Below are 55,557 nucleotides of genomic sequence, written 5' to 3'. Positions count from 1 at the left end.
TGCTGGTCAGTCATGGGTGACTCCTCCGGTCGGGGCCGAATCTGATTGGGCCTGGGCGGTCGCGTCCTTCCACGCCATCCAGGAGAGCAGCGCGCACTTCACGCGCGCGGGGAACTTGGCGACACCGGCGAACGCGATGCCGTCCTCGAGGACCTCCTCGTCGGGCTCGACCTGTCCCTTGCCCTGCATGAGCTCGAGGAAGGTCTGGTGAACCGACATGGCCTCGTCGACCGGCTTGCCGATCACGAGGTCGGCCATCACCGACGTGGACGCCTGGGAGATCGAGCACCCGACGGCGTCGTAGGACACGTCCTCGACGATGCGGCCCTCCGGCCCGTCGGTGAGGTGCACGCGCAGCGTGACCTCGTCGCCGCAGGTCGGGTTCACGTGGTGCACCTCGGCGACCCCAGCAGAGGACGGGTCGCCCCTGAGTCCCTTGTGGTGCGGGTTCTTGTAGTGGTCCAGGATGATCTCCTGGTAGAGCGAGTCCAGCTCGGCACTCATCGGTTCATCCCACCTTGAAGTAGCTGCGGGTGTGGTGGAGGCCCTCCACGAGCGCGTCGATCTCCGCGGGCGTCGTGTAGAGGTAGGACGACATCCGCGTCGAGCTCTGCACCCCGAAGCGGGCGTGCGCGGGCCTGGCGCAGTGGTGCCCGGCGCGCACGGCGACGCCGCGCGAGTCGAGCACCTGGGCGATGTCGTGGGGGTGGACGCCGTCGAGCTCGAAGGAGATCGCACCGCCGCGCCGCGTGGCGTCCAGCGGACCCATCACCCGGAGCCCGGGCACGGACTGCAGGCCCTCGAGGGCGTACGCCGTGATCGCCTGCTCGTGGGCGTGGATCGCCTGGAGCCCGATGTGGCCGAGGTAGTCGACCGCACAGCCCAGCCCGACCGCCTCGACGATCGGCGGGGTGCCGGCCTCGAAGCGGTGCGGCACCTTCGCATAGGTCGAGCGCGCCATGGTCACGGTCTCGATCATCTCGCCGCCACCGTGGAAGGGCGGGAGCGCGTTGAGCAGCTCCTCACGGCCCCACAGCACGCCGATCCCCGTCGGGCCGCACACCTTGTGACCGGTGAAGACCAGGAAGTCGCACCCGACGGCTTGCACGTCGATCGGGAGCTGCGGCGCGGCCTGCGAGGCATCGATCACCGACAGCGCGCCGAACGCGCGGGCACGCTCGACGAGGTCGGTGACCGGGTTGATCGTGCCGAGCATGTTGGAGACCCACGTGAAGGCGAGGACCTTGGTGTTCTCGTCGACCAGCTGGTCGGCGTCGGCGAGGTCCAGCTCGCCCTCGTCGGTCAGCCCGAACCAGCGCAGCTCCGCACCGGAGCGCTCGCAGGCCAGCTGCCACGACACGATGTTGGAGTGGTGCTCCATCTCGGTGATGACGACGTTGTCGCCGGGCCCGAGCTCGATCGTGCGGGCCAGCAGGTTGAGCGCCTCGGTGGCGTTCTTGGTGAAGACCACCTCGTTGCGCGACGGCGCGTTGAGGAAGGCAGCCACCTTGTCGCGGGCGCCCTCGTAGGCCTCGGTCGACTCCGCGCCGAGCTGGTGCATGGCGCGGGCGATGTTGGCGTTGTGGCGCTCGAGGTGGTCGACCATCGTGTCGATGACCACCTGCGGCTTCTGCGAGGTGTTGGCGCTGTCGAGGTAGACCAGCGGCACCCCGCCCGCGAGCGTGCGCTCGAGGATCGGGAAGTCCTTGCGGATGACGTCCAGATCCGGAAGCAGTCCGTCCACGGTGGTCTCCTCTCTCGTTCTGGCGGGGTGGGTCAGGCCGAGGCGGGGTTGAGGTAGCGGTCGTAACCCTCTGCCTCGAGCTGGTCGGCGAGCTCCTTGCCGCCGGACGCGGCGACCTTGCCGTCGACGAAGACGTGGACGTGGTCGGGCTCGATGTAGCGCAGGATGCGGGTGTAGTGGGTGATCAGCAGGACACCCTTGCCCTCGCGTGCCCGGAAACGGTTGACGCCCTCCGAGACGATCTTCAGCGCGTCGATGTCGAGGCCGGAGTCGGTCTCGTCGAGGACGGCGACCTTCGGGTCGAGCAGCTCGAGCTGCGCGATCTCGTGGCGCTTCTTCTCGCCACCGGAGAAGCCCTCGTTCACGTTCCGGGTGCCGAAGGTCGGGTCGAGGTTCAGCTGCTCGAGGGCCGCGTTGACGTCCTTGACCCAGGTGCGCAGCTTGGGCGCCTCGCCGTCGATGGCGGTCTTCGCGGTGCGGAGGAAGTTCGACACCGAGACGCCGGGGACCTCGACGGGGTACTGCATCGCGAGGAACAGGCCGGCGCGGGCGCGCTCGTCGACCGAGAGCGACAGCACGTCCTGGCCGTCGAGGGTGACCGAGCCGCCGGTGATCGTGTACTTCGGGTGGCCCGCGATGGAGTAGGCCAGGGTCGACTTGCCGGAGCCGTTGGGGCCCATGATGGCGTGCGTCTCGCCGTCGTCGATGGTCAGCGTGACGCCCTTGAGGATCTCCTTCGGGCCGTCCTCGGTGTCGACGGTGACGTGCAGGTCGGTGATGACGAGCTTGCTCATGCGGGGGTGACTCCGTTCAGGGTGGTCTCGGTGTCGACGTAGACGTCGCTGGTGCCATCGGCATTGGCGCGTACGTCGACGGGGAAGGTGGCGACCGGCTCGGTCGCGGGGAAGTTGGTCGGCTTGCCGGTGCGCAGGTCGAACATCGACCCGTGCAGCCAGCACTCGATCTGGCAGGCGCCGTCGCTGGTGGCGACCTCGCCCTGGCTCAGGGCGACCTCGGCGTGGCTGCAGAGGTCCTCGACCGCGAAGACCTCGTCGCCGTCACGGGCGATGGCGATCTCGTAGCGGCCGAGCGTGACGGCCAGGGCCTGGTCGGTCGGCACCTCGTCGAGGGAGCAGGCGCGCTCGAAGCCCATCAGGAGAGCTCCTTCAGCACGTTCTTGGCCAGCTCCGCCTCGACCGTCGCCAGCAGCCGAGCCTCGATGGAGGGGACACCGACCTTGCGGATCAGGTCGTTGAAGAAGCCGTGCACGACCAGGCGCTGGGCCTCCTTCTCGGAGACCCCGCGCGACTGGAGGTAGAACAGCTGCTCGTCGTCGAAGCGGGCCGTGGCCGAGGCGTGGCCCGCGCCCTCGATCTCGCCGGTCTCGATCTCGAGGTTGGGGATCGAGTCGGCCTGGCAGCCGTCGGTGAGGACGAGGTTGCGGTTCTCCTCGTAGGTCTCGATCCCCTCGGCGACCTTGCGGATCAGCACGTTGCCCACCCACACGGTGTGCGCCTTCTCGCCCTGCAGCGCGCCCTTGTAGACGGCGTGCGACTTCGTGCGGGGCGCGGTGTGGTCGGCGAAGATCCGGTGCTCGATGTGCTGGCCGGCGTCGGCGAAGTAGAGACCGAGCAGCTCGGCGGAGCCGCCGGGACCGTCGTAGGTCACGTTGGCATCCATGCGCACCACGTCGCCGCCAAAGGAGATCGCAGCGTGCTTGTAGGACGCATCGCGACCCACGCGCGCCTGGTGGTGCGAGAGGTGGACGGCGTCGTCGGCCCAGTCCTGGATCGAGACGACCGAGGCGTCGGCGCCGTCGGCCACGACCACCTCGACGACCGCCGAGACCGCGGCCGAGCCGGTGTGGTTGAGCACCACGACGGCCTTGCTGTGGGTGCCGAAGCGCAGCACCACGTGCGCGCCGCTGGTCACGTCGGCGTCGGTGCCGTCGACGTCGATCACGATCGGTTCGGACACCTCGGTGTCGGCCGGCACGTCGACCAGCAGCGTCGCCGGGACCTCGGCCAGGATCCGTGCGGTGAAGCGGGTGTTGGGTGCCCAGCCGCTCACGCCGCGCAGTGCGGTGGCCTCGTCGCCGGTCACCACGCCGACCGTGGCGCCCTCGGGGGCGTTCCAGGTCGCGCGGGTGTTGCGCCAGTCGAGCGGCGCATCGGCGTGCAGGCCCCTGAGCCGCTTGAGCGGCGTGAAGCGCCAGATCTCCTCGCGGCCGGTGGGGACCACGTGGTCAGCGACGTCGTAGGAGCCGGCCGGGTGGAGGTGGCTCTCCACCTTGTCGAGGGGCGCCTGCTCCAGTGCGGAGCGGACTGAATCAGTGGTGACGGTCACTACTTCTCTTTCTACGTGCGGATCGGACGGGGACAGGCGCGAGCGTCAGCCCACGGCCCCTTCCATCTGGAGCTCGATGAGGCGGTTGAGCTCGAGGGCGTACTCCATCGGCAGCTCCTTGGCGATCGGCTCGACGAAGCCGCGCACGATCATCGCCATCGCCTCGTCCTGCTCCATGCCGCGTGACATGAGGTAGAAGAGCTGGTCGTCGGAGACCTTCGAGACGCTCGCCTCGTGGCCCATCGACACGTCGTCCTCGCGGATGTCGACGTAGGGGTAGGTGTCGCTGCGGCTGATCTGGTCGACCAGCAGCGCGTCGCACAGCACGTTGGACTTCGAGCCGTGGGCACCCTCGTTGACCTGGATGAGGCCGCGGTACGACGTACGCCCGCCGCCGCGCGCCACCGACTTGCTCAGGATCGAGCTCGACGTGTGCGGCGCTGCGTGCACCATCTTGGCGCCGGCGTCCTGGTGCTGACCCTCGCCGGCGAACGCGATCGACAGCGTCTCGCCCTTGGCGTGCTCGCCCATGAGGTAGATGGCGGGGTACTTCATCGTCACCTTGGAGCCGATGTTGCCGTCGACCCACTCCATGGTCGCGCCGGCCTCGCAGGTGGCGCGCTTGGTGACGAGGTTGTAGACGTTGTTCGACCAGTTCTGGATGGTCGTGTAACGGCAGCGACCACCCTTCTTGACGATGATCTCGACGACCGCGGAGTGCAGCGAGTCCGAGGAGTAGATCGGCGCGGTGCAGCCCTCGACGTAGTGCACGTAGGCGTCCTCGTCGACGATGATCAGCGTCCGCTCGAACTGGCCCATGTTCTCGGTGTTGATCCGGAAGTAGGCCTGCAGCGGGATGTCGACGTGGACACCCTTCGGGACGTAGATGAACGAGCCGCCCGACCACACCGAGGTGTTGAGCGCGGCGAACTTGTTGTCACCGACCGGGATGACGGTGCCGAAGTACTCCTTGAAGAGCTCCTCGTGCTCCTTCAGCGCGGTGTCGGTGTCGACGAAGATGACGCCCTGCTCCTCGAGGTCCTCGCGGATCGAGTGGTAGACGACCTCGGACTCGTACTGGGCGGCCACGCCGGAGACGAGGCGCTGCTTCTCGGCCTCGGGGATGCCGAGCTTGTCGTAGGTGTTCTTGATGTCCTCGGGAAGGTCGTCCCACGTGGCCGCCTGCTTCTCGCTGGAGCGCACGAAGTACTTGATGTTGTCGAAGTCGATGCCTCCCAGGTCCGAGCCCCACGTCGGCATCGGCTTGCGGTGGAAGAGCTTGAGGCCCTTCAGGCGCAGGTCGAGCATCCACTGCGGCTCGCTCTTGAGACCGGAGATGTCGCGTACGACGTCCTCGCTGAGGCCCCGCTTGGCGACGGAGCCCGCCGCGTCGCTGTCGGACCAGCCGAACTCGTAGCGGCCGATGCCCTTGAGCTCCGGGTTCATTTCTTCGATGCTCAGGTTCTGGGTCATGACTGCTCCTTCTTGGGGTCCGTCTGAGGGTCCGTCTTGAGGGTCTGGGGGATGCAGGTGGTGCACACGCCGTCGCCGTGGGCGATGGTGGCGAGACGCTGGACGTGGGTGCCGAGCACGGAGGCGATCGCTTCGGTCTCGGCCTCGCACAGCTGCGGGAACTCGTGGGCGACGTGGGAGACCGGGCAGTGCTGCTGGCACAGCTGCTCCCCCACGACCGGCAGGTCGCGCACCGAGGCGGCGTAGCCGTTCTGGGTGAAGACCCGCGCGAGCGCCTCGGCAGGCGTCAGGTCCGGGTCGGCGGCCGTGACGACGGCGTAGTCGCGCTCGACGAAGGCGACGCGACGGCGGGCGAACTCGACGACGGCGTCCTCGCCCTGGGTCTCGGCGAGGAAGCGCATCGCCTGCACGGCGAGGTCGTCGTACTGCTGGTCGAAGCTGTCGCGCCCCGCCTCGGTGAGCGCGAAGACCCGCGCCGGGCGGCCGCGACCGCGCGTGCCGTAGACCTTCTGCTCGCGCGACTCGACGATGCCCTCGGCGAGCAGGTGCTCGAGGTGGCGGCGTACGGCGGCGGGCGTCAGGTCGAGGCGGCCGGCGAGGTCAGCCGCGGTGGACGGTCCGTTCTCCAGGATCGTGCGCGCCACGCGGTCGCGCGTCGGCGCGTCCCCGTCAAGGCTCGCCGAAGCGCGGCTGGGCGCTCCTGCGGTAGATCCGGTCAATTCCACAACGACAGTGTGACGTTATTGCCCCACCTGCTTCAAGGAAGGGTCACCTAAGTGCGCCGGGGACTCTGTCCGCACCGCGCTCAGTCGGCCGTGCGACTGCGGAACGTGCGGATCGCCAGGGGGGCCACCACGGCGGTGATGAGGATGATCCAGCCGATGGTGAACGGGATCGGGTGGTGCATCGGGAACGCCGCGCCCTCGGCCAGCGGCTGGTCGTTGCCCCAGAGCTCGCGCACGGCCTGGGTGAGCGAGGAGATGGGGTTCCACTCGGCGACGGTCCGCAGGAAGGGCGGCATCCGGTCGGTCGGGGCGAAGGTGTTGGCGAGGAAGGTGATCGGGAAGATCGTGGCGAACATGACCCCGTTGACCGCCTCGACCGAGCGCATCGCGGAGCCGACGAGGATCCCGATCCAGATCATCGCGAAGCCCCACCCGAGCAGCAGCACGTAGCCGAAGGCGGCCTCGAAGATGTTGGTGTGGATGCGCCAGCCGATCAGCAGGCCGGTCAGCGACATCACGACCAGCCCGATCGAGGCGTGCACGATGCTGGAGATGCTGCGTCCGACCAGGACCGCCGCCGGGTTGATCGGCAGCGACCGCATCCGGTCGACGATGCCCTTCTCCAGGTCGGAGGTCAGCCCGACCGCCACGATGAACGAGGCGAAGGCCACGGTCTGGGCCATGATCCCCGCCAGCAGGAACGCGCGATAGCCGGCGGGCGTGGCCACGTCGATGGACGAGCCGAAGACGTAGGCGAAGAGCAGCACGAACATCACCGGCTGGATGGTGACGTCCAGCAGCATCTCGGGCATCCGCCGGATGTGGCGGAAGTTGCGCCGGGCGATGGCCCACGACTGGGTCAGGAGGCCGGTGTCGCGGATCTCGGGTCGCTCGATGGTGCTCATCGGGTGATCCTTCCTGCCTGCTCGGTGGCGGTCTCGTCGTCCTGGGTCCCGTCCTGGGCCCCGTCCTCTGCCCGGTGGCCGGTGAGGTGGAGGAACACGTCGTCCAGGCTCGGGCGCTTGAGCCCGATGTCGTCGAGCACGATGCCGCTCTCGTCGAAGATCCCGGCGACCCTCGTCATGTGGCCCAGCCCCTCGGCGGGCGCGGTCAGCTGTCGGGAGCCGGCGTCCACGTGGACCTCCCTGACGTGCGGACGGATGAGGGCCTCCGCCGCCTCGAGGTCGCGGGGGTGGGACACCGTGACCACGAGCGCCGCAGCGCCGGACTGGTCCTTGAGCTGCAGCGGGGTGCCCTCGGCGATGACCGTGCCCCGGTCGATGACCACGATGTTGTCGGCCAGCTGGTCGGCCTCCTCCAGGTATTGGGTGGTCAGCAGGAGCGTGGTGCCGTCCTTGACCAGCTCGCGCAGCACCTCCCAGAGCTCGACGCGCGAGCGCGGGTCGAGGCCGGTGGTCGGCTCGTCGAGGAAGAGCACCGGCGGCGTCGCGATCAGGCTGACCGCGAGGTCGAGGCGCCGGCGCATCCCGCCGGAGTAGGTCTTGGCGATCCGGTCACCGGCGTCGGAGAGGGAGAAGCGCTCGAGCAGCTCGCCGCTGGCACGGGTGAGGTAGCTCGGGTCGAGGCCGTAGAGCCGGCCGATGAGGCGCAGGTTCTCCCGACCGGTCAGCAGCTCGTCCACGGTCGCCGCCTGCCCGGTCAGGCCCATGCTGCGGCGCACCGCTGCGGGGTCGTGGAGGATGTCGTGACCGGCGACGCGCGCGGTGCCGGACGTGGGACGGGTCAGCGTCGTCATCATGCGGACCGTCGTGGTCTTGCCGGCTCCGTTGGGCCCGAGGAGGCCGAGGACGGTGCCCTCCGGCACGACGAAGGACACCCCGTCCACGGCCACGGTGTCCCCGAAGTGCTTGACGAGGCCCTCGGCCTCGATCGCTGGGCGAGTCATGGCAGCCACGCTAGCGGCGGGGACCGACAGCCGCCGCCCATTAACCCGCCCCTAGGATTGGAGCGTGCCAACCGCCTCCCCCGCCGTCGAGATCGACGGCCTGGTGATGGCGTACGGCGACAAGGTGGCCGTCGACGGACTCTCGCTCGAGGTCGCACGTGGATCCGTCACCGCCGTGCTCGGTCCGAACGGGGCGGGCAAGACCACGACGCTGGAGACCTGCGAGGGCTACCGCGTCCCGCAGCGCGGCACGGTGCGGGTGCTCGGGCTCGACCCGCAGCGCGACCGCGCGGCACTGCTCCCCCGGATCGGTGTGATGCTGCAGGCCGGCGGCGCGTGGAGCGGCGTACGTGCGGTGGAGATGCTCGAGCACATGGCCTCCCTGCACGCCCTCCCGCTCGACACCGAGATGCTGGTCGAGCGCCTCGGCCTGGGTGACTGCGGACGTACGCCCTACCGCCGGCTCTCCGGAGGGCAGAAGCAGCGGCTCGGCCTCGCCATCGCGCTCGTGGGCCGTCCCGAGCTGGTCTTCGTCGACGAGCCGACGGCGGGCATGGACCCGCAAGCCCGGCGCACGACCTGGGAGCTGCTCGAGGAGATCCGCGCCGACGGCGTGACGGTGGTGCTCACCACCCACCACATGGACGAGGCCGAGCACCTCGCCGACCGCATCCACATCATCGACCGCGGCCGCGTGATCACCAGCGGCACGCCGGCCGAGCTGACCCGGGGCGGCCGCTCGGCCACCATCCGCCTCGTGGTCAACCGGCCCTTCCCCGAAGGCGCCCCGGAGTCGCTGCGCGCCGAGCTCGGCCCCGAGACCGAGGTGCGCCAGCTCGACGAGGTCAGCATGCTCATCCACGGCCCCGCCGACTCGACCACGCTGGGCCGGGTCTCGCGCTGGTGCGAGGAGCACGGCGTGCTTCCCCAGACGCTCAACCTCGGCCAGCGCACCCTCGAGGACGTCTTCCTCGAGCTCACCGGACGCGAGCTCGCCTCGTGAGCCCCCGCACCTTCGCTCCCGCCCCCGGCGGCGCATCGCTGCGCCGCATGGTGCTCGCCCAGTCCCGGATGGAGGCGCGGCTCATGCTGCGCAACGGTGAGCAGCTGCTGCTCGCCATCGTCATCCCGGTGATCGTGCTCGTCGGGGGCGTGGCCGCGGCCGGGCGGATCGGGATCGACCTCGACGGGCACCGCGCGGTCGACATCCTCACGCCCGGGGTGCTCGCTCTGGCGGTGATGTCGACGGCCTTCACCTCGGTGGCGATCTCGACCGGCTTCGAGCGCCGCTACGGCGTCATCAAGCTCCTCGGCGCCTCCCCGCTGCCACGCCACGGCCTGCTGCTCGGCAAGGTGCTCGCCCTGCTCAACGTGGTCGCGCTCCAGCTCGTCGTGCTGGTGGTCGTGGGTCTGCTGCTCGGCTGGGAGCCGACGCTGGACGCACCTGCGCGCACGGTGCTGGGCGTGGTCCTGGCGGTCGCGCTCGGCACCGCGGCCTTCGCCGCCCTCGGCCTGTTCGTGGCCGGTGCACTGCGCGCCGAGGCGACCCTGGCCCTCGCCAACCTCGTCTACCTCCTGCTCATGGCCGGGGGAGGCGTGGTGCTCCCGACGAGCACCTACGGCGCCGCGTCGACCGTCATCCAGTGGCTCCCGTCCGGCGCGCTCGGCGAGGCGATGCGTACGGCCCTCGTGGAGGCGGGCGTCGACGGTCGCTCCCTGCTCGTCCTCGCTGCCTGGGCCGCCCTGGGCACGCTGCTCACGGCTCGAACCTTCAGGTGGGAATGATGCACACCCTGCTCGCCCGGCTCTCCCGGCACCTCTGGCCCCTCGCGGTGGCCAACCTGCTCGCCAACATCGGCATCGTGGTCACCGGCGGCGCCGTACGCCTCACCGGCTCCGGACTCGGCTGCCCGACCTGGCCGCGCTGCACCGACGACTCCTACGTCGCCCACGGCGAGCTGGGTCTCCACGGTGCCATCGAGTTCGGCAACCGGCTGCTCACCTTCGTCCTCGTCGCGATCGCACTGCTGTGCTTCCTCGCCGCCCTCGGCGCGAGGCACCGCCGAGCGACGCGGCTCTCGCTCGTCATCGGGCTCGGCATCCCGCTCCAGGCCGTCATCGGCGGCGTCACGGTGCTGACCGACCTCAACCCGTGGATCGTGGCCGGGCACTTCCTGCTCTCGATGGCGATGATCATGGTCTGCGTCGCGCTGCTCGACGAGCTGCGCAGCCCCGACCGCACCGCCGCCCCCCGGCTGCCGCGCAGGCTGGCCTGGGCGACGCTGGCGTCGGGCTGGGTGGCGCTCTACCTCGGGACCGTCGTCACCGGCGCCGGTCCGCACGCCGGTGACACCGACTCGCCGCGCAACGGGCTCGACCCGGCGGCCGTCTCCCAGGCGCACGCGATCTCCGTCTACGTCCTCGTGGCCCTCACGGTGGCACTGCTCGTCGTCGCGGTCCGCGGTGGCCACCGGTGGCTGGCCCGCGTGACCGGCCTGGTGCTCGTCGTCGAGGTGCTCCAGGGCACGCTCGGATGGGTGCAGTACTGGCTCGACCTGCCGGTCGCCCTCGTCGCCCTGCACATGCTCGGCGCCGGGCTGCTCGCGGCGGGGCTGGCCCGGATCGGGCTCGCCGTGCTTCCGCACGCCTCGGAGAACGAGGCCCGGGCCGAGGCGGGCACGCAGCCGCGCGCGGCCACGCACCTCGGCTGACGCGGGTCAGCCCAGCAGCGGGTCGAGCGCGACCGCGACGAACAGCAGCGAGAGGTAGAGGTTCGATGCGTGGAACAGGCGCATCGGGTTGATCTCGGACAGCGCGTCGGAACGCTTCGCGCGGCCCCACATGCGGTGGGCCTCCACCAGGAAGACCGCGCCCAGCACAGCGGCGGCCACGGGATAGACGAGGCTGGTGCCGGCCACGGGCCACAGCAGCAGCGAGGTCGCCACCATCACCCAGCTGTAGACGACCACCTGTCGGCCCACCTCTGCGGCGGGCTTCACGACCGGCAGCATCGGGACGTCGACGTTGCGGTAGTCCTCGCGGTAGCGCAGCGCCAGGGCCCAGGTGTGGGGCGGGGTCCAGAAGAAGACGACGAGGAACAGCACCACCGGCGTCCACGCCAGCTCGTTGGTGACCGCGGTCCAGCCGATGAGTGCCGGGAAGCACCCGGCGAGGCCGCCCCAGACGATGTTCTGCGTCGTGCGCCGCTTGAGCAGCATCGTGTAGACGAAGACGTAGAAGGCGTTGGCCAGGAGCGAGAGCCCGGCAGAGAGCCAGTTGACCCAGAAGCCCAGCACCACGGTCGACAGCACCGCCAGCACCGTGGCGAAGACGAGCGCGGAGACCGGCGACACCATGTGCCGCGGCAGTGCCCGGCGACGCGTACGCCGCATCTGCTCGTCGATGTCGCGGTCGTAGACGCAGTTGTAGGCCGACGCCGAGCCCGCGGACAGCGAGCCGCCGATCACGGTCGCCACCACCAGGCCGAGGGCGGGGATGCCACGCTCGGCGAAGAACATGACCGGCACGGTCGTGAGCAGCAGCAGCTCGATCACGCGCGGCTTGGTCAGTCCGACGTAGGCCGCGACGACGTCGCGCCAGGTCGGCGGTCCCTCGCTCCCGGGCTCGTCACCGGTCGACGGCCGCGCGGATGCTGCGTGCGGGCCGGCGTGGGACACGGTGGGGACCTCGGTGACAGGAGGGAGCGGGACAGGACGGATGCGATCCCGACTTCGGGGAACCGAGGTGGATGAGGAGCACATGAACCGACATCCGGACGGCCCGTCGGGCGGGGTCGAGTCTACTCGGCCACGGCGATAGGCTCGCAGTCGAGGCCACCTCGTGCCCCTGTGATCCTGCACTCCAGCCCGAGCTCCAGCCCGAGTCCCGGGCCGCACTCCACCGAGAGGAACCGCGTTGACCGAGAAGTCCGCCCTGCCCACCACCCTCGAGTGGGACGACGTCGACCAGCGCGCGGTCGACACCTCCCGGGTCCTGGCGATGGACGCGGTCCAGAAGGTCGGCAACGGCCACCCCGGCACGGCGATGAGCCTCGCCCCGGTGGCGTACCTGCTGTTCCAGAAGGTCATGCGCCACGACCCGGCCGACCCGGAGTGGATGGCCCGCGACCGGTTCGTGCTGTCGTGCGGCCACAGCTCGATCACCCTCTACACCCAGCTCTACCTCGGCGGCTTCGGCCTCGAGCTCGACGACCTGAAGGCGCTGCGCACGTGGGGCTCCAAGACCCCGGGCCACCCGGAGCTCGGCCACACCGCCGGCGTCGAGGTGACGACCGGACCGCTGGGCCAGGGCGTCGGCAACGCCGTCGGGATGGCCCTGTCTGGACGGCGCGTCCACGGCATGCTCGACGCCGACGCCGCGCCCGGCGAGGGCCTCTTCGACCACCAGGTCTACGTCCTGGCCTCCGACGGCGACCTCCAGGAGGGCGTCAGCTCCGAGGCGAGCTCGATCGCCGGCACCCAGAAGCTCGGCAACCTCACCCTCATCTACGACCGCAACCGGATCTCGATCGAGGGCGACACCGACATCGCCTTCACCGAGGACGTCGCCGCCCGCTACGAGGCCTACGGCTGGCACGTCCAGACCGTCGACTGGACCAACGGCGGCACCGACTACGTCGAGGACGTCCCCGCCCTCTACGCCGCCATCCGCAAGGCCCGCGACGTGAGCGACCAGCCCTCGCTGATCGTGCTCGACACGGTCATCGCGTGGCCGGCGCCCAACGCCCAGGGCACCGAGGCCGCCCACGGCAGCGCCCTCGGCGCCGAGGAGGTCGCCGCCACCAAGAAGATCCTCGGCTTCGACCCGGACCAGACCTTCGAGATCCCGCCGGGCGTGCTCGAGCGCACCCGCGAGCTGCGCGAGCGCGGGTCAGCCTGGGGTGCTGCATGGGACGAGGCGTACGCCGCCTGGGCCGACGCCCACCCCGAGTCCGCCGAGCTGCTGCACCGGCTCAAGCGCCGCGCCATGCCCGCCGACCTCGCCGAGACGCTGCCGACCTTCCCCGCCGACGCCAAGGGCGTCGCCACCCGGTCCGCCTCGGGCAAGGTCATCAACGCGCTGGCACCGGTGCTGCCCGAGCTGTGGGGCGGCTCCGCCGACCTCGCCGGCTCCAACAACACCACGATCACCAGCGCCCCCTCCGTCGGTCCCGAGGTCGCCGAGGTCGGCGAGTGGAGCACCGACCCCCACGCCGGTCGGGTCCTCCACTTCGGCATCCGCGAGCACGGCATGGGCGCGATCATGAACGGCATCGCGGCCGACCGGCTCACCCGCGTCTTCGGTGGCACGTTCCTCACCTTCTCCGACTACATGCGCGGCTCGGTGCGCGTGGCGGCGCTCAGCAAGCTGCCGGTCACCTACGTGTGGACCCACGACTCCATCGGCCTCGGCGAGGACGGCCCGACGCACCAGCCGGTCGAGCACCTCGCCGCCCTGCGCGCCATGCCCGGCCTCGACGTCGTACGCCCCGCGGACGCCAACGAGACCGTCGCCGCCTGGCAGACGATCCTGGGTCGCACCGACTCCCCCGCCGCCCTGGCCCTGACCCGCCAGAACGTGCCGGTCTTCCCGCGCGGCGAGGACGCCGACTCCGGGCAGACGTGGGGCTCGACCGAGGGCGTTGCCCGCGGCGCCTACGTGCTGCTCGACGCCGACAAGGGCACGCCTGACGTGATCCTCGTCGGCACCGGCTCGGAGGTGCAGCTCGCCGTCGAGGCGCGGGCGCTGCTCGCCGAGGACGGCATCGACGCCCGCGTGGTGTCGATGCCGTGCCTGGAGTGGTTCGAGGAGCAGGACGAGTCCTACCGCGACACCGTCCTGCCCCCCACCGTGAAGGCGCGCGTGTCCGTCGAGGCCGGCGTCAAGCAGGGCTGGCGCGAGATCGTCGGCGACAACGGCCGGATCATCTCCATCGACCACTACGGCGCGTCCGCCGACTACGCCCGGATCTACACCGAGGTCGGCATCACCGCCCAGGCCGTCGCCGACGCCGCGCGCGACAGCGTCGCCGTCGTCAACGCCTGAGCGACCACGACCGTCCAGACCCATCCACGGGAGGAACCCGCATGAACGACCGCCTCAAGGCCCTGGCCGACGCCGGGGTGTCCATCTGGCTCGACGACCTGTCCCGCGAGCGCCTCGAGACCGGCAACCTCGCCGACCTCGTGCAGAACCGCAACGTGGTCGGGGTGACGTCCAACCCGGCGATCTTCCAGGCCGCGCTCGCCGACGGCGAGCGCTACGACGCCCAGGTGCGCGAGCTCGCCGCCGACGGCGCCGACGTCGACCGCGCCACGATGGTCATCACCACCGACGACGTGCGCGAGGCCTGCAAGGTCATGCGTCCGGTCTTCGACGCCACCGACGGCGTCGACGGCCGCGTCTCCATCGAGGTCTCCCCCGGCCTGGCCCACTCGACCGACGAGACCGTCACCGAGGCCGCCGCGCTGTGGAAGACCGTCGACCAGCCCAACGTGATGATCAAGATCCCCGGCACCGAGGCCGGCTGGCCCGCCATCACCGAGACCATCGCCGCCGGCATCTCGGTCAACGTGACGCTGATCTTCGGCCTCGAGCAGTACCGCAACGTCATGGAGGCCTACGTCTCCGGCCTCGAGAAGGCGCTGGAGAACGGCCACGAGCTCGCCGACATCCACTCGGTCGCCTCGTTCTTCGTCTCGCGCGTGGACTCCGAGATCGACAAGCGCCTCGAGGCCACCACCGAGGGTCCGGGCACCGACCCGGCCCTGCGCGGCAAGGCCGGCGTGGCCAACGCCCGCCTGGCGTTCCAGATGTACGAGGAGTTCTTCGCCGGCTCCCGCTGGGAGGCCCTCGCGGCCAAGGGGGCGCGCAAGCAGCGACCGCTGTGGGCCTCGACCGGCGTGAAGAACCCCGACTACGACGACACGATGTACGTCGTCGACCTCGTCGTCGAGGACACCGTCAACACCATGCCGGAGAAGACCCTCGACGCCGTCGCCGACCACGGCGAGGTGCGCGGGGACCGCGTACGCCCCTTCTACGACGACGCGGCCGCGCACATGCAGGCGCTCGCCGACGCGGGCATCGACTACGACGACGTCATCGCGGTGCTGATCGCGGAGGGCGTCGACAAGTTCGTCGTCGCCTGGGACGAGCTCCAGACCACCCTGTCGGCCTCCCTCGAGGCCGCGCGGGCATGAGCACGGGCGCGGTCGACCCCACCACCACGGCCGCGTGGAGCCGGCTGGCTCGGCTGGCCGGCTCCTTCCAGCCCGACCTGCGCTCCTCCCTCACCCCCGACTGGGTCGAGGAGCAGACCCTGGTCGCCGGTGACCTGCACGTCGACCTGTCGAAGAACCTCGTCGACGCGGAGGTCGAGTCGGCGCTGCTGGCGCTCGCCGACGAGGTCGACGTCCTGGGTCGCCGCGACGCGATGCTCGCCGGTGAGCGGATCAACGTCACCGAGGACCGCGCCGTGCTCCACACCGCACTCCGTCTCCCGGCAGGCGCGTCGCTGACGGTCGACGGCCAGGACGTGGTGGCCGACGTGCACGAGGTGCTCGAGCGGGCGTACGCCTTCGCGGAGCGCGTGCGCTCGGGCGAGTGGACCGGGGTCACCGGGCGCCGCATCGAGACGGTCGTCAACATCGGCATCGGCGGCTCCGACCTCGGTCCGGTGATGGCCTACGAGGCGCTCGAGCCCTACCGCCAGGACGGCCTGTCCTGCCGCTTCATCAGCAACATCGACCCGACCGACGCCGGGCAGTCGCTGTCCGGCCTCGACCCCGAGACGACGCTGTTCATCGTCTCCAGCAAGACCTTCGGGACGCTGGAGACGCTGACCAACGCCCGACTCTGCAGGGCATGGCTGCTCGAGCAGCTCCCGGCCGGCACCGACGCCGACGCAGCGGTCGCGCAGCACTTCGTCGCCGTCTCGACCGCGCTCGACAAGGTCGCCGACTTCGGCATCGACACCGACAACGCCTTCGGCTTCTGGGACTGGGTCGGCGGCCGCTACTCGATGGACTCGGCCATCGGCCTCTCGCTGGTGATCGCGATCGGCCCTGAGCGCTTCGCCGAGCTGCTGGCGGGCTTCCACGCGATGGACGAGCACTTCCGCACGGCACCTGCGGCAGCCAACGTGCCGCTGAGGATGGGACTGCTCAACGTCTGGTACACCAACTTCCTCGGTGCCCACACCCACGCGGTGCTGCCCTACTCCCAGCTGCTGCACCGCTTCCCGGCCTACCTCCAGCAGCTCACGATGGAGTCCAACGGCAAGGGTGTGCGGTGGGACGGCACGCCGGTGGACTACGACACCGGCGAGGTCTTCTGGGGCGAGCCCGGCACCAACGGCCAGCACGCCTTCTACCAGCTGATCCACCAGGGCACCCGACTCGTGCCGGCGGACTTCATCGCCTTCGCGCGGCCGGCGTACCCCCTCGTCGACGAGGTCGACGGACGGCAGGTGGACGTCCACGAGCTGTTCCTCGCCAACTTCTTCGCCCAGACCAAGGCGCTGGCCTTCGGCAAGACCGCCGACGAGGTCCGTGCCGAGGGGGTGGAGGAGGCGCTCGTGCCGGCCCGCACGTTCCCCGGCAACCGGCCCACGACCTCGATCATGGCGCCGCTGCTGACGCCCGGGGTGCTGGGCCAGCTGGTCGCGCTCTACGAGCACATCACCTTCGTCGAGGGCGCCGTGTGGGGCATCGACAGCTTCGACCAGTGGGGCGTCGAGCTCGGCAAGCAGCTCGCCCAGGAGCTCGGCCCCGCCGTCTCGGGCGACACCGGAGTGCTCGCGGAGCAGGACCCCTCCACCCAGTCCCTGATCGGCTACTACCAGGAGCACCGAGGCTGATGAGCACCCCACGACGTTCTTCTCCCCCGCTCCGCTCCTCCGAACAACGACCTGGGGACCCCGCATGACGCACGTGAACCCGCTGCGCGACCCGCAGGACCGCCGGCTCCCCCGCATCGCCGGCCCCTGCGGGATGGTGCTGTTCGGCGTCACCGGCGACCTGTCGCGCAAGAAGGTCATGCCGGCCATCTACGACCTCGCCAACCGCGGCCTGCTGCCTCCGGGCTTCAGCCTCGTCGGCTTCGCGCGCCGCGACTGGGCCGACCAGGACTTCGCGCAGATCGTGCACGACGCGGTCAAGGAGCACGCCCGTACGCCGTTCCGCGAGGAGGTCTGGAACCAGCTCTCCGAGGGCTTCCGCTTCGTGCCGGGCAACTTCGACGACGACGACGCCTTCGAGCAGCTGCGCCGCACCGTCGAGGAGCTCGACCAGCTCCGAGGCACCGGCGGCAACATGGCCTTCTACCTCGCGATCCCGCCGTCGTTCTTCGGCACGGTCGTGGGCCAGCTCAAGAAGCACGGCCTCGCCGACCGCGCCGGGGACCAGTGGCGCCGCGTGGTCGTGGAGAAGCCCTTCGGCCACGACCTCGAGTCGGCGCGTGAGCTCAACGACGTCCTCGCCGACGTCTTCCCGTCGGGCTCGATCTTCCGCATCGACCACTACCTCGGCAAGGAGACGGTGCAGAACATCCTCGCGATGCGCTTCGCGAACAACATGTTCGAGCCGATCTGGAACGCCAACTACGTCGACCACGTGCAGATCACGATGGCCGAGGACATCGGCATCGGCGGCCGCGCCGGCTACTACGACGGGATCGGCGCCGCCCGCGACGTCATCCAGAACCACCTCCTCCAGCTGATGGCGCTGGTCGCCATGGAGGAGCCGATCGCCTTCGACGCCGAGAGCCTGCGCATCGAGAAGCTCAAGGTGCTCGCCTCCGCCCAGCTGCCCCCGCGGCTCGACACGACCACCGCGCGCGGCCAGTACGCCCCCGGCTGGGCCGGCGGGGAGAAGGTGACCGGCTTCCTCGACGAGGAGGGCATCGAGAAGACCTCGACGACCGAGACCTTCGCCGCGATCACCGTCCACGTCGAGACCCGGCGCTGGGCCGGCGTGCCGTTCTACCTCCGCACCGGCAAGCGCCTGGGTCGACGCGTCACCGAGGTCGCTGTGGTGTTCAAGAAGGCGCCGCACCTGCCGTTCTCGCAGACCGCGACCGAGGACCTCACCCAGAACGCCCTCGTCATCCGGGTCCAGCCCGACGAGGGCATGACGATGCGCTTCGGCTCGAAGGTGCCGGGCACCGCGATGGAGATCCGCGACGTCAACATGGACTTCGCCTACGGTGGCTCCTTCACCGAGGCGAGCGCCGAGGCCTACGAGCGCCTCATCCTCGACGTCCTGCTCGGCGACCCGCCGCTCTTCCCGCGCCACGAGGAGGTCGAGCTGTCGTGGAGGCTCCTCGACCCGGTCATCGATCACTGGGCGAAGAAGGGCCGACCCGACGCGTACGACTCCGGCACCTGGGGTCCGCCGTCCGCAGACAAGATGCTGGCCCGCGACGGCCGCACCTGGAGGAGGCCGTAATGATCGAGCTGACCGACACCAACTCGGCGAAGATCGCCGCGGAGTTCGTCCGCGCCCGCACCCGCGCCGGCAGCCCCGCGATGGGCATGGTGATGACGCTGATCATCGTGACGCCCGAGGACGACGCCGCCGAGGCGATGCGGGCCGCCAAGCGGGCCTCGCGCGAGCACCCCTCACGCGTGCTCGGCGTGATCCTGGGCGACGCCCGCGGCTCCGCCGTGGTCAACGCGCAGGTCGGCAGCGGTGACGGGTGGGGCGGCGAGACCGCGCTCATCCGACTCAAGGGCGAGGTGGTCAAGCACGCTGAGTCAGTGGTGCTGCCCCTGCTCCTGCCCGACTCCCCCGTCGCCATCTGGTGGCCCACCTCGGCACCTGCCGACCCGGCATCAGACCCGCTCGGCGCGCTGGCCCAGCGCCGGATCACCGACTCGGCCGCGGTCTCGCGCGGCAAGGCGACCGCGATGCTCGCCCAGTGCCAGCACTACTCGCCCGGCAACACCGACCTCAGCTGGACCCGGCTGACACCGTGGCGCGCCCTGCTCGCAGCAGCACTCGACCAGCACCCCCTCAAGGTCACCGGCGCACAGGTGACCGCGGAGCGGGTCAGCCCGAGCGCCGACCTGCTCGTGGCGTGGCTCACCGATCGGCTCAAGGTCGAGGTCACGCGCGCCAACTCCGACGGGCCAGGGATCACGGAGGTCAGCATGGACACCAAGGAAGGCGCGATCCGCATCTCGCGTGCCGACGGCCGACTGGCCACGTTCTCCTCGCCCCACCGGCCCGACCGGCCCGTCGCGCTGAAGCGGCGCGAGGTCCCGGCGCTGCTGTCTGAGGAGCTGCGCCGACTCGACGAGGACGACGTGTACGCCCATGTCGCGGCACGCCTCGTCAAGCTGAGGAGCACGACGTGAGCGCCCCCGAGATCCGCCGCCACGACGACGCCGACCTCCTGGTCGGCGACATCGCCTCCGCCCTGCTCGACCGGCTCGAGGCCGCCCAGGCGCGTGGTGAGGTGCCGCAGGTCGGGCTCACCGGTGGCAGCATCGCCGAGGCGCTGCACCGCGAGCTCGCGCGGCGGGCGGCCGACTCCTCGCTCGACTGGTCGCGCGTGGTCTTCTGGTGGGGTGACGAGCGGTTCGTGCCTGCGGACTCCCCCGACCGCAACGCGCGCCAGGCCCGCGAGGCGTTGCTCGACCACGTCGCCGTCGACCCGGCCAACGTCCACGAGGTGCCGGCCAGCGACGCGGTCGCCACCGCCGAGGACGCAGCCGCCGCCTACAGTGCCGACCTGCGCGAGCACGGCGACAGTGCCTTCGAGGTGCTGATGCTCGGGATCGGGCCGGACGGGCACTGCGCCTCGCTCTTCCCCGGGCACCCCGTCCTCAGCGCGCGCGACGCGATCGCCGTCGCGGTGCACGACTCCCCCAAGCCGCCGTCGGACCGCGTGACCTTGACCTTCGAGACGTTGGGGCGCTCCCGAGCGGTGTGGTTCATCGCCAGCGGTGAGGGCAAGGCCGAGGCCGTCGCCCGCGCCCTCGCCGAGGACGGGTCGGTCGAGGAGACACCCGCTCGCGGCGTACGCGGCGAGGAGACCGTGTGGTGGCTCGACGAGGATGCCGCCTCCGCTCTCTCCTGACCGGGCAGTTTCTTGCGCTGAACCCCGCCGACCGGGCGGTTCCTCGCGCTGTGCGCGACTGACCGGGCACTTCATTGCGCATCACATGCGCGCGAGGTCGATGATGGTCACGCTGCGTGAGGCGTACGTCGCCCGCGCCGACTCGAAGCCGGCCCGGAGTCGGTCACCGGCGCCGAGCTCGTTGCCGTAGCAGTCCTCCCTGACGAACACGTCCATCATCCAGGCGCGCCGTGTCCTCAACCACGACAGTCGTTCGTCGTCGTGCTTCCCCGCGTCGTCGTCGTGGAACTGCTCGCCGAAGTACTCCGCGCCGTAGCGCACCTCACGACTTCCCACGTCGATCCGGAACCGTGGCGTCCCGTCATCGGCGTACTCCCAGATCTGCGTCTCGGGCGGAACGGGGATGCCTGACTCGTGCCAGTGCAGCCGGAGCGCGCTCTCGGGTGGCGACTCCGCGCCGGTGTCGCCCAACGGCGCGAGATGGCGCAGCTGTACGACGCCGCGGTGCCCCTTGAACCGGTCGACCTCAGTGAGGAGCTGGCGCTGGTCCACGCCGAGGCGGAGGAAGCCGTCGATGGCGGCCAGTGCGTCGTACCTCCACAGCAGCCGCCCGAGGTCGCACGTGGTACGCAGCGGGGAGGTGATGAGAACTCCTTCGACCTCCTCCACGTCGCGTGGAAGCAGCTCACGGACTCCGCTCCTGACGCCAGCTCGGCGCATGCGACTTCCGGCGAGGCTGAACAGGTCGAGGGACGGCATCTCGTGGATCGCGCTCCGTGGCAGCGCGTCGACACCGTGCACCCACGCCGCTGTGCGGTCGACGACCACGACGTGCGGAGGGAGCACCAGCTCGACGGCCGCCACCCGCAGTCGCAGCGAGTCGGGGACGTGGGATGCCACGAAGACCCCGCGGAGCAGCGGCCGGAGCAGCCCGCCCGCAACGAGCCTGCGGCGCAGGCTGGCCGCCACACCGGCGACATCGGCCTCGACGGCAGTGAACGGGCGATCGATCGGGATCGGCGCCGATCCGTCGAGGAACGCGACATCACGACACCAGGCGGGCAGCTGCGGCATGGCGATGACCCTGCCCGGATCCGACAACAGGTGCAGCGGTCATCCACAGGCGCAAGCATCTGCGCAACGAAGTGCCCGGTCGACGGGCCTCGGCGCAACGAAGCGCCCGGTCAGCGAGTCTCAGCGCGAGGAAGCGCCTGGTCAGCGAGTCTCAGCGCGAGGAAGCGCCCGGTCGGTCAGAAGATGATCTCGCCGGCCTTGCGACGGCTGCGCAGCAGGGCGACAGCCTCGTCGAGGATGTCGGCCGCCTCGGTCTCGCTGCGACGCTCCTTCACGTAGGCCAGGTGCGTCTTGTAGGGCTCGGTCTTCGGCGCCGGGGGCGGGTTCTCCGAGTCCAGGCTCGCGGGCAGGCCGCACTTGGGGCAGTCCCACGAGTCGGGCGCGGTGGCCTCGATCGAGAACGTCACCACCGACCGGTGGTCGTGGCTGCAGAAGTAGGTGACCGTCTGGCGGGGAGCGGCTTCGCCGCGCTCCGCCTCGCCCATCGGACCGGCACCGATTCGACTACCGCGGATCGCATTTCCAGCACCAGCCACGACGACTCCTTCGAAAGAAAGCTGAGGGGGATTAGTTGCCCGCGTAGGCCTTGAGCAGACCGAGGGCGATGATGCACGCAAACCAGATGACACCGACGCCGACCGTGAAGCGGTCGAGGTTGCGCTCGGCCACCGACGATCCCCCCAAGCTGCTGGAGACGCCGCCACCGAACATGTCGGAGAGGCCACCACCGCGGCCCTTGTGGAGCAGCACCAGCAGGATCATGATCGCGCTCGTGATGACGAGCAGGATGGTGAAGAGCAGAATCACGAGCGGCAGCCTACGTCACGTCCACGCGGAACCGGTGAGCGCCCTCACAGCACGGGCATGTCGTAGAAACGGCAGATGCCACCGAACTCGTCGACCTGCAGGCTGGCGCCGCCCACGAGGCATCCGTCGACGTCCTGCTTCTCCATGATCCCGCCGGCGTTGGCGGCCTTGACCGACCCGCCGTAGAGGATCCGTAGGCCGTCGGCGGCCGCGTCGCCGTGCACCTCGCGCACGCGCCCACGGATGGCTGCACAGACCTCCTGCGCGTCGTCGGGGGTGGCGACCTCGCCGGTCCCGATGGCCCACACGGGCTCGTAGGCGACCACGAGACCGGCGACCTGCTCCGCGGTGAAGCCGTCGAGCGAGCCGTCCACCTGCGTCAGCGTGAACGGCACGTGCTCGCCCGCCTGACGCACGTCGAGCCCCTCGCCGACGCACACGATCGGCGTCATGCCGGCCGCGAGCGACTTGTGGGCCTTGGCGTTGACCAGCTCGTCGGACTCGTTGTGGTACATCCGCCGCTCGGAGTGCCCGACCACGACGTAGGAGCAGCCCAGCTTGCTGAGCATGCCCGCGGAGATCTCGCCGGTGTAGGCGCCCTCGTCGTGCACGGACACGTCCTGCGCGCCGTAGCGGATCGAGAGGCGGTCGCCGTCGACCAGCGTCTGCACCGACCGGATGTCGGTGAACGGCGGCACGACGACCACCTCGACCTTGCCGTGGTCGTGGCGCTTGTCCGACAGCGTCCAGGCGAGCTTCTGGACCAGCACCACCGCTTCCTGGTGGTTGAGGTTCATCTTCCAGTTGCCCGCCATCAGCGGCGTGCGGTCGTTCTTGGCCACGGGTTCAGTCCCTCTCGAGTACGGCGATGCCCGGGAGCTCCTTGCCCTCCAGGAACTCCAGCGACGCGCCACCGCCGGTGGAGATGTGGCCGAAGGCGGCCTCGTCGAAGCCCAGCTGTCGTACGGCGGCAGCGGAGTCGCCACCACCGACGACGGACAGGCCGTCGACCTTCGTCAGTGCCTCGGCGACGGCACGGGTGCCGTCGGCGAACGCCTCGACCTCGAAGACGCCCATCGGCCCGTTCCAGAAGACCGTACGCGCGTCGCTCAGCGCCGCTGCGAAGGCAGCCGCCGAGTCGGGACCGATGTCGAGCCCGAGGGCGTCCGACGGGATCTCCGAGGCGGGCACGACCCGGGGCTCGGGGGCGCGGTCGCCCGACGGGAACGCCGTGTCGACCACGACGTCGGTCGGGAGCAGGATCTCCACCCCACGGTCCGCGGCCTCGGCGAGGTAGCGGGTGCAGGTGTCGAGCTGGTCTGCCTCGAGCAGGCTCTTGCCGACCTCATGACCCTGGGCCTTGAGGAAGGTGAAGACCATGCCGCCGCCGATGAGCAGCTTGTCAGCCTTGTCGATGAGGTTGTCGATGACGCCGAGCTTGTCCGAGACCTTCGAGCCACCGAGGACGACGACGTAGGGGCGCTCGGGGTGCTCGGTCAGCCGTCGCAGCACGTCGACCTCCGCCGCGACCAGTCCGCCCATGGCGGACGGCAGCCGCAGCGCGACGTCGTACACGCTGGCCTGCTTGCGGTGCACGACACCGAAGCCGTCGGAGACGAAGGCGTCGGCCAGCTGCGCGAGCTGGTCGGCGAACGCGCCGCGGACGGCGTCGTCCTTCGACGTCTCGCCGTCGTTGAACCGGACGTTCTCCAGCAGGGCGATCCCGCCGTCCTCGAGACCGGCCACCGCCTCCGACGCGCTGGCGCCGACGGTGTCGGACGCGAACACGACCGGGCGACCCAGGAGCTCGGAGAGCCGGCGCGCGACCGGCTCGAGGGAGTACCTCGGGTCGGGCGAGCCGCCCGGGCGGCCCAGGTGGGCGGTGACGACCACCCGGGCGCCCGCGTCGGACAGCTGCGTGATGGTCGGGACGCTCGCGCGGATCCGGCCGTCGTCGGTGATGGTGGTGCCGTCGAGCGGCACGTTGAGGTCCGAGCGGACCAGCACGCGCTTGCCCGACAGGTTCCCCAGCGAGGCGATGTCCGACATCGAGCTCAGAGGCTCGAGCCGACGTGGGTGATGAGGTCGGCGAGGCGGTTGGAGTAGCCCCACTCGTTGTCGTACCAGCCCAGGACCTTCACCTGGTTGCCGATGACCTTGGTCAGCGGCGCGTCGAAGATGCACGACGCCGGGTCGGTGACGATGTCGGTGGAGACGATCGGGTCGGTCGAGTAGCGCAGGTAGCGGCCGTCGGCGGCGGCCTTGACGATCTCGTTGACCTCGTCGACCGACGTCTCGCGCGAGGCCTCGAACGTGAGGTCGGTGGCCGAGCCGGTCGGGACCGGGACGCGCATGGCGTAGCCGTCGAGCTTGCCCTTGAGCTCGGGCAGCACCAGGCCGATGGCCTTCGCAGCGCCGGTCGAGGTGGGCACCATGTTGAGCGCGGCGGCGCGGGCGCGACGCGGGTCCTTGTGGATGTTGTCCTGGAGGTTCTGGTCGGCGGTGTAGGCGTGGATGGTGGTCATCAGGCCCTTGTTGATGCCCAGGCCGTCGTGCAGGGCCTTCGCCATCGGCGCCAGGCAGTTGGTGGTGCAGGACGCGTTGGAGATGACCGTGTGCTGCGAGGGGTCGTAGAGCTCGTGGTTGACGCCCATCACGATGGTGATGTCCTCGTTGGAGGCGGGCGCGGAGATGATGACCTTCTTCGCGCCGGCCTCGACGTGGGCCTTGGCCTTGGTCGCGTCGGTGAAGAAGCCGGTGGACTCGACGACGACGTCGACGCCCAGGTCGCCCCACGACAGGTTGGCCGGGTCGCGCTCGGCGGACACGGCGATCCGCTGGTCGCCGACCATGATCGAGGTGTCGTCGCTCGACACGTCGGCGTCGAGACGCCCGAGGATCGAGTCGAACTTGAGCAGGTGGGCCAGCGACGCGTTGTCGGTCAGGTCGTTGACGCCGACGATCTCGATGTCAGCGCCCGAGGCGCGCACGGCACGGAAGAAGTTGCGGCCGATGCGGCCGAAGCCGTTGATGCCTACGCGGACGGTCATGGTGGATGCCTCCTAGGTGCGGGGCCTTCGGTGGCCCCGTCGACAGCTCTGGCCTTCGGTGACCAGCATCACCGACCCTATCGGGTCACGCCGGAGCACCGGAGCGAGGTCGACCGCGGTACGGACAGGTAACTTTGGATCGATCCAAAGTCCCCCGCCTCAGCCTTCCTCGGCCAGCATCTCCGGCGTCAGGGACGCCTCCGTGTCGGGGATGCCGAGCTCCTCGGCGCGCTTGTCCGCCATCGCGAGCAGTCGGCGGATCCGCCCGGCGATCGCGTCCTTGGTCAGGACCGGGTCGTGCAGCTGGCCGAGCTCCTCGAGCGAGGCCTGCTTGTGCTCGAGGCGGAGGTGCCCGGCCTGGCGCAGGTGGTCGGGGACCTCCTCGCCGAGGATCTCCAGCGCGCGCTCGACGCGTGCGCCCGCGGCCACGGCTGCCCGCGCGGACCGGCGCAGGTTGGCGTCGTCGAAGTTCGCGAGGCGGTTGGCGGTGGCACGGACCTCGCGGCGCATCCGACGCTCCTCCCACGCCATGAGCGACTCGTGGGCGCCGAGGCGGGTGAGCAGCGCACCGATGGCGTCGCCGTCGCGGATCACGACCCGGTCCACACCACGCACCTCGCGCGCCTTGGCGGAGATGCCGAGACGACGGGCGACGCCGACGATCGCGAGCGCGGCCTCCGGGCCGGGGCAGGTGATCTCCAGTGACGACGAGCGGCCGGGCTCGGTCAGGGAGCCGTGGGCGAGGAAGGCGCCGCGCCACGCCGCGACCGCGTCGCAGCCGCCACCGCTGACGACGGCGGGCGGCAGGCCGCGTACGGGACGACCGCGCTGGTCGAGCAGGCCGGTCTGGCGTGCCAGGGCCTCACCGTCCTTGGTCACCCGCACGATGTAGCGCGAGCCCTTCCGGATGCCGTTGCCCTGGACCATGACCACGTCGGAGGGATGGCCGTAGACCTCGGAGATGTCCTTGCGCAGGCGCCGCGCGGCGGCACCGGTGTCGAGCTCGGCCTCCACGACGATGCGGCCGCTCACGATGTGCAGGCCGCCTGCGAAGCGGAGCATCGAGGCGACCTCGGCCTTGCGGCAGCAGGTCTTGGTGATCTGGGTGGAGGCGAGCTCTGCCTTCACCTGTGCCGTCATAGCCATGGTCCGAATCCTGCCATGCTGGTCAACGACCCTCGACCGCCCGGCCGACCCGGTCAGGCCCCGTCGACGATGCGTCGGAAGGCGGCCGCGAGGCGGTCCGGGTCGTGGCGCGGCTCGCCGCGTACGGCGATGTCCTCGACGACCAGTCGGGCGCCCCGATCGGCGACCGCCTTCTCGAGCGCCTCGCGCTCCCCCGCCAGCGACCCGGCGTCGACCAGCACGGCGTGCACGTTGAGGTCGGGGGCGTGCTCGAACAGCGCCGCGAGGTGCTCCTCGGGCCCGAAACCGGTGGTCTCGCCCGCCTGCGCCTCGAGGTTGAGCACGACGACCAGCCGCCCCGGCGTCTCGGCCAGCGCCCGGCGCAGGCCCGGCACCATCAGGTGCGGGATCACCGAGCTGAACCACGAGCCGGGGCCCAGCACGACCCACTCGGCGGCCAGGACGGCCTCGACCGCCTCCGCGCAGGCCTGCGGGTCCTCCGGCACCAGGGCGACCGACTCGATCTGCCCGGCGGTCGTGGCGACCTCCACCTGGCCGCGTACGACCGTGAGGGCACCCGGGTCCGACGGGTCTGCGCCACGCACCCGCGCGGTGATGTCCATCGGCGTGGTGGCCATCGGCAGCACGCGTCCGTGCGCGCCCAGCAGGCGACCGACCCAGTCGAGGCCCCGCACGTGGTCGCCGCCCATCAGCTCCCACAGCCCCACGATGAGGAGGTTGCCGACGACGTGGCCGTTGAGCTCCCCCTGCCCCGCGAAGCGGTGCTGCACCACCTCGGCCCACGTGCGGCCCCACTCGTCGTCGCCGCAGAGCGCGGCGAGCGCCATGCGCAGGTCTCCGGGAGGCAGTACGCCGAACTCGCCCCGCAGGCGGCCCGACGACCCACCGTTGTCGGCCACCGTCACGACGGCCGTCAGGTCGTCGATGGTGAGGTCGTCGTTGAGCCGCCGCAGCGCCGACAGCGTGGCGGCCAGGCCGTGGCCCCCACCGAGGGCGACCGCAGCCTGCGCGGTCTCGCGCGCCACCTCACTCCCTGCCGAGGTCGCGGTGCGCGGTGCGCACGTCGTAGCCCGCCTGCCGCATCAGCCCGGCGATTGCCTCCGTCATGGCCACGCTGCGGTGCTTGCCGCCGGTGCAGCCGACGGCGACCTGCATGAAGCGCTTGCCCTCGGTCAGGTAGCCCTGGGCGACGGTCTGCAGGACCGGGAGGTACTGGTCGAGGAAGGTCCCGGCACCGGGCTGGGACAGCACGTAGGCAGACACGTCGGGGTCCCGGCCGTTCTGCGGGCGCAGCTCGGGCACCCAGTGCGGGTTGGGCAGGAAGCGCATGTCGGCGACCCAGTCGGCGTCGACGGGGATGCCGTACTTGAAGCCGAAGCTGATGACGGTCACCTTCAGGCGGGTCGTCGCGGCGGTGCCGAAGAGCTCGGTGATGCGGTCCTGGAGCTGGTGGACGTTGAAGTTGGAGGTGTCGAGGAGCACGTCGGCGTCGCCGCGGATGTCGGCCATGACCTCCCGCTCGCGCTGCAGCCCGTGGAGCAGGCGACCGCTTCCCTGCATCGGGTGCGGACGGCGAGCGGCCTCCTGGCGGCGTACGAGCACCTCGTCGGTCGCCTCGAGGAACAGCAGCGTCGTCGGCCGGCCGGTGACCTGCTGGTGACGGTTGGCCTGGAGTGAGTCGAAGAAGGAGCCCGAGCGCACGTCGACGACCACGGCGATCGGCTGGTCGATGCCGCGGCTGTCGTCGACGAGGCGCACGACGTCACGCACCAGCGTCGGCGGCAGGTTGTCGACCACGAAGTAGCCGAGGTCCTCCAGCTCCTTGGCGGCCGTGCTCCGGCCGGCCCCGGTCATGCCGGTGACGATGACCAGCTCGCCGGGAGTCGCCTCGACCATTCAGTCCTCCTCGATGCAGTGCTCAATCATCATCAGAGATGATCTCGCCGGTGGCGGTGTTGACCGCCGGCTCCCTGGGGTCAGTCTTGCGGGTCGCGTCGGCCTTCGCGACCGCTTCCTTGATCGCGCTGGCGGTCCGCGGACCGATGCCGGGCACGAGTGCGATGGCATCGGGGTCGGCCTCGCGCAGCTTCTTCAGCGAGCCGAAGTGCTTGAGCAGCGTCTTGCGCCGGACCTCGCCGAGGCCCGGCACGTCGTCGAGCAGGCTCTCGACCATCGACTTGGAGCGCCGGCCGCGGTGGTGGTTGATGGCGAATCGGTGGGCCTCGTCGCGGATCCGCTGGAGGAGGTAGAGGCCCTCGCTGGTGCGGGCCATGATGACGGGGTCCTCCTCCCCCGGGAGCCAGACCTCCTCGAGCCGCTTGGCGAGCCCGCACACGGGGATGTCGTTGACGCCGAGCTCGGCGAGCGCCTGCTGCGCCGCCGCGACCTGCGGCGGGCCGCCGTCGACGACGACCAGCGAGGGGGCGTAGGCGAACTTCCGCGGCCGCCCGGTCTCCGGGTCGACGAGGAGGGGCGCCTGCGGGTCGGGCTGCTGAGCCTGCGAAGCATCCGAGCCCGTTGGCGCCGCTCGAGGAGCATCTTGGAGCTCAACGCGCGCCTGCTCGTCGAGGAGCCGCTTGAAACGCCGGGTGATGACCTCGTGCATCGACGCCACGTCGTTCTGGCCGTCGACGCCGCGGATCACGAAGCGCCGGTACTCGGACTTGCGCGAGAGCCCGTCCTCGAAGACGACCATCGAGGCGACGACCTCGGTGCCCTGGAGGTTGGACACGTCGTAGCACTCGATGCGCAGCGGCACCTCGTCGAGCGCGAGCGCCTGCTGGATCTCCTCGAGCGCGCGGTTGCGCGTGGTGAGGTCGCTGGCGCGCTTGGTCTTGTGGAGCGCGAGTGCCTGCGCGGCGTTGCTGGCGACGGTCTCCTGGAGGTCGCGCTTGTCGCCACGCTGCGGCACGCGGATCGCGACCCGGCTGCCGCGCCGCTCGCTGAGCAGCTCCTCCATCACCGTGTGGTCCGGCGGCAGCGCCGGCACCAGGACCTCGCGCGGGATGGTGTCGCCGGCGTCGGGGTCGGCGCCGCCGTAGAGCTGGAGCAGGAACTCCTGCACCAGGCCGGCGGTGTCGCTGTCGTCCGAGCGGTCGGCCACCCACCCACGCTGGCCGCGGATGCGACCGCCACGGACGTAGAAGATCTGCACGGCCACCTCGAGCGGGTCCTCGGCCAACGCGATCACGTCGGCGTCGGTGCCGTCGCCCAGCACCACGGCCTGCTTCTCCAGCGCCTTGGTCAGCGCGCCGAGGTCGTCACGCAGCCGCGCGGCCTTCTCGAAGTCGAGCGCCTCCGAGGCGGCGTACATCTCGCGCTCGAGGCGCTTGGTGAAGGCGGTCGTGCTGCCGGCCATGAAGTCGCAGAAGTCGTCGACGATCTCCCGGTGCTCCTCCGGCGTCACGCTGCCGACGCACGGGGCCGAGCACTTGTCGATGTAGCCCAGGAGGCACGGGCGCCCGATCTGGGCGGACCGCTTGAAGACGCCGTTGCTGCACGACCGCATCGGGAAGACGCGCAGCAGCAGGTCGACGGTCTCGCGGATCGCCCAGGCGTGGCTGTAGGGGCCGAAGTAGCGGGTGCCCTTGCGCTTGGCACCCCGGCCGACCATCACCCTCGGGAACTCCTCACCCACGGTCACCGCCAGCCAGGGGTAGGACTTGTCGTCGCGGTACTTGACGTTGAAGCGCGGATCGAACTCCTTGATCCAGCTGTACTCCAGCTGGAGCGCCTCGACCTCGGTGTCGACGACCGTCCACTCGACGCTGGCGCCGGTCGTCACCATGGACGCGGTGCGGGGGTGCAGGTTGCCGATGTCCTGGAAGTACGACGACAGGCGCGGGCGCAGGCTCTTGGCCTTGCCGACGTAGATCACGCGACCCTTGGCGTCCCGGAACCGGTAGACCCCCGGCTTGGTCGGGATCGACCCCGGCGCGGGTCGATAGGTGCTCGGGTTGGCCACCCGTCAACCCTACGGGCGGCCCCCGACAGTGGTGACAGCCCGGTCAGGCCCGGGTGATGGAGTCCCCGTCGACGGTGATCTCCACCGCAGCCAGGGCAGCGGTGGCCGGGCCGGCGAGCGGGGATCCGTCCTCGATGGAGAACCTGCTCCCGTGGCACGTGCAGTTGATGGCACCGTCGGAGATGGCGGTGACCGGGCAACCCTGATGGGTGCAGATCGACGAGAAGGCCTTGAAGTCGCCTTCCGTGGGCTGGGTGACCACGACCTTCTCGGCGTCGACGATGGTGCCCCCACCCACGGGTACGTCGCCAGCGCTGGCGAGCACCACGCCGCCCGCAGCCGCACCGTCCTCGGACGGGGACGACGGATCCGAGCCGGAGGAGGTGGCGGGGTCGGCTGCTGAGGTGTCGGCGTCGTCACCGCAGGCGGCGAGGAGCGGGACACCGACGGCGACGGCGGCGGAGCCGGCGAGGGCACGACGTCTGTTGATGGCGGTCATGCCGAAAGACAGTAGCGAGCGCACCTGTGAGAATGCTGTGACGGCTACTTCTTCGCCACTGCCTTCCGGGGAGCGGCCTTCTTCGCCGCGGTCCTCGTGGCTGCCGCCTTCTTCGCGGGCTTCTTGGCCGCCGCCGTCTTCTTCGTCGTCCTGCCGGCCGGTGCCGAGGTGGCCGCGGCCGCGCGTCGCGGCCTGCCCGGCTGCGCGGCCCCGCGCCCCTCGAGGATCGGCCGCAGGAACGTGCCGGTGTGGCTCGCCTCGACCACCGCGACCTCCTCCGGGGTGCCCTCGGCGACGACCGTGCCGCCGCGCGAGCCGCCCTCGGGACCCATGTCGATGAGCCAGTCAGCGGTCTTGATGACGTCGAGGTTGTGCTCGATCACCAGGACGGTGTTGCCCTTGTCGACCAGGCCGGACAGGACGTGGAGCAGCTTGCGGATGTCCTCGAAGTGCAGGCCCGTGGTGGGCTCGTCGAGGACGTAGACGGTGCGTCCGGTCGAGCGCTTCTGGAGCTCGCTGGCGAGCTTGACGCGCTGTGCCTCGCCGCCGGACAGGGTCGTGGCAGGCTGACCGAGGCGGACGTAGCCGAGGCCGACCTCCTGCAGGGTGTTCATGTGGCGCGCGATGGCCGGCACCGCGGCGAAGAAGTCCGCGGCCTCCTCGATCGGCATGTCGAGGACCTCGGCGATGGTCTTGCCCTTGTAGTGCACCTCGAGCGTCTCGCGGTTGTAGCGCGCGCCGTGGCACACCTCGCACGGGACGTAGACGTCCGGCAGGAAGTTCATCTCGATCTTGATCGTGCCGTCACCCGAGCACGCCTCACAGCGCCCGCCCTTGACGTTGAACGAGAACCGGCCCTGGAGGTAGCCGCGCATCTTGGCCTCCGGGGTGGAGGCGAAGAGCTTGCGCACGTGGTCGAAGACCCCGGTGTAGGTCGCCGGGTTGGACCGGGGGGTGCGGCCGATCGGCGACTGGTCGACGTGGATCACCTTGTCGACGTGCTCGAGGCCGGTGATCTTGGTGTGCCGACCGGGGACGGTGCGGGCGTTGTAGATCTGCTTGGCCAACGAGGTGTAGAGGATGTCGTTGACCAGCGTCGACTTGCCCGAGCCGGACACGCCGGTGACGGCGGTGAAGACGCCCAGCGGGAAGCTGACGTCGACGTCCTGGAGGTTGTGCTCGCGGGCGCCGTGGACCGTGAGCTCGCGACCGACGGTGCGCGGACGGCGTACGGCGGGGACGGGGATCTCGCGACGGCCGGAGAGGTACTGACCGGTCATGGAGTCAGGGTGCGTGAGGAGGTCCTCGACCGAGCCCGAGTGGACGACCTGGCCGCCGTGCTCACCGGCGCCGGGGCCGATGTCGACGACCCAGTCGGCGACCCGCACGGTGTCCTCGTCGTGCTCGACGACGATGAGGGTGTTGCCGAGGTCCTTCAGCCGCAGCAGCGTCTCGATGAGGCGCTTGTTGTCGCGCTGGTGCAGGCCGATGGACGGCTCGTCGAGGACGTAGAGCACACCGACGAGGCCTGCGCCGATCTGCGTGGCGAGCCGGATCCGCTGCGCCTCGCCGCCCGACAGCGACCCGCTGGGCCGGTCGAGGGAGAGGTAGTCGAGGCCGACGTCGAGGAGGAACTGCAGGCGCTCCTGGATCTCCTTGAGCACCCGCTCACCGATCTGGCGCTCGCGCACGGACAGGTCGACGGTGCGCAGGTAGTGGGCGGCCTCGTTGATCGGCAGCGCGCAGACCTCCGCGATGTTCTTGCCGCCTTCGTCTCGGGCGCCGAGGGTGACCGACACCGAGACCGGCTTGAGGCGCGAGCCCTGGCAGGCCGGGCACGGCACCTCGCGCATGAAGCCCTCGAAGCGCTCGCGGCTCGTGTCGGACTCGGCCTCGCGGTGCCGGCGCTCGACGTAGGGGCGCACGCCCTCGAAGGCGGCGTAGTAGGCCCGCTGACGGCCGTAGCGGTTCTTGGTGACGACGTGGACCTTGGTGGAGTGGCCCTCGAGCAGCGACGTGCGCTGCTTGGGGGTCAGCTGGTCCCACGGGGTGTTGAGGTCGAAGCCGAGCTCCTCGCCGAGCGCGTTGACCAGGCGGAGGAAGTAGTCGGCGACGTGGGCGCCGCTCCACGGCGCGATGGCGCCCTCGCCGAGCGTGGCGCCGGTGTCGGGGACCACGAGCTCGGGGTCGACCTCCATCTTGGTGCCGAGGCCCGAGCAGACCGTGCACGCACCGAAGGGCGAGTTGAAGGAGAAGGAGCGCGGCTCGAGGTCGTCGGTGTCGATGGTGTGGTCGTTGGGGCACGCCATCTTCTCGGAGAACTTCATCTCCCGGCCCGGGTCCTTGGCGTCGAGGTCGACGAAGTCGAAGACCACGAGTCCGCCGGCCAGCCCGAGCGCGGTCTCGACCGAGTCGGTCAGCCGGCGCTTCGACGACTCCTTGACCGCGAGGCGGTCGACCACGACCTCGATCGTGTGCTTGAGCTTCTTGTCGAGCGTCGGCGGCTCGTCGAGGGAGTGCGTCTCGCCGTCCACGCGGGCCCGGCTGAAGCCCTGCTGCTGGAGCTGGCGGAACAGCTCGACGTACTCGCCCTTGCGACCCCTGATGACCGGCGCGAGCACCTGGAAGCGCCGCCCCTCCTCGAGGCCGAGGATGCGGTCGACGATCTGCTGCGGGGTCTGGCGCTCGATCGGCGCACCGCACGTGGGGCAGTGGGCACGGCCGGCGCGGGCATAGAGGAGGCGGAGGTAGTCGTAGACCTCGGTGATGGTGCCGACCGTCGAGCGCGGGTTCTTCGACGTGGACTTCTGGTCGATGCTGACCGCGGGGCTCAGGCCCTCGATGAAGTCGACGTCGGGCTTGTCCATCTGACCGAGGAACTGGCGCGCGTAGGCGGACAGGGACTCGACGTAGCGGCGCTGGCCCTCGGCGAAGATCGTGTCGAAGGCGAGGCTGGACTTGCCGGACCCCGACAGGCCCGTGAAGACGATGAGCGCGTCGCGCGGCAGGTCGAGCGAGACGTCCTTGAGGTTGTGCTCGCGAGCGCCCCGGATGATGAGCTGGTCGGTCACGGATGTCCTCGTCGGTCCTCGTGGCGGGCAGATCGGTGAAGTCGAACACATGTTCGTCTCGACGGCGCCCGCGGTCAAGCCGACGCACCGTTCCACCTTCTCACGCGGCACCCACACCGGCCGGATCGTCCACCCACGGGGGTGGGGCCCGCGGAGGTGGCACGATGGACCCGTGACCGACTTCGCGGCCCGCGCCGCCGACCTGATCACGGACGCCGACCGGGCGCTCGTCCGGACCGTCGACGGCCTCGGCGACGCGGCGTACGCCGAGCCGTCGCTGCTGCCGGGCTGGTCCCGCGCCCACGTCGTCGCCCACCTCGCCCTCAACGCGGAGGCGCTGGCGGGCGTGCTGCGCGGAGCGCACGTCGGCACCCCCCAGCCGATGTATGCCTCGGCGCAGCACCGCGACTCCGACATCGAGCACCTCGCGGCGCAACCCGCACAGGCCCTGCGGGACCGCCTGCTGGCCTCGACCACGGAGTTCGAGCAGGCGATGCGGGCGATGCACGACAACGACTGGGACGGGCGCTTCGAGCGCGCCCCGGACGGCCCCGACTTCGCGGTCGCGACGATTCCCCTCATGCGTGTGCGCGAGGTCGAGATCCACCACGCCGACCTGGACGCGGGCTACACGGCGGCGGACTGGAGCGAGGACTTCGTGGTGCTCCTGCTCGAGTCGATGACCAGGCGGCCCTACCCGACGCCGTTCACCGTCCTCGCGACCGATCTCGACCGCAGCTGGCACTACGGCGAGCGCGGGCCCGGAGCCCCGGACGAGCCCCTGGTGATCGGCGGCGCCGCCGCGCTCGCGTGGTGGCTCACCGGTCGTGGGTCCGGCGAGGGCGTCACGTGCGAAGCGGGCGCGCTGCCGAGGGTGGAGTCATGGTGAGCACGGACGACTACACGGGCGAGGTCTCCCCCGGCGGCGCACCCGACGTGCGCCGCGCCGGATGCCTGACCGTCACCAAGGTCGCGGTCGACCCCGACATGTCCAACAACTGCTACCTCCTGCACTGCCGCGAGACCGGCGAGCGGGTGCTCGTCGACGCAGCGGCAGAGCCGGAGCGGCTGCTCGAGCTGATCGGCGAGGGCCCGCTCACCTCCATCGTCACCACGCACCAGCACTGGGACCACCACCGCGCACTGGCCGCGGTGAAGGCGGCCCACCCGGGCGCCACGGTCGTCGCCGGCACGCCCGATGCGGACGCGATCGAGGAGCAGACGGGCGTGGACGTGGAGCGACGTGTCGGCGCCGGTGACAAGGTCGCCGTCGGCACGTGCGACCTCCACGTGATCCCGCTCGCGGGGCACACACCGGGCTCGATCGCGCTGCTCCTCGACGACGAGGCGGTGTCGGCGCACCCGCATCTGTTCACCGGCGACTCGCTCTTCCCGGGCGGTCCCGGCCGGACGACCAGCCCCGAGGACTTCACGTCGTTGATGGACGACCTCGAGGAGAAGGTCTTCGGTCGACTGCCCGACGCCACGTGGTTCTACCCCGGCCACGGCAACGACTCGACGCTCGGCGCCGAGCGCGGGTCGGTGGCCGAGTGGCGCGCCCGCGGCTGGTGACCCCTGCCACCCCCGCGCCGGCGACGTGAGTCCCCGGCCTTTGCGTGGCAGGCTGGAGGCATGAGCACCCGTGAGCTGACCCTGGCCGACTTCGAGCAGACCGTGAGCGGCGAGGGCATCGTCCTCGTCGACTTCTGGGCTGCCTGGTGCGGACCGTGCCGGCAGTTCGCCCCGGTCTATGAGAAGGCGTCCGAGGACAACCCCGACATCGTCTTCGGCAAGGTCGACACCGAGGCCGAGCAGCAGCTGGCCCAGATGGCGGCGATCACCTCCATCCCGACCCTGATGCTCTTCCGCGACGGCGTCCTCCTCTTCAACCAGGCCGGCGCGCTGCCGCCGCAGGCGCTCGCCGGTGTGATCGAGCAGGCCCGCGAGCTCGACATGGAGGCCGTACGCCAGGAGGTGCAGGCCGCGCAGGAGGCCGCCGCCAACGGCCCCCAGGACGAGATCGGCCTCGACGAGTTCGCCGCCGCGCACAGCCAGGGGGCGTACGTCGTGGACGTGCGCGAGGCCGACGAGGTGGCCGGCGGGCGCGTCCCCGGGGCGGTGCACATCCCGATGAACGACGTGCCGACCAGGGTCGCGGAGCTGCCGCAGGACCAGCCCGTGTTCGTCATCTGCCAGTCCGGTGGCCGCAGTCGTCAGGTGGTCGACCACCTGCGGGCCCAGGGCGTACCCGCCTTCAACGTCGCCGGTGGCACCGGTGGCTGGGCGCAGCGCGGCTGGCCGCTCGAGGCCTGAGCCGGATCAGGCTGGCGCCTCAGCAGTTGCGGACGCCGGAGAGGGCGTAGGTCCCGCCGAGATTCGACGTGACGGCACCGGTGCGGTTGTTGGTCGCCCGGTAGCGCAGCGTCAGGTCGAACTGGCTCGGGCTCGAGGCCGTGCAGAACGTGAAGACGATCTGCGTGGAGGTCGCACTGACGGTGAACGACTGGGGCACGACGCTCGCCAGGAAGTTCACGTTGTCCACGAGCAGTGTCGTGAAGTCGATGGTCCACGTGTCGCTGGGCTGGACGGTGAGGTTCAGGGTCGCGCGGTAGCTCTGGCAATTCTGGCCGGCACCCGGGAGCTTGCAGACCACGAAGGCCGACGACCCAGGGATGGACGGTGCATCGGTGGATGCGGCGAAGGCCGGCGCGTTGGACGCGACCGCCACGACCGGCAGGCTCCAGGCTGCCCCACGAACGACGGTGCGCCGGTTGTACTGCGGCATGCTGAACCCCCAGGGTTCGGTGAGTGTGACGTCATCCCCACGATGACTATGTTGACACTACGAGGTTAGTCCGATGAACCTTGGATTGAACGCGGCTTCTTGACGATTCCTTCGATTGTTCCCCGGATTGATACGTCCCTGGACTGGACCAGTCGGCATGTCCAGCGGCGGACGACGGTCCAACTCCTCGCGTCGAACCGTCCTCCGGGCGTGGCTCACAGGTGGGATAGCCTCGGCGCGTGCTCATCAGCGACTCCCGGCAGGTGCTCTTCGTCCACGTCCCCAAGACCGGCGGCGTCTCGGTCGAGGAGACGGTGAAGGAAGCCTGTCCGGACGCCCGCAAGGCGCGTACGCCGATCGGCCGGCACGCCACGCTCGGCAAGATCATCAAGCACGAGCCGCAGGTCGTGGACTACTGGACCTTCGGCTTCGTGCGGAACCCGTGGGCCCGGATGGTGTCGTGGTACTCGATGATCTCGGCGTGGGACCGGCGCCACGGCCCCGCCAGCGGCAAGCCGCAGGACGTCAGGCACGGCTCGATGCGCGACGGCAACGACATGTGGCGCGCGGCCGCGGCCTACTCCGGCTTCGACGAGTTCGTGATGCGCGGCACCGAGGAGCTGCCCCGGGTCGGCACGCCGCAGATCACGTACCTCCGTGCGCCCAAGCACCACCGTGAGGTCGACTTCATCGGCCGCACCGAGAACTTCGTCGAGGACCTCCAGCGCGTCCAGGTGCATCTGGGGCTCGAGCCGTCGACGCCGGTGCACAAGAACAAGTCCAAGCACGGGACCTACCACGACTACTACACCGACGAGACCCGTCAGCGGATCGCCGAGGTCTACGCCGAGGACATCGAGCTCTTCGGCTACACCTACTGAACCGGGCTCTCCAGCCGGGTCCCCCGCGCGTCAGCCCACTCCCCCGTCGGCTCGAGGCGGCGCCACACGTCGTACTCGGGGGCGAAGTGCGCGGCGAGCGCCTCGCGAGTGGCGAAGGACAGCTCACCCCTCACCGCGCCCGACGCGTTGCGGCGCTCGAACTCCAGCGGAGCGCCGATCCGCTCGCTGAACCACGCCGACCACACATCGGGGCGCTCGACGCTGAAGACCCGGTCGACCGCGACGGCGCCCTGCGCGTGGAGGAACTTCGCCGGGCGTCCCCTGGGGATCGGTGCGTCGCCGTCGCCGGCGAGGTAGTGGAGGGCGAACTGCTCGAAGGGCATGTCGGCCGTCGACTGCCGGCTGTCGTCGCGGGCGCGGTAGCGCCACCACGACTCCAGCCACGCGATCGGCTCACGGAACATCGTCACCAGCTCGTACGACTCCCGCGGATGCCCCTGCTCGGCGAGCGCGGCCGCCCGCGTGTGCACGAAACCCCGGGCCGGGAGGTGCTTGCGCGCCGGCGGGGCGCTGACGACCTCGGTGGCGTACGGCGCGAGCGTGCGCTCCAGCGTCGTGCTCGCGGTCTTCGGCAGCGCGAGCAGCACGAAGTCCCGGCCGGGCCCGAGCTCCAGGAACGTCATCACCCGACGATCATCTCGCGCGCGCACGGCTGCGCCCGCCGCGGGTGCGTGGGCTAGCCTCGCGCCCGTGCTGATCTCCGACGCGAAACGTGCGCTCTTCGTGCACGTGCCGAAGACCGGCGGGGTGTCGGTGGGCGTCGCCTTCGAGCGCGCCTGTCCCGACGCGCGCAGCAAGGCGCCCGGCGTCCGACCGCCGCTGGGACGGCACGCACCGTACGAGCGGATCCTGCGCGCGGAGCCGCAGACGGTCGACTACTGGTCGTTCGCGTTCGTGCGCAACCCGTGGGCACGGATGGTCTCGTGGTGGTCGATGATCCAGGACTGGGACCGCGAGTGGGGCCCGTCGAGCGGACGGCCGCAGGGGGCCGACGCGGAGAAGATGCGCGGCAACGACATGTGGCGCGCCGCGGCGGCGTACTCCGGCTTCGAGGAGTTCGTGCTGCGCGGGACGACCGAGCTGCCCCGTGTGGGTCGTCCGCAGGTCGACTACCTGCGCGCGCCCGACCGCGAGGTCGACTTCGTCGGGCGGACCGAGTCGTTCGCCGAGGACCTCCAGGAGGTCGAGCGTCGCCTCGGCGTCGAGCCGACCCGGATCCCGCACCGCAACAAGTCGCCGCACGGCAGCTACCGCGACTACTACTCCGACGCCACGCGAGCGAAGGTCGCCGAGGTCTACGCGGCAGACCTCGACGCCTTCGGCTACACGTTCTGACGGCCCCTGGCCATCGACCGACCACGGGACACCGGAGCCATCGAGGTGGACCTCCCCTTCCGCCACGGCGCCGACGCTGGCAGATTCCTGGTCGTGGACGCACTCGCGAGCTGGACCAGGACCGAGCACACCGCCGACGTGGCAGGCCGCCCCACCACCCACCCGGTCTGGCGCAAGGGCGCCGGGCCGGGCGTCATCGTGGTGCACGAGATCCCCGGCATCACCCCCGAGGTGGTGGCGTTCGCCCAGGAGGTCGTGGCGGCAGGCCACACCGTGCTGATGCCCAGCCTCTTCGGCGCCGACGGCGCGCCGATGACGGCGGCCACCACCGCGAAGGCACTCGGTCGGGTGTGCGTGAGCCGGGAGTTCACCACGCTGCGCACCGGCGAGACGACCCCGGTCGCCGGCTGGCTGCGCTCGCTGGCGCGGGAGCTGCACGCCGAGGTGGGCGGCCCGGGCGTGGGAGCGCTCGGGATGTGCTTCACCGGCGGCTTCGCCCTCGCCATGATGGTCGACCCGTCGGTGACGGCTCCCGTGCTCTGCCAGCCGAGCACGCCCTTCGCGGTGACGCCCGGCCGGTCGCGCGACCTCAACCTGTCGCCCGGGGACCTCGACATCGTCAAGGGCCGCTGCGCCGCCGGCCAGCAGGTCCTCGGCCTGCGCTTCCGCTCCGACCCCGCCGTCGGCAAACGCTTCGACACGCTCACCACCGAGCTCGGCGAGGCGTTCATCCGTGTGGAGTTCGAGGGCAAGGGCCACTCGACCGTCACCATCCATCGGCAGCAGGCCGGGGTGGACGCGGTCCTGGGCTTCTTCCGGGACAAGCTGGGCGCGGGCTGAGGAGCCTCTTCTTCCTCGGGGGTCGAGTAGCCGGAGCGAGGCACCTCCTCCACCGGTGGTCGAGTGGCCGAGCGAGGCGTATCGAGACCCTCCCCGGGGCGTCGCCAGCTCGAGGTGACTGTCGGACCACCCCCCTACAATCGAACGCATGATCGAGGCGCTGGAAGCGGGAGCAGAGGCCGGGGCAGACGCCCTCGGCCCCGCAGCCCTGCTCGCCTCGATCCGCTCCCGCAAGGCCGCCGAGGACCAGGCCGCGGCAGATGTTCTGGAGCTCGCCGCCCGCTGGGCCGACCTCCACCCGCCCGAGTCGATCCACTCCGCCGCGACCTTCACCGTCGCGGGATGTGAGCACGAGGAGCCCATCGCCGGCCCGGGCACTCCGCTGGTGGCGGAGTTCTGCGTCGCCGAGCTCGGCACCGTCCTGGGCATCACCAGCGTGTCGGCGAAGAAGCTCATCGGCCACGCCCTCGAGCTCCGCCACCGCCTCCCACGACTCTGGGCACAGGTCCACGCCGGGCGGGTTCCGGCTTGGCGTGCGAGGGCGGTCGCCGAGGTCACCATCCACTCGTCCCCGGTCCTCACCTGTGAGGCGGCCGCGTTCGTCGACAGCCAGGTCGCCGCCGTCGCCGGGCAAGATCGGTCCCGCGCAGCTCGACCGGCTCGTGGCCGAGACCATCAAGAGATTCGACCTCGCGACCACCGATCCGGCAGCTGACCCGGAGGACGGCTACCTCCACGTCGACCCGCGCCACGTGACCATCCACGACCAGGACGTCCACTTCGCCGGCACCGTGCGGCTCGAGGCGGAGGTCGACCTCGCCGACGGCTTCGACCTCCACCAGGCCTCGCCCACCGTGCTGCCACCCTCAAGGCCCTCGGGTCCGAGCTGCCGCTCGACGCACGCCGCGCTAAGGCCCTCGGCGACCTCGCCCGCACCCAGACCGCGCTCGACCTCCACACCTCTGCCGATGGTCGAGCAGTCGGTGAATCTGCCGGTGGTCGACCACCAGACCTCCCCGCCGCCCGCGAAGTGGTCCTGCACGCTCACTTCGACGCGTCGGTCGCTGGCGACGCCACGGTCTTCGGACCGACCGGCCGGCTCGAGGAAGGCCAACGCCTCCTCCTGCTCCACCAGCTCAGGTCGTGGTGCGCAGACTCCCGCACCAAGATCACCGTCAAGCCCGTCATCGACCTCAACACCGACAAAGCCACGCCGGGCTACGCGATCCCGGACCGCATCCGCGACCTCGTGGCTCTCCGCGACCGCACCTGCGCGTTCCCGTGGTGCGCCCGCCCAGCCCGGGGGTGCGACGTCGACCACGTCACCGAGCACGACCATCACGCTGACGCGGAAGGCCGACCACAGCCCGGCCCGACCGACACCGACAACCTCGCAGCCCTGTGTCGCTTCCACCACCGACTGAAGACCCACACCCCCTGGCGCTACCGGATGACTGCGCCCGGGATCTTCGAGTGGACCAGTCCCCACGGCCACCGCTACCGCCGAGACCGCGACGGCACCACCGCACTCGACCCACCCGGACCAGGCCAGGGACCGCCCCGGATCCCGTCGCCCCGAAGATGACCCCGCCCCGCACCCCGCCACCCTCGCGTTGGCGGGGGCACAGGTATGCCCGGACTCCAGCGCGACCTCTGGTCCCGGCGGCGCGACGAGGATCTCGTACAGCTGCCGGGATCCGGGCAGCCGCACGAGCAGGTCGTCGTCGTGCATCCTGGTCATCGGACAGGACAGAACTACCGGCCAGTAGATTGAGCAGGTGAGCTTTCTGATGCGCCAAGGCGTCGTCGCCGCCCTGACCGCCAACGCCCTGCGTCCCAGCCGCGGTCGACGCGCCGGCTTCGGCTCGTTCCTCGCCGGGTTCCTCTTCAACGAAGCCGCACCGCAGGTGCTCGCGGTGACGGCGCTCGACGCCGCGACCCACCTGACGACCGGACGACGCTCGGGGATCGCCGCGAAGGCCGGCCTGGCACTGGCCGGAGCGAGCGCGCTGGGCCTGGCCAGGGTCGTACGCCAGAGCCGCCGGTCAGCCGACCGCTTCGACGAGGCACTCGTCGAGGGCCTCGGTGTCGACTACGTCGAGCAGCTCGACGCGGTGCCCGACCCGGCCGACCTGGCGACGGCGTGGCGACGGCTCGCGCGGCCCTTCAACTTCGCCGACGCGGGCGTTCGCGTGATCAGCGACGTCCCCTATACCGAGGCGGGCAAGCGCGGACACCTCGACATCTACCTCCCGGCCGGGCAGGACGCGATCAAGGACGCCCCGGTGCTGCTCCAGGTCCACGGCGGCGCGTGGACCGTCGGCGCCAAGGAGCACCAGGCCCGTCCGCTGATGAATCACATGGCCGCCCGCGGCTGGGTCTGCGTGGCGATCAACTACCGCCTCGCCCCGCGCGACGCCTGGCCCGCGCACATCGTCGACGTCAAGCGCGCGATCGCGTGGGTGCGCGAGCACATCGCCGACTACGGCGGCGACCCCGACTACCTCGCCATCACCGGCGGGTCCGCGGGCGGCCACCTCGCCGCGCTGGCCGCACTGACCCCTGGCGACCCCGATTTCCAGCCCGGCTTCGAGGACGCCGACACCAGCGTCCGTGCTGCGGTCCCCTTCTACGGCGTCTACGACTTCGCCGGCTCGACCGGGCTGACCAACGCGATCGGGATGCGCGACGCGTTCCTCGGTCCGCGCGTCATGCAGACGACCTGGACCGACTCCCCCGACGTCTACGAGGCGGCGTCCCCGATCCTGCGGATCACGCCGGAGGCCCCCGACTTCTTCGTCATCCACGGTGACCTGGACTCCCTCGTGGCCGTCGACCAGGCGCGGCTCTTCGTCGCCGAGCTGCGACGCACGTCGCGCACGTCGGTGGTCTACGCCGAGCTGCCCGGCGCCCAGCACGCCTTCGACGTCTACCACTCGATCCGCAGCACGTACGCCGTGCGCGCCGTCGATCGCTACCTCTCCTGGCACTGGAACACCTGGCGCCACGGGCTCGAGGCGGACAGCGGCGTCGAGCCCGGCGACCTCGACGGCGACGCACGCAACGAATGGAGCGCCTAGGTGACGCTCCCGGCCGACCTGCTCGCGCACGCCCGCGCCGCCAAGGGCTTCATGCCCGAGGACGAGGGCGCCCTGCTGCACCGCTGGGCGCTCGAGCGGCTCCCGCACGGGCCGGCCCTCGAGGTCGGCACCTACTGCGGGAAGTCCGCCGTCTGGCTCGGCGGCGCGGCCCGCGAGACCGGCGGCACTGTCTTCACGGTCGACCACCACCGCGGCTCGGAGGAGAACCAGGCCGGCTGGGAGCACCACGACACCACGCTCGTGGACGCCGAGGCCGGCGTGATGGACACGCTGCCCACCTTCCGCCGCACGATCGCCGCCGCGGGGCTCGAGGACCAGGTGGTCGCGGTCGTCGGCCGCTCGGAGACGGTCAGCCGCTGGTGGCGTACGCCGCTCTCGCTGCTCTTCATCGACGGCGGCCACGGCGTCGAGCCCGCGCGCGCCGACTTCCGGGGGTGGCCGCAGTGGGTCGTGCCCGGCGGCGTGCTGCTCGTCCACGACGTCTTCCCCGACCCCGCGGACGGCGGGCGCCCGCCCTACGAGGAGATCTACCTCCCCGCGCTGGCCAGCGGGGCCTTCACCGAGGTGGACGTCGTCGGGTCGATGCGGGTCCTACGTCGTACGTCGGGGGCCGCCGGCGACCCGGTCGCCGACTGAGCCGTCCTCGGGCAGGCAGGGCAGGCACCCGCACCGGAGGCCGATCTCCGCGAAGTCCGGGGCCAGCGTGGTGCCGCGCATGATGTCGGCGCCGGGGGTGCCGTCGGCGAGCGCGTCGACCGCCAGGATGACCGCCGCCGCGGTGTAGGTGGTCTGCTCGACCGGCCAGTGGACCTCGTCCGGCCAGACGTAGCCCGTCCAGTAGGACCCCTCGTCGGTGCGCAGGTGCTGCATGTCGGCGAGCAGGCGCAGGGCCCGCTCGCGGTCGCCGATCGCGTCGAGCGCGAGCACCAGCTCGCAGGTCTCCGCGCCGGTCACCCACGGGTTGGTCGACACGCAGCGGATGCCGAGGCCGGGCTCGACGAAGGTGTCCCACCGCTCGGCCAGCAACGCATGGGCGGCCGGACCACGGACGGCGCCGCCGAGGACGGGGTAGTACCAGTCCATCGAGAAGGTCGACTTGTCCAGGAAGAGGTCGCGGTGCTCGCGCAGCGCGTGCCCGAGCCGGCCGCCGGCCAGCTCCCACTCGACCTGCGGCTCGTCGACCAGCTCGGCGAGCGCCACACCCGCGCGCAGCGAGTGGTAGATGCTCGACGACCCTGCGAGCAGGGCCTGCTCGTTGACACGCGCGGGTGCACCGTCGTGCCACTCCTGCGACCACGCCACGCCCCCGAACGGGAGCTGGAGGGACACGACGAAGTCCAGGGCCCGCCGCACCGTCGGCCACATCCGGCGTACGAATCCCTCGTCACGCGCGGTCAGCCAGTGGTGCCAGGTCGCCACGGCGACGTACGCCGACATGTTGGTCTCGCCGGAGTGGTCCTCGACCTCGCCCGCGACGATCTTCATCGGCCACGAACCGTCGGGCCGCTGCGTCGACACCGCCCACGCGAAGGCGCGCTCGGCGGCCTCGCGCTCGCCGCCGACCATCAGCGCCATCGCCGACTCGAGGTGGTTCCACACGTCGGTGTGCTCCCCCGGCGTCCACGGGATCGCGCCGGACGGCTCCTGCATCGCCGCGATCGTGGCTGCGGTCTGCTCGACCTGGGCGCGGGTGAGGACCTGCGTCATGCCGGCTTGCGGAAGTAGAGCACCATGCTCTTGCCGATGAGCGGGTCGAGGACCTTGCCGGCGTACTGCAGCGCCTTCGGGTTCTTCATGATCTCCCACACCAGGAGCTTGTGGTAGCCCTTGGCGAGCGGGTGCTCGTCATTGGTGACGCCGACCGCGCACTTGATCCACCAGTAGGGCGTGTGCAGGCCGTGGGCGTGGTCCTTGCCGGTGAAGACCATCGCGTCGCCGGGCGTGCCGTCGTTGGAGCGGCCGGCCTTGGTGACCTTGTCGACGAGCTCCTCGGCCGTGTAGATGCGGACGTGGCCGCCCTCGGCGTTGTGGTAGTCGTCGGACAGCTTCCAGTTGACGATCTCCGGGAGCCACCGCGGCACCGAGATCGCGAGAGTGCCGCCCGGGCGCAGCACGCGGACCAGCTCCTTGATCGCGTCGACGTCGGCGTGGATGTGCTCGAGCACCTCCGCGGCGACGATGCGGTCGAACTCGCCGTCGGCGAAGGGCAGGGAGAGCGCGTCGCCCTCCTTCACGTCGGCCTCGGCGCCGGCCGGCACCTCCCCGGCGTCGCGCATCGCGGCGAACCACTCGCGCACGGTCGCGAGCTCGTCGGCGTCACGGTCGAACGCGATGACGTCGGCGCCCCGCTTGTACATCTCGAAGGCATGGCGCCCGGCGCCGCAGCCCATGTCCAGCACCCGGTCGCCGGGCAGCAGGCCCAGGCGGTCGAAGTCAACGGTCAGCACGGTGGCTCTCCTCCTGCTCGCGCGGACCCCGCTCGCGGCGGAAGTCGGCGATGGTCTCCTCGTAGGCGGCGGCGGTGGCCTCGGCGACCGCGCGCCAGCTGAACAGCTCCTCGACGCGGGCGCGCCCGGCCGCGCCCATCGTCGTACGCCGCTCGGGGTCGTCGAGCAGCGCGGCGATGGCCTGCTCCAGCTCGTAGACGTCGCCCGGCGTGACGAGGTCGGCGCACTCCCCGTCGGGGCCGACGACCTCGGGGATGGCGCCCGCGCGCGAGACCACCAGCGGCGTGGCGCACGCCATCAGCTCGGCGGTGGGCAGCGAGAAGCCCTCGTAGAGCGACGGCACGCACGCCACCTCGGCGGAGCCCATCACCGCGACGAGCTCCTCGTCGGTGACGCCGCTGACGAAGGTGACGCGGTCGGCGATGCCGAGCTGGTCGATCAGCTGCTCGGTGCGTCCGCCCGGCTCCGGGCGGGTGACCAGCACCAGTGACACCTCACGCTCGACGCTCAGCTTGGCGAAGGCCTCGAGCAGGGTCGCGATGCCCTTCATCGGGGCGTCGGCGCTCGCCATGGCCAGGATCCGGCCCGGCACACGCGGCGCGGTGGGCGGGGCGAACACGTCGTCGACGCCCAGCAGGATGGTCTGCATCCGGTCGGGGTCCACGCCGAAGTCACGTGCCACGTCGCGTCGCGAGGACTCCGAGGGGGTGAGCACCTTGCGCAGTCGGCGGGCCACCTTGGTCTGCATGCGCAGGAAGCCGTACCACCGGCGCAGGGTCATCCGCTTGCGCCAGGTGGGCGCGGTCTGGAGGTCGATGCGGCGGTCCATCGTGATCGGGTGGTGGATCGTGGCGACCACGGGCAGGCCGTAGGACTCGAGCTCCATGACGCCCGGGGCCAGGACCTGGTTGTCGTGGGCGATGTCGAAGTCGCCGGCGCGCTCCTTCATCAACCGCGCGATGCGCGACCCGAAGGTCTTCGGCTCGGGGAACCCGGCCGTGCACATCGTGAGGAACTCCTCGACGTCGATGCGGTCGCGGAACTCGCGCAGCCTCGGCACGCGGAAGGGGTCGGGCTCGCGGTAGAGGTCCAGGCTCGGCACCTTGGTCAGCCGCACGCCCTCGTCGAGGTCGGGGTAGGGCTGGCCGGAGAACACCTCGACCTCGTGCCCGAGTCGTACGAGCTCCCGGCTCAGGTGGCGGATGTAGACACCCTGGCCGCCGCAGTGCGGCTTGCTGCGGTACGACAGCATGGCGATGCGCACTGTGGTCTGCCTTTCGCGCTCGATGAAGCCCCCATTATGCCTACTCGCCGGTAGGCGCCGGACGCCTCACCCCTCGCTGGAGTGGCCGGGGAAGACGTGGGCCGAGGGGTCGAGGACCACGGCGGCGTTGTTGACGGCGGTCGCCGCCTCGCCGAAGCCGACCGCGATCAGCCGCACCTTGCCGGGGTAGTCGGTGATGTCGCCGGCGGCGAAGACGCGCGGCAGGTTGGTGCGCATCGAGGAGTCGACGACGACGTGGCGCTTCTCGGTGACCAGCCCCCAGCGCTGGATCGCGCCGAGGTCGGCGATGAAGCCGAGCGCTGCCACGAGCGCCTGCGCCGGGACCACTCGCGGCTCCTGCCCGTCGACGGTGATCTCCACCTCCTCGAGGTGGGCGTCACCGCGCAGCTCGGTGACCTGGGCGCTGGTGATGATCTCGACGCTCGAGGCCCTGACCTCCGCGACGGTGCGCTCGTGGGCGCGGAAGGCCTCTCGCCGGTGCACCAGGGTCACCGTGGACGCGACCGGCTCGAGGTGCTGGGCCCAGTCGAAGGCGCTGTCGCCTCCCCCGACGATCACCACGTCCTTGCCGGCGTAGGGCGCGAAGCTCGGCACGAAGAACTCCATGCCGCGACCGACCCAGCCGTCGCCGGCCGGGAGCGGGCGGGGGCTGAACTTGCCGATGCCGGAGGTGATGAGCACAGCACGGGCGGTCACAGTCGTGCCGTCGTCGAGGGTGACGACCACCTGGTCCTCGCCGTGCTCGAGCGTGGTCGCGGTGCGGTCGAGGAGGTACGTCGGGGAGGCGGTGGCGGCCTGCGCGACGAGCCCCTCGACGAGGTCACGCCCCTTGATGCTGGGGAACCCCGCGACGTCGAGGATCGCCTTCTCGGGGTACATCGCGGTGATCTGTCCACCCAGCTCGGGCAGCGAGTCGACGACCGTCACCGACATCCCGCGGAAGCCTGCGTAGTAGGCGGCGTAGAGGCCGGTGGGACCGGCTCCGATGATCAGCAGGTCGGTCGTCACGTCGTCCACGTCGTGATCCTCGCGTCCAAGACGCCCTGCTCACAAGGCATCGAGCTCGCTGACCTTCCACTCGCCGTCCACGTCCGCCAGGCTCACCAGCACCCGGTCGAGGTCGAGGAGGGGCTCCTCGAGCCCGCGACCGGTCGTGCGCTGGTTGACGAAGACCAGCACCCGGGCGTCGGTCCCCGTGGCGGTGACGAGCGCTGTGTCGACGACCTCCGCCGAGACGACCGTGCGCTCGCGCTGGCCGGCCGCTCCCGTGCCGGCCATCGTGCGGTCGTAGCGGGCCTGCATCGCGCTGGTCATGAGCGCCCGGGCCTGCGCCTTGTCCTCGGCGAGGGTGTCCCAGGAGTAGCTGTAGGCCCGGGCGGCGGCCTCCGCGGCGACCTCACGGACCTCCTGCTTCACCGCGCGCGAGGCGACGGTCGCGTCGGCTGCGTCGGCGGAGCTGATCGACGTCGTGGTGGGACGCCCCTCGCGGACCAGCCAGGCGAGGGCGACGGCGGCGGCGACCACCAGGACCGCCAGCACGACGCCCGCGCGCCTCACCATGCTCACCGGACGAACTCCACGGCGCTGGTCAGCCAGCGTCCGTCCTCGCGCACCAGGTCGAGGCGCAGACGGTAGTAGCGCACCTGCCCCTCAGGTCCGGTGCCGCTGTTGGTGACGGTGCTGTTGGCCGCGACGAGGACGGTCGCGGCGTCGTCGTCGAGGTCGCCGACCCCGAGGGCCACGACCTCACCGGTCGAGGTGGCGTCGGTGCGCACGGCCTCGCTGACGAGGGTGTCGCGCTGGGCGGCGTACTGCTCGGCGAAGTCGCCCGTGGCGCCGGCCAGCACGGCGTCGACGACGGCGTCCATGTCCTCGTGGTCGACGGTCAGGAACGCGACCGCCTCGGCACGCGCGGCTGCGGCGACCTCGCGTTGGGCCGTCGAGAGCCCGTCGTCGACCTCCCCCGTGGACGTGGTCACCAGAGCGATGGCGACGAGCAGCGCGGCGAGCACGGCGGCGAGGCCACCGACCACCCACCGATCCGATCGTCCAGCCACTCGTCGTGCCACGACCCGAACCTAGCCCAGCGGAGCGCCGCGGCGAGGCTCATCGGCGTGCCTAGACTCCCTCCTCGTGAAGCGACCACTCGGACAACTGGTGACGCACCCGTCCGCCCTGCTGCTGGGCGCACAGCTCCTGCAGGTGCTCCTGTGGCCCTTCCTCGACGACTCGGTGGTGGGCCGGGCCAGCCTCGGGGGCATCGGCATGCTGGCGGTGGGCGCCGCCGTCCTCGCCGTGCGACGTACGCCCGCGGCGAGCCGCGTCGTCCTGTTCCTCGGGGCTCCGGCCATGCTGCTGACGCTCGTCGAGCCGGTCTTCCCCGACAACGACGCCGTCGTGCTCGTCTCCGGGCTGCTCCACGCGCCGTTCTACGTCTACGTGTCCTACGCGATGCTGCGCTACCTGTTCCACGACGACAAGGTGACCACCGACGAGTACTACGCCACCGGCGCGGCCTTCACCGTCGTGGCGTGGGCCTTCGCCTATGCCTACTCCGTCGTCCAGGTGCTGTGGCCGGACTCGTTCTCCAGCCCGTCCGGCTCGGACCAGAGCTGGTTCGAGCTGCTCTACCTGTCCTTCTCGGTCCTGACGAGCGTCGGTCTCTCGGACATCGTCGCGGTGGGCTCGCAGGCCAGGTCGATCGTCATGGTCGAGATGATGACCGGGGTGTTCTACATCGCGATGGTGGTCTCGCGCATGGTCGGCCTGACCATCCTGCGGCGCCGCGGGTGACGGCTCAGCGCTCCCAGCCCTCCGGGCGGTCGCGCTTCGGGAGACGGGAGACCACCAGCCGGTAGGACTCCTCGACCGCCTCCACGAGCTCGTCGTCGGGAATGGCCCCGTCGAGCTTGAGGTCGTTCCACCCCGAGCGACCGATGTAGGCCATCACGCTCGCGTCGTCGGGATATCGGACCAGCCACTCGTCGGCCACCTCGCGGTTCGCTGCGGCCTTGACGCCGACGCTGTCGGCGGCGAGGGAGGCGAAGATCTTGCCACGGTCGGCCGGGCCGACCTTGAAGACCGGGTGGTCGTGGCCCCACGGGTCGTCGGGCCAGGCGCCGGGGAAGGCGCTGCACACCTCCCGCATGCGGGTCACGTCCACCCGGCCACCACCTCAGTCGTCGGAGTCCTCGTCGAGAAGGCCCTCACGCTCGGCAGCCTTCACGATCCGGCGGACGTTGTCGATGGCACCGCAGTCGGCGTCGAGCTGCTTGTTGCGCTCGGTGGCGAAGGCGGTGCCGAGCTCGGCGCGCACCTGCTCACCCACCTCGTCCCTGGCGGGGTTGAGGATCGTCAGCTCCTCCTCCGTCAGGTGGTGGTTCAGGGCGGTCGCCAGCTCCTCGACGGCGTCGTCGAAGGCCTGGGTGTCGGTGCCCTTGAGCTCCAGCACCTTGAGCATCGCCTCGTGGCCCTCGGCGTGCTCCTCCTCGCCGTGCTCGGCCTCGTGCTCGGTGATCGCGTCCTTGCGGCGCAGCGTGGGATAGACGTGCTTCTCCTCCGCCTCCGCGTGCGCGACGTGCAACGCGGCCAACGCCTGTCGTACGGCGTCGCGGTCGGCCGTGCTGTCGCGCAGGTCGCGCAACAACGCCTCGAAGCGCCGGTGGTCCTCGAGGATGAGGTCGATGACGTCGCCGGAGATCGGGCGACCGAGGTCGATGGAGGTGCTCATGGGCCGAACCTAGCCACCGTGCCCAGGGAGCGCACGCCGCCCACCTCCCGTCGGGTGGGCCGTGCCTGTTCTGGGACGGTGCCAGGCGTCGAGGTGTGGAGCCAGTTCGACCACGACCCGCGCCGCCCCGAGAACGCGGCGATGCGGGCCTCCGACCGCGACCGTGCCGCGATCGAGAGCGTCCTCGCCGACGCCTTCGCCGAAGGGCGCCTCACCCGCGTCGAGTACGACGAGCGCACCGAGGCCGCTCTTCGTGATGCTCGGCACCGAGCTCAACGTCGCCTGCGTGCTCTGGAACAGGGACGACATCGTCGAGCAGGAGAATCTCCGCCTCGAGAAGAAGGAACGCAGGGAGCTCAGGAGGCGCGAGGAGTCCGGCTGAGACCGACCGGCATGCACCTGTTGACCCGCTCCGCGAGCCGCAGTTCACTGGAGGATCGACACTGCGACGAGGGAGGCAGCATGTCAGGCAAGGTGGTGCACTTCGAGATCCCGTTCGACGACGGCGACCGTGCCAAGGCGTTCTACACGGAGACGTTCGGTTGGCAGACGGCCGTCGTGCCAGGCATGGACTACACGATGGTCATGACCGGCCCGAGCGACCCCGAGGAGGGTCCGACCGAGCCGGGATTCATCAACGGCGGGATGTTCGAGCGGAGCGCGGATTTCCCGGGCAAGGCGCCGAACCTCGTCATCGACGTGGCGAGCGTGGACGACGCGCTGCGCAAGGTGGAGGCCGCCGGCGGGAAGACGGTCACCGAGAAGATGGCCGTCGGCGACATGGGCTTCACCGGCTACTTCACTGACACCGAGGGCAACCTGATCGGGCTCTGGGAGACCGCCTGAGCGAGGCTACTTGGTCGCTTCCATCATCTGGCGGAGCTCCTTCTTGAGGTCGCTGATCTCGTCGCGCAGGCGTGCCGCCACCTCGAACTGCAGCTCGGCGGCCGCGGTCTTCATCTGGTCGGTGAGGCCCTGGATGAGCTCGGCGAGATCGCTGCTCGGGATGCCGGCGGTGTCGGGCGCCTCGGCATGGATGCGCGACAGGGCGGGCGTCGGCGACTTCCCGGCCTTGACTCCCCCTGCGCGACCCTTCTGACCGACGTCGGCCCAGGTGCGGAGCAGCTCTTCGGTGTTCTCGTCCTCGCGGGCGAGCATCTCGGTGATGTCGGCGATCTTCTTGCGCAGCGGCTGGGGATCGATCCCGCGCTCGGTGTTGTAGGCGACCTGGATCGCACGGCGACGGTTGGTCTCGCCGATCGCGTTCTCCATCGAGGGCGTGATCTTGTCGGCGTACATGTGGACCTGGCCGGACACGTTGCGAGCCGCACGACCGATGGTCTGGATGAGGGACTTGTCGGAGCGCAGGAAGCCCTCCTTGTCGGCGTCGAGGATCGCGACGAGCGACACCTCCGGCAGGTCGAGGCCCTCGCGGAGCAGGTTGATGCCGACCAGGACGTCGTACTCGCCCATCCGCAGCTCTCGGAGCAGCTCGATGCGGCGCAGCGTGTCGACCTCCGAGTGGAGGTAGCGGGTGCGGATGCCGGCGTCGAGGAGGTAGTCAGTGAGGTCCTCGGACATCTTCTTGGTCAGCGTGGTGACCAGCACGCGCTCGTTCTTGTCGGCGCGGGTGCGGATCTCGTGGATCAGGTCGTCGATCTGGCCCTTGGTCGGCTTCACGACGACCTCGGGGTCGATCAGGCCGGTCGGGCGGATGATCTGCTGCACCGTGCCGTCGATGCCGCCGACCCGGTCGAGCTCGTAGTTGCCCGGGGTCGCGGACAGGTAGATCGTCTGGCCGATCCGCTCGAGAAACTCTTCCCACCGCAGCGGCCGGTTGTCCATCGCACTGGGCAGCCGGAAGCCGTGGTCGACGAGGTTGCGCTTGCGCGACATGTCGCCTTCGTACATGCCGCCGATCTGCGGCACCGCGACGTGGGACTCGTCGACGACGAGCACGAAGTCCTCGGGGAAGTAGTCGAGCAGGGTGTTGGGCGCGCTGCCGGGCTTGCGGCCGTCCATGTGCATCGAGTAGTTCTCGATGCCCGAGCACGAGCCCACCTGGCGCATCATCTCGACGTCGTAGGTCGTGCGCATCCGCAGTCGCTGCGCCTCGAGCAGCTTGCCCTGCTTCTCGAAGGTCGCGAGCTGGTCGTCGAGCTCGAGCTCGATGCCCTTGATCGCGCGCTCCATCCGCTCCGGACCGGCGACGTAGTGGGTGGCGGGGAAGACGTGGAGCTCGGTGTCCTCGGAGATCACCTCGCCGGTGATCGGGTGGAGCGTCATCAACCGCTCGATCTCGTCGCCGAAGAACTCGACCCGGACCGCGAGCTCCTCGTAGACGGGGAAGATCTCGAGGGTGTCACCGCGCACGCGGAAGGTGCCGCGGGTGAAGGACATGTCGTTGCGGGTGTACTGGATCTCCACCAGCCGGCGCAGCACCGAGTCGCGGTCGTGCTCCTCGCCGACGTTGAGGCGCAGCATCCGGTCGACGTACTCCTGCGGGGTGCCGAGGCCGTAGATGCAGGACACCGTCGAGACCACGATCGTGTCGCGGCGGGTGAGCAGGCTGTTGGTCGCGCTGTGGCGCAGCCGCTCGACCTCCTCGTTGATCGAGGAGTCCTTCTCGATGTAGGTGTCGGTCTGGGGGACGTAGGCCTCGGGCTGGTAGTAGTCGTAGTAGGAGACGAAGTATTCGACTGCGTTCTCCGGGAAGAGCTGGCGCAGCTCGTTGGCGAACTGCGCGGCGAGGGTCTTGTTGGGCTGGAGCACCAGCACCGGACGCTGGACCTGCTCGGCCACCCACGCCACCGTCGCGGTCTTGCCGGTGCCGGTCGCGCCGAGCAGCACGACGTCCTGCTCGCCGGCGTTGATCCGCTCGACGATCTCCTTGATCGCCGCCGGCTGGTCGCCGGAGGGCTCGTAGTCGGAGACCACCTTGAAGGGGGCCACCCGGCGCTGGAGATCGGTGACTGGACGCATGCGTCGAGCCTACGGGCCGCCACCGACAGCGGCTCCACCCCGCGTGCGGGGGTGAGCCCTGGACTCGAGCGATGGAGCGCACCGGGACCGGGCCCAGCCGACGCACGTGGTCCTTCGTCGTGGCAGCGTGCTGGGGGCTGCTTGGGCTCTGGGTGATGAGCACGGGACGGACCTGGCTGGGGCTGGCGCAGGTCGCGCTGGCCGTCGCCCACGTCGCGGCCGCGATGTCCCCCAGGGTCGAGACGTGGAACCGGGCGCCGTGGCGGCGCTCGAGTGGACTGCGTGGCTAGATTGTCCGCGTGACCGTCGCCCGCCTGTTGACCACCGCGCGGCGGACCCTGCTCGGCCTCCTCGGACTGCAGGTCGGACTGGCCGTGGCGCTGTCGCTCGTCGACTCCTACCGCCGCCGCGGCAAGAAGCCGAAGCCCTTCCCCGTGACCGTCCCGGAGACCGTGCCGGTCGGCGACGGTCTGATCACGACCTACACCTTCGGGCGTGACCTCTACGACGACATGCTCGCCGCGATCGACGGGGCGAAGAAGCAGATCCTCTTCGAGACCTACATCTGGAAGGGCGACGAGATCGGGTGGAAGTTCAAGACCGCGCTCACAGCTGCTGCTGAGCGGGGCGTCGACGTCCACTGCATCTACGACGGCTTCGCCAACATGGTCGTCTCCCCCGCCTTCAAGCGGTTCTCCCCGTCGCTGAAGGTGCTGCGCTATCCCGTGTGGACTGCCGGCCTGCGCTTCTGGGACCTGCGCCACTACGGTCGCGACCACCGCAAGATGCTGGTCGTCGACGAGGAGGTCGCCTTCCTCGGCGGCTACAACATCGGCTCGGCGTACGCCACCGAGTGGCGCGACACGCACGTGCGGATCACCGGCCCGGGCGTGTGGGACCTCAAGCGCGCCTTCGCCGACTTCTGGAACCTCAACCGCCGCCACCGGCTGCGCCGCAGCGAGCGTCCGCTGCTGCTGGAGACGTCGTCGCAGTGGGACCCGCAGATCCGCATCCACCGCAACAGCCCGCGGCAGTGGAACTTCCCGATCCGCAGCATGTACCTCGAGGCGATCAACCGCGCCAGCCACAACATCTGGCTGACCACGGCCTACTTCTTGCCCGACCAGGACTTCGTCGACGCGCTGACCGACGCGGCGCGCCGCGGGGTCGACGTCCGCATCCTGCTGCCGCTGAAGTCCAACCACATCGTCGCGGACTGGATCTCGCGCGGCTACTACGGCCAGCTGCTCGCGTCGGGGGCGCGGATCCTGCGTTTCAAGGACGCGATGGTGCACGCCAAGACCGCCACCATCGACGGCAGCTGGGCCACGGTCGGCACGGCCAACATCGACCGGCTCAGCCTGCAGGGCAACTACGAGATCAACATCGAGGTCATCGACCCCGACTTCGCGGCGGTGATGGAGCGGGTCTTCCTCGCCGACGAGGGCAACTGCCTCGAGCTCACGCTCCACGAGTGGGAGGCGCGCGACCTCAACCGCAAGTTCACCGAGAGCTTCCTGGCGCCTCTGCGCCCGCTGCTCTGAGCCTCACCTCGTTGGCAGGTGCGTCGGGATGCTCATCCGCGGGCCCCGGCGCGGGCGCTGCTGCCCCCCGGCCATCGCCATCGCGGCGGCCCGGCCGCGGTGGGGGCGGTAGGGCTCGAGGAGCTCGGCCATCTCGTCGTCGGTGATGTCGTGGCCGACGAGCGCCCACCCGACCCAATTGGCGAGGTGGTAGTCGCCGAAGCTCACCGCGTCGGGGTCGCCGAGGGCGCGCTGGCGCACCTCCGCGCTGGTCCACACGCCGATGCCGCGCACGGATCGCAGGCGCTTGTCGGCCTCCTCGACGGACACCTCGGTGATCCGCTCCAGCGACGGCGCGAGCCGGCAGGCGGTGACGAGGGTGCGCGACTGGGCGGGCTGGACGCCGAGCCGCAGCCACTCCCACGACGGGATCGCGGCGATGGTGGCCGGCGTCGGTTGCACCATCAGGCGCAGGGCCGCGACCGGCCCGGGCGCGGGCTCGCCGTGGCGCCGCACGAGCTCGCGGAAGGAGCCGAAGGCCTGCTTGCCGGTGACCTTCTGCTCGAGGATCGACGGCACCAGCGACTCCATCACCAGGCCGGTGCGGCCGATGCGCCAGTGCTGGTGGCTGCGCCACCCGGCCGCGACCTCGGGGTGGTGGTGCGCCTCGAACCCGCTCGGGTCGTCGTCCGCGCCGAGCAGGCCCGGCATCGACTCGAGCGCCCAGTCGGCGCCCGG

General features: G+C 70.7%; 60 protein-coding genes and 1 pseudogene (2 of these 61 cut by a window edge). 25 read left to right on the top strand and 36 right to left on the bottom strand.

The genetic code is table 11. From position 1 onward, the window contains the following. From K4G59_RS14520 to K4G59_RS14475, 10 genes are all read right to left on the bottom strand, one after another. Nucleotides 1-14: the beginning of a metal-sulfur cluster assembly factor gene (locus tag K4G59_RS14520; RefSeq protein ID WP_269210180.1), read on the bottom strand. The gene continues 367 nt to the left of window position 1, outside the view; only the first 14 of its 381 coding nucleotides appear in the window; it begins with the start codon at nt 12-14; the stop codon falls past the left edge of the window. Further along, entirely contained in the window at nt 7-504 is a 498-nt protein-coding gene (sufU, locus tag K4G59_RS14515) for a Fe-S cluster assembly sulfur transfer protein SufU (RefSeq protein ID WP_231251779.1), read from the bottom strand. The genes K4G59_RS14520 and sufU overlap by 8 nt, the downstream gene beginning before the upstream one ends. A 4-nt stretch (nt 505-508) precedes the next feature. After that, nucleotides 509-1,744, bottom strand: coding sequence for a cysteine desulfurase (locus tag K4G59_RS14510; protein WP_372461820.1), 1,236 nt, complete (start codon nt 1,742-1,744; stop codon nt 509-511). Between the two features lie 32 nt (nt 1,745-1,776). Beyond that, nucleotides 1,777-2,538 carry a Fe-S cluster assembly ATPase SufC gene (sufC, locus tag K4G59_RS14505; protein ID WP_231251778.1) on the bottom strand — a complete coding sequence of 254 codons (762 nt, stop codon included), beginning with the start codon at nt 2,536-2,538 and terminating at the stop codon, nt 1,777-1,779. After that, entirely contained in the window at nt 2,535-2,897 is a 363-nt protein-coding gene (locus K4G59_RS14500) for a non-heme iron oxygenase ferredoxin subunit (RefSeq protein ID WP_231251777.1), read from the bottom strand. Before K4G59_RS14500 ends, sufC begins: the two co-directional genes overlap by 4 nt. Further along, on the bottom strand, nt 2,897-4,090 hold the full coding sequence (sufD, locus tag K4G59_RS14495; RefSeq protein ID WP_231251776.1) for a Fe-S cluster assembly protein SufD: 1,194 nt from the start codon (nt 4,088-4,090) through the stop codon (nt 2,897-2,899). The genes K4G59_RS14500 and sufD overlap by 1 nt, the downstream gene beginning before the upstream one ends. A gap of 45 nt (nt 4,091-4,135) precedes the next feature. Beyond that, nucleotides 4,136-5,563, bottom strand: a complete 1,428-nt coding sequence (sufB, locus tag K4G59_RS14490) for a Fe-S cluster assembly protein SufB (protein WP_231251775.1) — start codon at nt 5,561-5,563, stop codon at nt 4,136-4,138. Further along, nucleotides 5,560-6,288 (bottom strand): helix-turn-helix transcriptional regulator, encoded by a 729-nt coding sequence (locus K4G59_RS14485; RefSeq protein ID WP_372461819.1) that lies wholly within the window; start codon nt 6,286-6,288, stop codon nt 5,560-5,562. The genes sufB and K4G59_RS14485 overlap by 4 nt, the downstream gene beginning before the upstream one ends. Before the next feature lie 80 nt (nt 6,289-6,368). Then, entirely contained in the window at nt 6,369-7,193 is an 825-nt protein-coding gene (locus K4G59_RS14480) for an ABC transporter permease (RefSeq protein WP_231251773.1), read from the bottom strand. After that, nucleotides 7,190-8,194 (bottom strand): ATP-binding cassette domain-containing protein, encoded by a 1,005-nt coding sequence (locus K4G59_RS14475; RefSeq protein ID WP_231251772.1) that lies wholly within the window; start codon nt 8,192-8,194, stop codon nt 7,190-7,192. The genes K4G59_RS14480 and K4G59_RS14475 overlap by 4 nt, the downstream gene beginning before the upstream one ends. Before the next feature lie 64 nt (nt 8,195-8,258). Between K4G59_RS14475 and K4G59_RS14470 the strand changes: the two genes are divergently transcribed. Genes K4G59_RS14470 through K4G59_RS14460 form a run of 3 tightly spaced genes read left to right on the top strand, consistent with a single transcriptional unit; the run spans nt 8,259 to nt 10,905 of the window. Next, nucleotides 8,259-9,197, top strand: coding sequence for an ABC transporter ATP-binding protein (locus K4G59_RS14470; RefSeq protein ID WP_231251771.1), 939 nt, complete (start codon nt 8,259-8,261; stop codon nt 9,195-9,197). Continuing rightward, nucleotides 9,194-9,979, top strand: coding sequence for an ABC transporter permease (locus K4G59_RS14465; RefSeq protein WP_231251770.1), 786 nt, complete (start codon nt 9,194-9,196; stop codon nt 9,977-9,979). Before K4G59_RS14470 ends, K4G59_RS14465 begins: the two co-directional genes overlap by 4 nt. Further along, nucleotides 9,979-10,905 (top strand): COX15/CtaA family protein, encoded by a 927-nt coding sequence (locus tag K4G59_RS14460; RefSeq protein WP_231251769.1) that lies wholly within the window; start codon nt 9,979-9,981, stop codon nt 10,903-10,905. The genes K4G59_RS14465 and K4G59_RS14460 overlap by 1 nt, the downstream gene beginning before the upstream one ends. Nucleotides 10,906-10,911: 6 nt before the next feature. Here K4G59_RS14460 and K4G59_RS14455 read toward each other — a convergent pair whose 3' ends face one another. Then, entirely contained in the window at nt 10,912-11,955 is a 1,044-nt protein-coding gene (locus K4G59_RS14455) for a heme o synthase (protein WP_372461818.1), read from the bottom strand. 172 nt (nt 11,956-12,127) lie between these two features. Here K4G59_RS14455 and tkt point away from each other — a divergent pair, with 172 nt between their 5' ends. The 6 genes from tkt to pgl all read left to right on the top strand — a co-directional run bounded on the left by tkt (nt 12,128) and on the right by pgl (nt 20,278). Beyond that, nucleotides 12,128-14,239 (top strand): transketolase, encoded by a 2,112-nt coding sequence (gene tkt, locus K4G59_RS14450; protein WP_231251869.1) that lies wholly within the window; start codon nt 12,128-12,130, stop codon nt 14,237-14,239. 41 nt (nt 14,240-14,280) lie between these two features. After that, on the top strand, nt 14,281-15,396 hold the full coding sequence (tal, locus tag K4G59_RS14445) for a transaldolase (RefSeq protein ID WP_231251767.1): 1,116 nt from the start codon (nt 14,281-14,283) through the stop codon (nt 15,394-15,396). After that, entirely contained in the window at nt 15,393-17,054 is a 1,662-nt protein-coding gene (pgi, locus tag K4G59_RS14440; protein ID WP_231251766.1) for a glucose-6-phosphate isomerase, read from the top strand. Before tal ends, pgi begins: the two co-directional genes overlap by 4 nt. Before the next feature lie 64 nt (nt 17,055-17,118). Next, complete coding sequence (zwf, locus tag K4G59_RS14435; protein WP_231251765.1) at nt 17,119-18,642, top strand: glucose-6-phosphate dehydrogenase; 1,524 nt, start codon at nt 17,119-17,121, stop codon at nt 18,640-18,642. Beyond that, nucleotides 18,642-19,553: a glucose-6-phosphate dehydrogenase assembly protein OpcA gene (locus K4G59_RS14430; RefSeq protein WP_231251764.1), complete on the top strand. Its 912-nt coding sequence runs from the start codon at nt 18,642-18,644 to the stop codon at nt 19,551-19,553. The genes zwf and K4G59_RS14430 overlap by 1 nt, the downstream gene beginning before the upstream one ends. Further along, nucleotides 19,550-20,278, top strand: coding sequence for a 6-phosphogluconolactonase (gene pgl / locus K4G59_RS14425; RefSeq protein ID WP_231251763.1), 729 nt, complete (start codon nt 19,550-19,552; stop codon nt 20,276-20,278). Before K4G59_RS14430 ends, pgl begins: the two co-directional genes overlap by 4 nt. 81 nt (nt 20,279-20,359) lie before the next feature. Here the strand turns inward: pgl and K4G59_RS14420 are convergent, their stop codons facing one another. The 12 genes from K4G59_RS14420 to uvrA all read right to left on the bottom strand — a co-directional run bounded on the left by K4G59_RS14420 (nt 20,360) and on the right by uvrA (nt 33,889). Continuing rightward, nucleotides 20,360-21,352: a type IV toxin-antitoxin system AbiEi family antitoxin gene (locus K4G59_RS14420; protein WP_231251762.1), complete on the bottom strand. Its 993-nt coding sequence runs from the start codon at nt 21,350-21,352 to the stop codon at nt 20,360-20,362. Nucleotides 21,353-21,528: 176 nt separating this feature from the next. Further along, on the bottom strand, nt 21,529-21,888 hold the full coding sequence (locus K4G59_RS14415) for an RNA polymerase-binding protein RbpA (RefSeq protein ID WP_308189401.1): 360 nt from the start codon (nt 21,886-21,888) through the stop codon (nt 21,529-21,531). 31 nt (nt 21,889-21,919) lie between these two features. Continuing rightward, complete coding sequence (gene secG / locus K4G59_RS14410; protein WP_207081657.1) at nt 21,920-22,159, bottom strand: preprotein translocase subunit SecG; 240 nt, start codon at nt 22,157-22,159, stop codon at nt 21,920-21,922. 44 nt (nt 22,160-22,203) lie between these two features. After that, nucleotides 22,204-22,974, bottom strand: a complete 771-nt coding sequence (gene tpiA, locus K4G59_RS14405; RefSeq protein ID WP_231251868.1) for a triose-phosphate isomerase — start codon at nt 22,972-22,974, stop codon at nt 22,204-22,206. A 31-nt stretch (nt 22,975-23,005) separates the two neighbouring features. Continuing rightward, nucleotides 23,006-24,208, bottom strand: coding sequence for a phosphoglycerate kinase (locus K4G59_RS14400; protein WP_231251760.1), 1,203 nt, complete (start codon nt 24,206-24,208; stop codon nt 23,006-23,008). A 5-nt stretch (nt 24,209-24,213) separates the two neighbouring features. Next, the gene (gene gap / locus K4G59_RS14395; protein ID WP_231251759.1) at nt 24,214-25,209 is read right to left on the bottom strand and encodes a type I glyceraldehyde-3-phosphate dehydrogenase; all 996 of its coding nucleotides are present in this window, start codon (nt 25,207-25,209) and stop codon (nt 24,214-24,216) included. Nucleotides 25,210-25,368: 159 nt separating this feature from the next. Further along, nucleotides 25,369-26,355, bottom strand: coding sequence for a DNA-binding protein WhiA (whiA, locus tag K4G59_RS14390; protein WP_231251758.1), 987 nt, complete (start codon nt 26,353-26,355; stop codon nt 25,369-25,371). Nucleotides 26,356-26,408: 53 nt separating this feature from the next. Beyond that, nucleotides 26,409-27,380: a gluconeogenesis factor YvcK family protein gene (locus K4G59_RS14385; RefSeq protein ID WP_231251757.1), complete on the bottom strand. Its 972-nt coding sequence runs from the start codon at nt 27,378-27,380 to the stop codon at nt 26,409-26,411. 1 nt (nt 27,381) lies between these two features. Then, nucleotides 27,382-28,251: an RNase adapter RapZ gene (gene rapZ, locus K4G59_RS14380; RefSeq protein WP_231251756.1), complete on the bottom strand. Its 870-nt coding sequence runs from the start codon at nt 28,249-28,251 to the stop codon at nt 27,382-27,384. Between the two features lie 22 nt (nt 28,252-28,273). Next, nucleotides 28,274-30,319: an excinuclease ABC subunit UvrC gene (uvrC, locus tag K4G59_RS14375; protein WP_231251755.1), complete on the bottom strand. Its 2,046-nt coding sequence runs from the start codon at nt 30,317-30,319 to the stop codon at nt 28,274-28,276. A 43-nt stretch (nt 30,320-30,362) separates the two neighbouring features. Beyond that, the gene (locus tag K4G59_RS14370) at nt 30,363-30,818 is read right to left on the bottom strand and encodes a Rieske (2Fe-2S) protein (protein WP_231251754.1); all 456 of its coding nucleotides are present in this window, start codon (nt 30,816-30,818) and stop codon (nt 30,363-30,365) included. 44 nt (nt 30,819-30,862) lie between these two features. Then, complete coding sequence (gene uvrA, locus K4G59_RS14365) at nt 30,863-33,889, bottom strand: excinuclease ABC subunit UvrA (RefSeq protein WP_231251753.1); 3,027 nt, start codon at nt 33,887-33,889, stop codon at nt 30,863-30,865. Nucleotides 33,890-34,061: 172 nt separating this feature from the next. Here uvrA and K4G59_RS14360 point away from each other — a divergent pair, with 172 nt between their 5' ends. From K4G59_RS14360 to trxA, 3 genes are read left to right on the top strand one after another with little or no spacing between them, the layout of a single operon-like run. After that, on the top strand, nt 34,062-34,778 hold the full coding sequence (locus K4G59_RS14360; protein WP_231251752.1) for a maleylpyruvate isomerase family mycothiol-dependent enzyme: 717 nt from the start codon (nt 34,062-34,064) through the stop codon (nt 34,776-34,778). Further along, on the top strand, nt 34,772-35,461 hold the full coding sequence (locus K4G59_RS14355) for an MBL fold metallo-hydrolase (RefSeq protein ID WP_231251751.1): 690 nt from the start codon (nt 34,772-34,774) through the stop codon (nt 35,459-35,461). Before K4G59_RS14360 ends, K4G59_RS14355 begins: the two co-directional genes overlap by 7 nt. 60 nt (nt 35,462-35,521) lie before the next feature. Further along, nucleotides 35,522-36,202 (top strand): thioredoxin, encoded by a 681-nt coding sequence (gene trxA / locus K4G59_RS20540; RefSeq protein ID WP_308189400.1) that lies wholly within the window; start codon nt 35,522-35,524, stop codon nt 36,200-36,202. A gap of 19 nt (nt 36,203-36,221) precedes the next feature. Here trxA and K4G59_RS14340 read toward each other — a convergent pair whose 3' ends face one another. Beyond that, a complete protein-coding gene (locus tag K4G59_RS14340) occupies nt 36,222-36,674 on the bottom strand; it encodes a hypothetical protein (RefSeq protein WP_231251750.1) in 453 nt (150 codons plus the stop codon). Between the two features lie 239 nt (nt 36,675-36,913). Between K4G59_RS14340 and K4G59_RS14335 the strand changes: the two genes are divergently transcribed. Then, a complete protein-coding gene (locus K4G59_RS14335; protein WP_231251749.1) occupies nt 36,914-37,555 on the top strand; it encodes a sulfotransferase family 2 domain-containing protein in 642 nt (213 codons plus the stop codon). Here the strand turns inward: K4G59_RS14335 and K4G59_RS14330 are convergent. Continuing rightward, nucleotides 37,549-38,202 (bottom strand): hypothetical protein, encoded by a 654-nt coding sequence (locus tag K4G59_RS14330; RefSeq protein ID WP_231251748.1) that lies wholly within the window; start codon nt 38,200-38,202, stop codon nt 37,549-37,551. The genes K4G59_RS14335 and K4G59_RS14330 overlap by 7 nt on opposite strands. Nucleotides 38,203-38,266: 64 nt before the next feature. On the opposite strand from K4G59_RS14330, the gene K4G59_RS14325 reads away from it, so the two are divergent. From K4G59_RS14325 to K4G59_RS14315, 3 genes are all read left to right on the top strand, one after another. Next, a complete protein-coding gene (locus K4G59_RS14325; RefSeq protein WP_231251747.1) occupies nt 38,267-38,911 on the top strand; it encodes a sulfotransferase family 2 domain-containing protein in 645 nt (214 codons plus the stop codon). A gap of 93 nt (nt 38,912-39,004) precedes the next feature. Continuing rightward, nucleotides 39,005-39,751: a dienelactone hydrolase family protein gene (locus tag K4G59_RS14320; protein ID WP_231251746.1), complete on the top strand. Its 747-nt coding sequence runs from the start codon at nt 39,005-39,007 to the stop codon at nt 39,749-39,751. A gap of 148 nt (nt 39,752-39,899) precedes the next feature. Beyond that, nucleotides 39,900-40,466, top strand: a complete 567-nt coding sequence (locus K4G59_RS14315; protein WP_231251745.1) for a hypothetical protein — start codon at nt 39,900-39,902, stop codon at nt 40,464-40,466. Nucleotides 40,467-40,478: 12 nt separating this feature from the next. On the opposite strand, the gene K4G59_RS14310 is transcribed toward K4G59_RS14315, so the two are convergent. Further along, on the bottom strand, nt 40,479-40,799 hold the full coding sequence (locus K4G59_RS14310) for a hypothetical protein (protein ID WP_231251744.1): 321 nt from the start codon (nt 40,797-40,799) through the stop codon (nt 40,479-40,481). Here K4G59_RS14310 and K4G59_RS14305 point away from each other — a divergent pair. The 3 genes from K4G59_RS14305 to K4G59_RS14295 all read left to right on the top strand — a co-directional run bounded on the left by K4G59_RS14305 (nt 40,782) and on the right by K4G59_RS14295 (nt 43,488). Further along, the gene (locus K4G59_RS14305) at nt 40,782-41,336 is read left to right on the top strand and encodes an HNH endonuclease signature motif containing protein (protein ID WP_231251743.1); all 555 of its coding nucleotides are present in this window, start codon (nt 40,782-40,784) and stop codon (nt 41,334-41,336) included. The genes K4G59_RS14310 and K4G59_RS14305 overlap by 18 nt on opposite strands. Before the next feature lie 193 nt (nt 41,337-41,529). Next, entirely contained in the window at nt 41,530-42,831 is a 1,302-nt protein-coding gene (locus K4G59_RS14300) for an alpha/beta hydrolase (RefSeq protein ID WP_231251742.1), read from the top strand. Beyond that, nucleotides 42,832-43,488 carry a class I SAM-dependent methyltransferase gene (locus K4G59_RS14295; protein ID WP_231251741.1) on the top strand — a complete coding sequence of 219 codons (657 nt, stop codon included), beginning with the start codon at nt 42,832-42,834 and terminating at the stop codon, nt 43,486-43,488. Here K4G59_RS14295 and K4G59_RS14290 read toward each other — a convergent pair. The 6 genes from K4G59_RS14290 to K4G59_RS14265 all read right to left on the bottom strand — a co-directional run bounded on the left by K4G59_RS14290 (nt 43,444) and on the right by K4G59_RS14265 (nt 48,617). Then, on the bottom strand, nt 43,444-44,559 hold the full coding sequence (locus tag K4G59_RS14290) for a prenyltransferase/squalene oxidase repeat-containing protein (protein ID WP_231251740.1): 1,116 nt from the start codon (nt 44,557-44,559) through the stop codon (nt 43,444-43,446). The genes K4G59_RS14295 and K4G59_RS14290 overlap by 45 nt on opposite strands. Beyond that, nucleotides 44,556-45,299: a class I SAM-dependent methyltransferase gene (locus tag K4G59_RS14285; RefSeq protein ID WP_231251739.1), complete on the bottom strand. Its 744-nt coding sequence runs from the start codon at nt 45,297-45,299 to the stop codon at nt 44,556-44,558. The genes K4G59_RS14290 and K4G59_RS14285 overlap by 4 nt, the downstream gene beginning before the upstream one ends. Further along, nucleotides 45,286-46,563 (bottom strand): glycosyltransferase family 4 protein, encoded by a 1,278-nt coding sequence (locus K4G59_RS14280; protein ID WP_231251738.1) that lies wholly within the window; start codon nt 46,561-46,563, stop codon nt 45,286-45,288. Before K4G59_RS14280 ends, K4G59_RS14285 begins: the two co-directional genes overlap by 14 nt. 66 nt (nt 46,564-46,629) lie before the next feature. Then, the gene (locus tag K4G59_RS14275) at nt 46,630-47,601 is read right to left on the bottom strand and encodes an NAD(P)/FAD-dependent oxidoreductase (protein ID WP_231251737.1); all 972 of its coding nucleotides are present in this window, start codon (nt 47,599-47,601) and stop codon (nt 46,630-46,632) included. A 30-nt stretch (nt 47,602-47,631) separates the two neighbouring features. Further along, entirely contained in the window at nt 47,632-48,150 is a 519-nt protein-coding gene (locus tag K4G59_RS14270; protein ID WP_231251736.1) for a hypothetical protein, read from the bottom strand. After that, nucleotides 48,147-48,617, bottom strand: coding sequence for an Rv1363c family protein (locus K4G59_RS14265; RefSeq protein WP_231251735.1), 471 nt, complete (start codon nt 48,615-48,617; stop codon nt 48,147-48,149). Before K4G59_RS14265 ends, K4G59_RS14270 begins: the two co-directional genes overlap by 4 nt. 100 nt (nt 48,618-48,717) lie before the next feature. On the opposite strand from K4G59_RS14265, the gene K4G59_RS14260 reads away from it, so the two are divergent. After that, nucleotides 48,718-49,377 (top strand): ion channel, encoded by a 660-nt coding sequence (locus K4G59_RS14260; RefSeq protein WP_231251734.1) that lies wholly within the window; start codon nt 48,718-48,720, stop codon nt 49,375-49,377. 4 nt (nt 49,378-49,381) lie between these two features. Here the strand turns inward: K4G59_RS14260 and K4G59_RS14255 are convergent, their stop codons facing one another. Continuing rightward, entirely contained in the window at nt 49,382-49,747 is a 366-nt protein-coding gene (locus tag K4G59_RS14255) for an MmcQ/YjbR family DNA-binding protein (RefSeq protein WP_231251733.1), read from the bottom strand. Nucleotides 49,748-49,759: 12 nt separating this feature from the next. Further along, on the bottom strand, nt 49,760-50,314 hold the full coding sequence (locus K4G59_RS14250) for a hemerythrin domain-containing protein (RefSeq protein WP_231251732.1): 555 nt from the start codon (nt 50,312-50,314) through the stop codon (nt 49,760-49,762). A gap of 141 nt (nt 50,315-50,455) precedes the next feature. On the opposite strand from K4G59_RS14250, the pseudogene K4G59_RS20680 reads away from it, so the two are divergent. From K4G59_RS20680 to K4G59_RS14245, 3 genes and pseudogenes are all read left to right on the top strand, one after another. Next, nucleotides 50,456-50,524, top strand: a pseudogene (locus tag K4G59_RS20680) (hypothetical protein); the annotation flags it as partial. 43 nt (nt 50,525-50,567) lie between these two features. Beyond that, nucleotides 50,568-50,696: a hypothetical protein gene (locus K4G59_RS20180; RefSeq protein WP_269210178.1), complete on the top strand. Its 129-nt coding sequence runs from the start codon at nt 50,568-50,570 to the stop codon at nt 50,694-50,696. Between the two features lie 80 nt (nt 50,697-50,776). Continuing rightward, complete coding sequence (locus K4G59_RS14245) at nt 50,777-51,160, top strand: VOC family protein (RefSeq protein ID WP_231251731.1); 384 nt, start codon at nt 50,777-50,779, stop codon at nt 51,158-51,160. A 6-nt stretch (nt 51,161-51,166) separates the two neighbouring features. Here the strand turns inward: K4G59_RS14245 and uvrB are convergent, their stop codons facing one another. Beyond that, a complete protein-coding gene (gene uvrB, locus K4G59_RS14240) occupies nt 51,167-53,296 on the bottom strand; it encodes an excinuclease ABC subunit UvrB (RefSeq protein ID WP_231251730.1) in 2,130 nt (709 codons plus the stop codon). Between the two features lie 71 nt (nt 53,297-53,367). Between uvrB and K4G59_RS14235 the strand changes: the two genes are divergently transcribed. Then, on the top strand, nt 53,368-53,586 hold the full coding sequence (locus K4G59_RS14235; RefSeq protein ID WP_231251729.1) for a hypothetical protein: 219 nt from the start codon (nt 53,368-53,370) through the stop codon (nt 53,584-53,586). 9 nt (nt 53,587-53,595) lie between these two features. Beyond that, complete coding sequence (locus tag K4G59_RS14230) at nt 53,596-54,840, top strand: phospholipase D-like domain-containing protein (RefSeq protein ID WP_231251728.1); 1,245 nt, start codon at nt 53,596-53,598, stop codon at nt 54,838-54,840. 3 nt (nt 54,841-54,843) lie between these two features. Here the strand turns inward: K4G59_RS14230 and K4G59_RS14225 are convergent, their stop codons facing one another. Further along, nucleotides 54,844-55,557, bottom strand: the 3' portion of a protein-coding gene (locus tag K4G59_RS14225; RefSeq protein ID WP_231251727.1) for a DNA-3-methyladenine glycosylase family protein. Its footprint extends 222 nt past the window's final position; the window shows 714 of its 936 coding nt (coding positions 223-936); its start codon lies off the right edge, out of view — the gene reads right to left on this strand; it ends in the stop codon at nt 54,844-54,846.

Origin of the sequence: Nocardioides furvisabuli (genome assembly GCF_021083185.1) — a bacterium.
In the GTDB taxonomy this organism is placed as follows: Bacteria; Actinomycetota; Actinomycetes; order Propionibacteriales; family Nocardioidaceae; genus Nocardioides; species Nocardioides furvisabuli.
Note: the sequence above shows the minus strand (reverse complement) of the source record. Positions and strands in the feature narration are given on the sequence as shown.

What these genes read in the sequence shown, in the direction of transcription:
- K4G59_RS14245 (WP_231251731.1), top strand. Translation starts at nt 50,777, where the DNA reads ATGTCAGGCAAGGTGGTGCACTTCGAGATCCCGTTCGACGACGGCGAC.
- K4G59_RS14340 (WP_231251750.1), bottom strand. Translation starts at nt 36,674, where the DNA reads ATGCCGCAGTACAACCGGCGCACCGTCGTTCGTGGGGCAGCCTGGAGC.
- pgi (WP_231251766.1), top strand. Translation starts at nt 15,393, where the DNA reads ATGAGCACGGGCGCGGTCGACCCCACCACCACGGCCGCGTGGAGCCGG.
- K4G59_RS14420 (WP_231251762.1), bottom strand. Translation starts at nt 21,352, where the DNA reads ATGCCGCAGCTGCCCGCCTGGTGTCGTGATGTCGCGTTCCTCGACGGA.
- sufU (WP_231251779.1), bottom strand. Translation starts at nt 504, where the DNA reads ATGAGTGCCGAGCTGGACTCGCTCTACCAGGAGATCATCCTGGACCAC.
- whiA (WP_231251758.1), bottom strand. Translation starts at nt 26,355, where the DNA reads ATGGCTATGACGGCACAGGTGAAGGCAGAGCTCGCCTCCACCCAGATC.
- K4G59_RS14455 (WP_372461818.1), bottom strand. Translation starts at nt 11,955, where the DNA reads ATGTGCTCCTCATCCACCTCGGTTCCCCGAAGTCGGGATCGCATCCGT.
- sufB (WP_231251775.1), bottom strand. Translation starts at nt 5,563, where the DNA reads ATGACCCAGAACCTGAGCATCGAAGAAATGAACCCGGAGCTCAAGGGC.
- K4G59_RS14315 (WP_231251745.1), top strand. Translation starts at nt 39,900, where the DNA reads ATGATCGAGGCGCTGGAAGCGGGAGCAGAGGCCGGGGCAGACGCCCTC.
- K4G59_RS14290 (WP_231251740.1), bottom strand. Translation starts at nt 44,559, where the DNA reads ATGACGCAGGTCCTCACCCGCGCCCAGGTCGAGCAGACCGCAGCCACG.
- K4G59_RS14475 (WP_231251772.1), bottom strand. Translation starts at nt 8,194, where the DNA reads ATGACTCGCCCAGCGATCGAGGCCGAGGGCCTCGTCAAGCACTTCGGG.
- K4G59_RS14250 (WP_231251732.1), bottom strand. Translation starts at nt 50,314, where the DNA reads ATGAGCACCTCCATCGACCTCGGTCGCCCGATCTCCGGCGACGTCATC.
- K4G59_RS14460 (WP_231251769.1), top strand. Translation starts at nt 9,979, where the DNA reads ATGCACACCCTGCTCGCCCGGCTCTCCCGGCACCTCTGGCCCCTCGCG.
- gap (WP_231251759.1), bottom strand. Translation starts at nt 25,209, where the DNA reads ATGACCGTCCGCGTAGGCATCAACGGCTTCGGCCGCATCGGCCGCAAC.
- K4G59_RS14355 (WP_231251751.1), top strand. Translation starts at nt 34,772, where the DNA reads ATGGTGAGCACGGACGACTACACGGGCGAGGTCTCCCCCGGCGGCGCA.
- K4G59_RS14430 (WP_231251764.1), top strand. Translation starts at nt 18,642, where the DNA reads ATGATCGAGCTGACCGACACCAACTCGGCGAAGATCGCCGCGGAGTTC.
- sufC (WP_231251778.1), bottom strand. Translation starts at nt 2,538, where the DNA reads ATGAGCAAGCTCGTCATCACCGACCTGCACGTCACCGTCGACACCGAG.
- uvrB (WP_231251730.1), bottom strand. Translation starts at nt 53,296, where the DNA reads ATGCGTCCAGTCACCGATCTCCAGCGCCGGGTGGCCCCCTTCAAGGTG.
- K4G59_RS14500 (WP_231251777.1), bottom strand. Translation starts at nt 2,897, where the DNA reads ATGGGCTTCGAGCGCGCCTGCTCCCTCGACGAGGTGCCGACCGACCAG.
- zwf (WP_231251765.1), top strand. Translation starts at nt 17,119, where the DNA reads ATGACGCACGTGAACCCGCTGCGCGACCCGCAGGACCGCCGGCTCCCC.
- rapZ (WP_231251756.1), bottom strand. Translation starts at nt 28,251, where the DNA reads ATGGTCGAGGCGACTCCCGGCGAGCTGGTCATCGTCACCGGCATGACC.
- trxA (WP_308189400.1), top strand. Translation starts at nt 35,522, where the DNA reads ATGAGCACCCGTGAGCTGACCCTGGCCGACTTCGAGCAGACCGTGAGC.
- K4G59_RS14400 (WP_231251760.1), bottom strand. Translation starts at nt 24,208, where the DNA reads ATGTCGGACATCGCCTCGCTGGGGAACCTGTCGGGCAAGCGCGTGCTG.
- K4G59_RS14370 (WP_231251754.1), bottom strand. Translation starts at nt 30,818, where the DNA reads ATGACCGCCATCAACAGACGTCGTGCCCTCGCCGGCTCCGCCGCCGTC.
- tal (WP_231251767.1), top strand. Translation starts at nt 14,281, where the DNA reads ATGAACGACCGCCTCAAGGCCCTGGCCGACGCCGGGGTGTCCATCTGG.
- K4G59_RS14480 (WP_231251773.1), bottom strand. Translation starts at nt 7,193, where the DNA reads ATGAGCACCATCGAGCGACCCGAGATCCGCGACACCGGCCTCCTGACC.
- tpiA (WP_231251868.1), bottom strand. Translation starts at nt 22,974, where the DNA reads ATGGCGGGCAACTGGAAGATGAACCTCAACCACCAGGAAGCGGTGGTG.
- K4G59_RS14235 (WP_231251729.1), top strand. Translation starts at nt 53,368, where the DNA reads ATGGAGCGCACCGGGACCGGGCCCAGCCGACGCACGTGGTCCTTCGTC.